The organism is Bradyrhizobium sp. USDA 4510, from assembly GCF_054059095.1.
Genome location: NZ_JBSSBT010000001.1, coordinates 5048116 through 5105786 on the forward strand (window position 1 = coordinate 5048116; position 57671 = coordinate 5105786).

The 57671-nt window shown below is 59.6% G+C and carries 47 protein-coding genes and 4 pseudogenes (2 of these 51 only partly in view); 24 read left to right on the forward strand and 27 right to left on the reverse strand.

Annotated elements, in window-relative coordinates:
- The 6 genes from ACVMDN_RS23475 to ACVMDN_RS23500 form a co-directional block, all read left to right on the forward strand.
- A protein-coding gene (locus ACVMDN_RS23475) for an ABC transporter ATP-binding protein (protein WP_016847995.1) crosses the window boundary here: on the forward strand, positions 1–584 show its 3' portion. It extends 238 nt beyond the left edge of the window; the window shows 584 of its 822 coding nt (coding positions 239–822); its start codon lies beyond the left edge, outside the window; the stop codon is at positions 582–584.
- On the forward strand, positions 581–2509 hold the full coding sequence (locus ACVMDN_RS23480) for an AMP-binding protein (RefSeq protein WP_456834916.1): 1929 nt from the start codon (positions 581–583) through the stop codon (positions 2507–2509). Before ACVMDN_RS23475 ends, ACVMDN_RS23480 begins: the two co-directional genes overlap by 4 nt.
- Before the next feature lie 217 nt (positions 2510–2726).
- Positions 2727–3620 (forward strand): branched-chain amino acid ABC transporter permease, encoded by an 894-nt coding sequence (locus tag ACVMDN_RS23485; RefSeq protein ID WP_244067704.1) that lies wholly within the window; start codon positions 2727–2729, stop codon positions 3618–3620.
- Positions 3621–3623: 3 nt separating this feature from the next.
- Complete coding sequence (locus ACVMDN_RS23490) at positions 3624–4697, forward strand: branched-chain amino acid ABC transporter permease (RefSeq protein ID WP_456834915.1); 1074 nt, start codon at positions 3624–3626, stop codon at positions 4695–4697.
- 60 nt (positions 4698–4757) lie between these two features.
- A complete protein-coding gene (locus ACVMDN_RS23495; protein ID WP_456834914.1) occupies positions 4758–6041 on the forward strand; it encodes an ABC transporter substrate-binding protein in 1284 nt (427 codons plus the stop codon).
- Positions 6042–6208: 167 nt separating this feature from the next.
- Positions 6209–7048, forward strand: a complete 840-nt coding sequence (locus tag ACVMDN_RS23500; protein ID WP_038380790.1) for an ABC transporter ATP-binding protein — start codon at positions 6209–6211, stop codon at positions 7046–7048.
- A 64-nt stretch (positions 7049–7112) separates the two neighbouring features.
- Here ACVMDN_RS23500 and ACVMDN_RS23505 read toward each other — a convergent pair whose 3' ends face one another.
- On the reverse strand, positions 7113–8264 hold the full coding sequence (locus tag ACVMDN_RS23505) for an AGE family epimerase/isomerase (protein WP_456834913.1): 1152 nt from the start codon (positions 8262–8264) through the stop codon (positions 7113–7115).
- Positions 8265–8359: 95 nt separating this feature from the next.
- Between ACVMDN_RS23505 and ACVMDN_RS23510 the strand changes: the two genes are divergently transcribed.
- Both ACVMDN_RS23510 and ACVMDN_RS23515 read left to right on the forward strand, forming a co-directional pair.
- Positions 8360–9583: a phenylacetate--CoA ligase family protein gene (locus tag ACVMDN_RS23510; RefSeq protein ID WP_456834912.1), complete on the forward strand. Its 1224-nt coding sequence runs from the start codon at positions 8360–8362 to the stop codon at positions 9581–9583.
- A gap of 104 nt (positions 9584–9687) precedes the next feature.
- Positions 9688–10218 carry an HAD-IIIA family hydrolase gene (locus ACVMDN_RS23515; protein ID WP_456834911.1) on the forward strand — a complete coding sequence of 177 codons (531 nt, stop codon included), beginning with the start codon at positions 9688–9690 and terminating at the stop codon, positions 10216–10218.
- Between the two features lie 35 nt (positions 10219–10253).
- On the opposite strand, the gene ACVMDN_RS23520 is transcribed toward ACVMDN_RS23515, so the two are convergent.
- From ACVMDN_RS23520 to ACVMDN_RS23530, 3 genes are read right to left on the reverse strand one after another with little or no spacing between them, the layout of a single operon-like run.
- A complete protein-coding gene (locus ACVMDN_RS23520; protein ID WP_456834910.1) occupies positions 10254–11351 on the reverse strand; it encodes a DegT/DnrJ/EryC1/StrS family aminotransferase in 1098 nt (365 codons plus the stop codon).
- 18 nt (positions 11352–11369) lie between these two features.
- Positions 11370–11837 (reverse strand): acyltransferase, encoded by a 468-nt coding sequence (locus ACVMDN_RS23525; RefSeq protein ID WP_057020455.1) that lies wholly within the window; start codon positions 11835–11837, stop codon positions 11370–11372.
- A complete protein-coding gene (locus ACVMDN_RS23530; RefSeq protein WP_456834909.1) occupies positions 11834–12895 on the reverse strand; it encodes a Gfo/Idh/MocA family protein in 1062 nt (353 codons plus the stop codon). The genes ACVMDN_RS23525 and ACVMDN_RS23530 overlap by 4 nt, the downstream gene beginning before the upstream one ends.
- A 579-nt stretch (positions 12896–13474) precedes the next feature.
- Between ACVMDN_RS23530 and ACVMDN_RS23535 the strand changes: the two genes are divergently transcribed.
- Positions 13475–14809 carry a hypothetical protein gene (locus tag ACVMDN_RS23535; protein ID WP_456834908.1) on the forward strand — a complete coding sequence of 445 codons (1335 nt, stop codon included), beginning with the start codon at positions 13475–13477 and terminating at the stop codon, positions 14807–14809.
- Here the strand turns inward: ACVMDN_RS23535 and ACVMDN_RS23540 are convergent.
- From ACVMDN_RS23540 to ACVMDN_RS23570, 7 genes are read right to left on the reverse strand one after another with little or no spacing between them, the layout of a single operon-like run.
- Positions 14745–15941: a glycosyltransferase family 4 protein gene (locus tag ACVMDN_RS23540; RefSeq protein WP_456834907.1), complete on the reverse strand. Its 1197-nt coding sequence runs from the start codon at positions 15939–15941 to the stop codon at positions 14745–14747. The genes ACVMDN_RS23535 and ACVMDN_RS23540 overlap by 65 nt on opposite strands.
- Entirely contained in the window at positions 15938–16867 is a 930-nt protein-coding gene (locus ACVMDN_RS23545) for an NAD-dependent epimerase/dehydratase family protein (protein ID WP_456834906.1), read from the reverse strand. Before ACVMDN_RS23545 ends, ACVMDN_RS23540 begins: the two co-directional genes overlap by 4 nt.
- A gap of 3 nt (positions 16868–16870) precedes the next feature.
- The gene (locus tag ACVMDN_RS23550; RefSeq protein WP_456834905.1) at positions 16871–17722 is read right to left on the reverse strand and encodes a class I SAM-dependent methyltransferase; all 852 of its coding nucleotides are present in this window, start codon (positions 17720–17722) and stop codon (positions 16871–16873) included.
- A gap of 27 nt (positions 17723–17749) precedes the next feature.
- A complete protein-coding gene (locus ACVMDN_RS23555) occupies positions 17750–18817 on the reverse strand; it encodes a glycosyltransferase family protein (RefSeq protein ID WP_456834904.1) in 1068 nt (355 codons plus the stop codon).
- A gap of 5 nt (positions 18818–18822) precedes the next feature.
- Entirely contained in the window at positions 18823–19416 is a 594-nt protein-coding gene (locus tag ACVMDN_RS23560; RefSeq protein ID WP_456834903.1) for an acyltransferase, read from the reverse strand.
- Between the two features lies 1 nt (position 19417).
- Positions 19418–21253 (reverse strand): asparagine synthase (glutamine-hydrolyzing), encoded by a 1836-nt coding sequence (asnB, locus tag ACVMDN_RS23565; RefSeq protein WP_456834902.1) that lies wholly within the window; start codon positions 21251–21253, stop codon positions 19418–19420.
- Between the two features lie 2 nt (positions 21254–21255).
- Positions 21256–22809, reverse strand: coding sequence for a lipopolysaccharide biosynthesis protein (locus tag ACVMDN_RS23570; protein ID WP_456834901.1), 1554 nt, complete (start codon positions 22807–22809; stop codon positions 21256–21258).
- Between the two features lie 295 nt (positions 22810–23104).
- Between ACVMDN_RS23570 and ACVMDN_RS23575 the strand changes: the two genes are divergently transcribed.
- Positions 23105–24298 (forward strand): CaiB/BaiF CoA transferase family protein, encoded by a 1194-nt coding sequence (locus tag ACVMDN_RS23575; protein ID WP_092089901.1) that lies wholly within the window; start codon positions 23105–23107, stop codon positions 24296–24298.
- Positions 24299–24498: 200 nt separating this feature from the next.
- Positions 24499–25692, forward strand: coding sequence for a glycosyltransferase family 4 protein (locus ACVMDN_RS23580; RefSeq protein WP_456834900.1), 1194 nt, complete (start codon positions 24499–24501; stop codon positions 25690–25692).
- 73 nt (positions 25693–25765) lie between these two features.
- Here the strand turns inward: ACVMDN_RS23580 and ACVMDN_RS23585 are convergent, their stop codons facing one another.
- The 6 genes from ACVMDN_RS23585 to ACVMDN_RS23610 all read right to left on the reverse strand — a co-directional run bounded on the left by ACVMDN_RS23585 (position 25766) and on the right by ACVMDN_RS23610 (position 33699).
- Positions 25766–26869, reverse strand: coding sequence for a glycosyltransferase family protein (locus tag ACVMDN_RS23585; protein WP_456834899.1), 1104 nt, complete (start codon positions 26867–26869; stop codon positions 25766–25768).
- A 329-nt stretch (positions 26870–27198) separates the two neighbouring features.
- A complete protein-coding gene (locus tag ACVMDN_RS23590; RefSeq protein WP_092089898.1) occupies positions 27199–27762 on the reverse strand; it encodes an acyltransferase in 564 nt (187 codons plus the stop codon).
- A gap of 220 nt (positions 27763–27982) precedes the next feature.
- A complete protein-coding gene (locus ACVMDN_RS23595) occupies positions 27983–28786 on the reverse strand; it encodes a hypothetical protein (RefSeq protein ID WP_456843654.1) in 804 nt (267 codons plus the stop codon).
- A gap of 624 nt (positions 28787–29410) precedes the next feature.
- Positions 29411–30496, reverse strand: coding sequence for a non-hydrolyzing UDP-N-acetylglucosamine 2-epimerase (wecB, locus tag ACVMDN_RS23600; protein ID WP_456834897.1), 1086 nt, complete (start codon positions 30494–30496; stop codon positions 29411–29413).
- A 5-nt stretch (positions 30497–30501) separates the two neighbouring features.
- Complete coding sequence (asnB, locus tag ACVMDN_RS23605; RefSeq protein ID WP_456834896.1) at positions 30502–32523, reverse strand: asparagine synthase (glutamine-hydrolyzing); 2022 nt, start codon at positions 32521–32523, stop codon at positions 30502–30504.
- Positions 32524–33699 (reverse strand): lipopolysaccharide biosynthesis protein, encoded by a 1176-nt coding sequence (locus ACVMDN_RS23610; protein ID WP_092089894.1) that lies wholly within the window; start codon positions 33697–33699, stop codon positions 32524–32526.
- Positions 33700–34150: 451 nt separating this feature from the next.
- On the opposite strand from ACVMDN_RS23610, the gene ACVMDN_RS23615 reads away from it, so the two are divergent.
- Positions 34151–35155 (forward strand): Wzz/FepE/Etk N-terminal domain-containing protein, encoded by a 1005-nt coding sequence (locus ACVMDN_RS23615; RefSeq protein WP_143029792.1) that lies wholly within the window; start codon positions 34151–34153, stop codon positions 35153–35155.
- Between the two features lie 42 nt (positions 35156–35197).
- Here the strand turns inward: ACVMDN_RS23615 and ACVMDN_RS23620 are convergent.
- The 3 genes and pseudogenes from ACVMDN_RS23620 to ltrA (ACVMDN_RS23630) all read right to left on the reverse strand — a co-directional run.
- A pseudogene (locus ACVMDN_RS23620) lies at positions 35198–35275 on the reverse strand (transposase domain-containing protein); the annotation flags it as partial.
- A 206-nt stretch (positions 35276–35481) separates the two neighbouring features.
- Positions 35482–36864: a group II intron reverse transcriptase/maturase gene (gene ltrA, locus ACVMDN_RS23625; RefSeq protein ID WP_456835857.1), complete on the reverse strand. Its 1383-nt coding sequence runs from the start codon at positions 36862–36864 to the stop codon at positions 35482–35484.
- Positions 36865–37360: 496 nt separating this feature from the next.
- Positions 37361–38587 (reverse strand): group II intron reverse transcriptase/maturase, encoded by a 1227-nt coding sequence (gene ltrA / locus ACVMDN_RS23630; protein WP_456835862.1) that lies wholly within the window; start codon positions 38585–38587, stop codon positions 37361–37363.
- A gap of 769 nt (positions 38588–39356) precedes the next feature.
- Here ltrA (ACVMDN_RS23630) and tnpA (ACVMDN_RS23635) point away from each other — a divergent pair.
- From tnpA (ACVMDN_RS23635) to tnpC (ACVMDN_RS23645), 3 genes are all read left to right on the forward strand, one after another.
- Positions 39357–39734 (forward strand): IS66-like element accessory protein TnpA, encoded by a 378-nt coding sequence (gene tnpA, locus ACVMDN_RS23635; RefSeq protein WP_176937120.1) that lies wholly within the window; start codon positions 39357–39359, stop codon positions 39732–39734.
- On the forward strand, positions 39731–40078 hold the full coding sequence (tnpB, locus tag ACVMDN_RS23640) for an IS66 family insertion sequence element accessory protein TnpB (protein WP_057016787.1): 348 nt from the start codon (positions 39731–39733) through the stop codon (positions 40076–40078). Before tnpA (ACVMDN_RS23635) ends, tnpB (ACVMDN_RS23640) begins: the two co-directional genes overlap by 4 nt.
- Before the next feature lie 47 nt (positions 40079–40125).
- Positions 40126–41789, forward strand: a protein-coding gene (tnpC, locus tag ACVMDN_RS23645) for an IS66 family transposase (RefSeq protein WP_456834895.1) whose coding sequence is annotated in 2 segments (ribosomal slippage) — positions 40126–41491 and positions 41491–41789 — 1665 coding nt in all. Because the reading frame shifts where the segments join, the coding sequence is not laid out codon by codon here.
- A 77-nt stretch (positions 41790–41866) separates the two neighbouring features.
- On the opposite strand, the pseudogene ACVMDN_RS23650 reads toward tnpC (ACVMDN_RS23645), so the two are convergent.
- Positions 41867–42085: pseudogene (locus tag ACVMDN_RS23650) on the reverse strand (IS66 family transposase); the annotation flags it as partial.
- 100 nt (positions 42086–42185) lie between these two features.
- Positions 42186–42536 (reverse strand): transposase, encoded by a 351-nt coding sequence (locus ACVMDN_RS23655; protein ID WP_253606702.1) that lies wholly within the window; start codon positions 42534–42536, stop codon positions 42186–42188.
- A 116-nt stretch (positions 42537–42652) separates the two neighbouring features.
- On the opposite strand from ACVMDN_RS23655, the pseudogene ACVMDN_RS23660 reads away from it, so the two are divergent.
- The 9 genes and pseudogenes from ACVMDN_RS23660 to ACVMDN_RS23700 form a co-directional block, all read left to right on the forward strand.
- Positions 42653–42979, forward strand: a pseudogene (locus tag ACVMDN_RS23660) (transposase domain-containing protein); the annotation flags it as partial.
- Positions 42976–43269: a hypothetical protein gene (locus ACVMDN_RS23665; RefSeq protein WP_456834894.1), complete on the forward strand. Its 294-nt coding sequence runs from the start codon at positions 42976–42978 to the stop codon at positions 43267–43269. The pseudogene ACVMDN_RS23660 and the gene ACVMDN_RS23665, both read left to right, overlap by 4 nt.
- Before the next feature lie 22 nt (positions 43270–43291).
- Positions 43292–43609: a transposase gene (locus ACVMDN_RS23670; RefSeq protein ID WP_456843692.1), complete on the forward strand. Its 318-nt coding sequence runs from the start codon at positions 43292–43294 to the stop codon at positions 43607–43609.
- Between the two features lie 1662 nt (positions 43610–45271).
- Positions 45272–45568 carry a hypothetical protein gene (locus ACVMDN_RS23675; RefSeq protein WP_092089889.1) on the forward strand — a complete coding sequence of 99 codons (297 nt, stop codon included), beginning with the start codon at positions 45272–45274 and terminating at the stop codon, positions 45566–45568.
- 886 nt (positions 45569–46454) lie between these two features.
- Positions 46455–48536 carry an acyltransferase family protein gene (locus tag ACVMDN_RS23680; protein WP_456834892.1) on the forward strand — a complete coding sequence of 694 codons (2082 nt, stop codon included), beginning with the start codon at positions 46455–46457 and terminating at the stop codon, positions 48534–48536.
- A 268-nt stretch (positions 48537–48804) separates the two neighbouring features.
- Positions 48805–49227 (forward strand): IS66-like element accessory protein TnpA, encoded by a 423-nt coding sequence (gene tnpA / locus ACVMDN_RS23685; protein WP_247280258.1) that lies wholly within the window; start codon positions 48805–48807, stop codon positions 49225–49227.
- Entirely contained in the window at positions 49221–49574 is a 354-nt protein-coding gene (tnpB, locus tag ACVMDN_RS23690) for an IS66 family insertion sequence element accessory protein TnpB (RefSeq protein ID WP_011931031.1), read from the forward strand. The genes tnpA (ACVMDN_RS23685) and tnpB (ACVMDN_RS23690) overlap by 7 nt, the downstream gene beginning before the upstream one ends.
- A gap of 51 nt (positions 49575–49625) precedes the next feature.
- Positions 49626–51177: pseudogene (tnpC, locus tag ACVMDN_RS23695) on the forward strand (IS66 family transposase).
- Positions 51174–51776, forward strand: a complete 603-nt coding sequence (locus tag ACVMDN_RS23700; protein ID WP_253589677.1) for a plasmid pRiA4b ORF-3 family protein — start codon at positions 51174–51176, stop codon at positions 51774–51776. The pseudogene tnpC (ACVMDN_RS23695) and the gene ACVMDN_RS23700 overlap by 4 nt, the downstream one beginning before the upstream one ends.
- A gap of 468 nt (positions 51777–52244) precedes the next feature.
- Here the strand turns inward: ACVMDN_RS23700 and ACVMDN_RS23705 are convergent, their stop codons facing one another.
- From ACVMDN_RS23705 to mtnA, 5 genes are all read right to left on the reverse strand, one after another.
- Positions 52245–53306: a Gfo/Idh/MocA family protein gene (locus ACVMDN_RS23705; protein ID WP_456843655.1), complete on the reverse strand. Its 1062-nt coding sequence runs from the start codon at positions 53304–53306 to the stop codon at positions 52245–52247.
- Complete coding sequence (locus tag ACVMDN_RS23710) at positions 53303–54610, reverse strand: nucleotide sugar dehydrogenase (protein WP_456834890.1); 1308 nt, start codon at positions 54608–54610, stop codon at positions 53303–53305. Before ACVMDN_RS23710 ends, ACVMDN_RS23705 begins: the two co-directional genes overlap by 4 nt.
- A gap of 241 nt (positions 54611–54851) precedes the next feature.
- Entirely contained in the window at positions 54852–56375 is a 1524-nt protein-coding gene (locus ACVMDN_RS23715) for a tripartite tricarboxylate transporter permease (protein WP_456834889.1), read from the reverse strand.
- 16 nt (positions 56376–56391) lie between these two features.
- Entirely contained in the window at positions 56392–56934 is a 543-nt protein-coding gene (locus ACVMDN_RS23720; protein ID WP_092088135.1) for a tripartite tricarboxylate transporter TctB family protein, read from the reverse strand.
- 76 nt (positions 56935–57010) lie between these two features.
- A protein-coding gene (gene mtnA / locus ACVMDN_RS23725; RefSeq protein WP_456834888.1) for an S-methyl-5-thioribose-1-phosphate isomerase crosses the window boundary here: on the reverse strand, positions 57011–57671 show its 3' portion. The gene runs 440 nt beyond the window's last position; only the last 661 of its 1101 coding nucleotides appear in the window; its start codon lies off the right edge, out of view; it ends in the stop codon at positions 57011–57013.

A 57671-nucleotide genomic window follows, 5' to 3' on the forward strand; every position in this document is an offset into this window, starting at 1 on the left:
GCATCGGCCGCACCTTCCAGAATCTCGCGCTGTTCCACCACATGAGCGTGCTCGACAACATCATGGTCGGCCGCCATCACCTCCTGAAGAACAACTTCATCACGGGATCGCTGTACTGGCTGACCGGCGCGCGCCGCGAGGAGCTGGAGCACCGCCGCAAGGTCGAGGAGATCATCGACTTCCTCGATCTGCAATCGGTGCGCAAGGCGACCGCCGGCACCCTGCCCTACGGCCTGCGCAAGCGCGTCGAGCTCGCCCGCGCGATGGCGCTCGAGCCGCAACTGATCCTGCTCGACGAGCCGATGGCCGGCATGAACTTCGAAGAGAAGGAAGACATGGCGCGCTACATCGTCGACCTCAACGAAGAGTTCGGTATGACGGTGATGATGATCGAGCACGACATGGGCGTCGTGATGGACATCTCCCACCGCGTCATGGTGCTCGACTTCGGCCGCAAGATCGCCGAGGGCGATCCGGCCACCGTGCTCGCCGATCCCCATGTCAAGCGCGCCTATCTCGGCGAGGAAGACGAAGTACTGGTCGATCCCGACGACAAGCCCGCGGTGCGGGAGAGCGCCGCATGATGAACTATGCCGGTCGCGCCGCGCAGGCCGACACCTTTCCCAAGATGCTGCGCCTGAACGCGAGGGAGCACGGCCAAGAGATCGCGCTGCGCGAGAAGGATTTCGGGCTTTGGCGCGAATTCACCTGGAACGACTACCAAACCCGCACCCATGATTTCGCGCTCGGCATGGTCGAGCTCGGGCTTGGCCGCGGCGACGTGATCGGCATCATCGGCGACAACCGGCCGGACTGGGTCGCCGCCGAGATCGCGGCCCACGCGATCGGCGCGATGAGCCTCGGTCTTTACCGCGACGTGCTGGACGAGGAAGCCGCCTATCTCCTGACCTATGGCGAGGCCAAGCTGGTCTTCGCCGAGGACGAGGAACAGGTCGACAAGCTGCTCGGCCTGGCCGATCGCGTGCCCCACCTCAAGTACATCGTCTATTCCGATCCGCGCGGCATGCGCAAATACGACGATCCGCGATTGATGGAGGCGAGCAAGCTCGTTGCGCTGGGCCGCGACCGCGCCGCGCGCGAGCCTGGGCTCTACGAGCGACTGGTCGACACTACGAAGGGCGAGGACGTCGCGATCCTCTGCACCACCTCGGGCACGACGGCCAATCCGAAGCTTGCGATGCTCTCGGCCGGGCGCGTGCTGCGGCACTGCGCGACCTATCTCGCCTTCGATCCGAAGGGGCCGGACGACGAATATGTTTCGGTGCTGCCGCTGCCCTGGATCATGGAACAGATCTACGCGCTGGGCAAAGGGCTGCTCTCCCGGATGAAGGTCAACTTCGTCGAAGAGCCCGACACCATGATGCACGATTTCCGCGAGATCGCGCCGACCTTCGTGCTGTTCGCGCCGCGGGTCTGGGAATCGATCGCGGCCGACGTCCGCGCCGGCGTGATGGACGCCTCGCCGTTCAAGCAGCGGCTCTATGACCTCGGCATGAAGACCGGGCTGGCGGCGCTTGCCGAGGGCAAGCATTCTGTTTTGGCCGACCAGCTCTTGTTCCGCGCGCTGCGCGACCGGCTCGGCTTCACGCGGCTACGCTCGGCGGCGACCGGCGGCGCGGCGCTCGGACCGGATACCTTCAAGTTCTTCCAGGCGATGGGCGTACCGCTGCGCACGCTGTACGGCCAGACCGAGCTGCTCGGCGCCTACACGCTGCATCCCGAAGGCAAGGTCGATCCCGACACCACCGGCGTGCCGATGGCCGACGACATCGAGATCCGCATCGACAATGCCGACGTCAACGGCGTCGGCGAGATCGTGGTGCGGCATCCCAACATGTTCCACGGCTATTACAAGAACCCCGAAGCCTCGGTCGCCGACATCAAGGACGGCTGGATGCATTCGGGCGATGCCGGCTACTACAACGACAACCGGCAGCTTGTCGTGATCGACCGCATCAAGGATCTCGCCGAGACCTTGCGCGGCGAGCGCTTCTCGCCGCAATATATCGAGAACAAGCTGAAGTTCTCGCCCTATGTCGCCGAGGCGGTGGTGCTCGGCGCCGGCCGCGACGCGCTCGCCGCGATGATCTGCATCCGCTACTCGATCATCTCGAAATGGGCGGAGAAGAACCGGATCTCGTTCACGACCTACACCGACCTGTCCTCGCGGCCCGAAGTCTATGCGCTGCTCAAGAAAGAGGTCGAGACCGTCAATGCCACCCTGCCGCCGGCGCAACGCATCTCGCGCTTCCTGCTGCTCTACAAGGAGCTCGATGCCGATGACGGCGAGCTGACCCGGACCCGAAAAGTCCGCCGCGGCGTGATCAACGAGAAATACGCCGACATCATCGATGCGATCTACCGCGGCAAGGCCAGCATCCCCGTCGACACCCTGATCCGCTTCCAGGACGGATCGACGCAGCGCGTCCGTACCACGCTCGAGGTCGTCGACCTCGGCCGCGCCGTGCTCGCGGAGGCGGCGGAATGACTGTGTTGCGCGACCGGAGCGCGGTGCTCATGAATGTGCCCTCCCCCCTTGTGGGAGAGGGCTACACCGCCAGTCGACACGAACTCGCTTGGGTGAGGGGTACCCTCTCCACGATCCCGGTGCGGAGACAACCCCTCACCCGGCTTCGCTTTGCGAAGCCACCCTCTCCCACAAGAGGAGAGGGTGCTGGCACCGCAGTTCGGAGCGACCGCACCCTATGAACACCCAGTTCCTGATCCAGCTGATCGTCAACGGCCTTGTGGTCGGCACGCTTTACGGCGTGGTGGCGATGTCGTTCGTGCTGATCTACAAGGCGACGCAGGTCGTGAACTTCGCGCAGGGCGAATTGCTGCTGGTCGGCGCCTGGGTGTGCTGGGCGCTGCTGACGAAATATCAGGTGCCGTTCTGGGTCGGCATGCCGATCACGCTGGTCTTCATGTTCATTTTCGGCATCGCGATCCAGGTCGTGATCCTGCGCCCGATGATCGGTGAGCCGATCATCTCCGTGATCATGGTGACGATCGGCCTGTCGACGGTGTTCCAGGCCGCGCTGAAGTGGATCTTCGGCGTCAACCCGCAGCCGTTCCCGCGCGTGTTCCAGAGCCAGTCGGTCAGCCTGTTCGGGCTGCAGATCCAGACCGTCTATGTCATGAGCCTCGTGGTCTCGCTCGCCATGATGGTCGGCATGGCCTGGTTCTTCCGTGCCTCCAAATATGGCCTTGCGATGCGCGCCACCGCTTTCAACCAGCAGGTCGCGCAGTCACTCGGCATTTCCGTCAAGAGCGTGTTCGCGATGGCGTGGGCGATCTCGGCCACCGTCTCGGCGGTCGCCGGTGTCGTGGTCGCGGTGGTCAACGGCGTGTCGTCCGGCCTCTCCGCCTACGGCATCAAGGTGTTTCCGGCCGCGATCCTGGGCGGGCTCGACTCGGTCGGCGGCGCCGTGCTCGGCGGCATCATCATCGGGCTGCTGGAAAACGTCGCCCAGTATGTCGACAGCGAGTACCTGCACTGGGGCAATCTCTACGAGATCGCGCCGTTCTACGTCCTGATCATCATCCTGATGATCAAGCCGTACGGCCTGTTCGGCACCAAGGATATTGAGCGGGTCTGATCAATGGCGACAAGCACACTCATCCCCTCGGGCGATTTCCGCACCAGCTATGCGGCCGACACCACGGTCTTCCCGACCGCAGCCAGCCGCAATTTCGCGATCCTCGGCATCGTGCTCGCCTGCTTCGCGCCGATGCTGCTGTCCAACTACCTGCTCTCGATTGCAATCCAGATCGGCATCTTCGCGATCGCGGCCCTCGGCCTCAACGTCCTGGTCGGCTTCACCGGCCAGATCTCGATCGGCCACGCCGCGTTCTTCCTGTTCGGCGCGTTTACCTCGGCCTACATCTCCAACAACGCGCCGATCCCGGTGTTCTTCGCCATTCCCCTCGCCGGCGTCGTCACGGCACTGGTCGGCCTGATCTTCGGCGTGCCGGCGGCGCGGCTGAAGGGACTCTATCTCGTGATCGCGACGCTCGCCGCGCAGTACATCCTGCTCGACTTCTTCTCGCGCGCCGAATGGTTCTCGGGCGGCTCGGTGCCGGCCAGCGCCAACCCGTTCTCGATCTTCGGCTACACCCTGCGCGGCGACCGGCAGTATTTCTACGTCGTGCTCGCCTATATGGTGATCAGCTACCTGCTCGTGACAAATCTGATGCGCACCCGCGACGGCCGCGCGCTGGTCGCGATCCGTGATCACTATCTCTCGGCCGAGATCATGGGCATCAACCTCACCAAGTACCGGACGCTATCATTCGGGCTTGCCGCCTTCTTTGCCGGCATCGCCGGCGCGCTTTACGCCCACTATCAGCTCGTGGTCTCGCAGGAAGGCTTTGGCATCGAGCGCTCGGTGCTGTTCCTCGCCATGGTCATCATCGGCGGCACCGGCTCGGTGATGGGCACGCTGATGGGCACGGCCTTCGTGGTGCTGCTGCCGGAATCGATGGAATGGCTGAGCGCCTGGCTGAAGGGCGGCGCCATCGACAAGGCGCTGCAGCTCAACAACAACATCACCTTTCTGCGCGAGATCGCGATCGGCCTGATCATCATCGGCTTCCTGATGTTCGAGCCCGACGGCCTCGCGCATCGCTGGCGGCAGATCAAGGCTTACTGGAAGCTCTACCCGTTCTCGCATTGACGCAAGGCACGGAACGCAACTCAAAATTCCGTTCAACGAATAAGCAGGAGGAAAGCAAAAATGACGATTAGATCCCTTTTGAGCTCGGTCTCCGTTGCGCTGCTGATCAGCAGCGCGGCCGCCACCGCGCAGGCGCAGATCGCCATCGGCCATCTGCAGGACCTCTCGGGCGGCACGTCCGACGTCGGCACCCCCTATGGCCAGGGCGTCGCCGACACCTTCGCCTGGGTCAACAAGAATGGCGGCATCGGCGGCAAGCAGCTCAATGTCGACAGCAACGACTATGGCTACCAGGTGCCGCGCGCCATCGCGCTGTACAAGAAGTGGTCGGCGCCCGACGGCAAGGTCGCGGCGATCATGGGCTGGGGCACGGCGGATACCGAGGCCCTCACCGGCTTCCTGGCGCAGGACAAGATCCCGGACATCTCCGGCTCCTACGCCGCCGCGCTGACCGATCCGGAAGGCACCAGCGGCAAGGCCAAGCCCGCGCCGTACAATTTCTTCTACGGCCCGAGCTACTCTGACTCGATGCGCGCTATGCTGACCTGGGCCGCCGAGGACTGGAAGGCCAAGGGCAAGCCCGGCAAGCCGAAATTCGTCCACATGGGCGCCAACCATCCGTATCCGAACGCGCCGAAGGCGGCTGGTGAAGCGCTGGCGACCGAGCTCGGCTTCGAGGTGCTGCCGCCGCTGGTGTTCGCGCTGTCGCCAGGCGACTACTCGGCGCAGTGTCTCAGTCTGAAGAGCTCAGGCGCAAATTATGCCTATCTCGGCAACACGGCGGCCTCCAACATCTCGGTGCTGAAGGCCTGCAGGACCGCCGGCGTCGATGTCCAGTTCCTCGGCAATGTCTGGGGCATGGACGAGAACGCGGCCAAGACCGCCGGCGATGCAGCCGACGGCGTGATCTTCCCGCTCCGCACGGCGGTGAGCTGGGGCGGCAACGCGCCCGGCATGAAGACGGTGATGGAAATCTCCAAGATGTCCGACCCGTCCGGCAAGGTCTATCGGCCCGTGCACTACATCGCCGCGGTCTGCAGCGCGCTCTACCTGAAGGAAGCGCTCGACTGGGCCGCCAAGAACGGCGGCGCCACCGGCGAGAACGTCGCCAAGGGCTTCTACCAGAAGAAGGACTGGGTGCCGGCCGGCATGGACGGCGTCTGCAATCCGTCGACCTGGACCGAGAAGGATCACCGCCCGACCACGAAGGTCGACCTGTATCGCTCGAAGATCTCGGGCGCGACCGATGGCGACATCAACGACCTGATGGGCAAGGGCACGATCAAGCTCGAGAAGGTGAAGACCGTCGACCTGCCGCGCAAGCCGGAATGGTTTGGGTGGTGAGGCGGCAGCCGAACACGTCCACACATCGTCATGCGCGGGCTCGACCCGCGCATCCATCAAGCGAAGACGTATTCCGATCGATGGATTGCCGGGTCAAAGGCGAGCGGAAGCGACGCCGTCCTTCTGACGGCTATGCTCGGCAATGACGTCGAAGGGTAACACAGGCCATGAACGAAACCCTCGAAGCCACCCGCCCGGGGCCGACGGCCGTCCCGCCGCCGCCGCTGCTCAGCGTCAACAACATCGAGGTCGTCTATGACGACGTCATCCTTGTGCTGCGCGGCCTCAGCCTCGAGGTGCCGAAGGGCGCGATCGTGGCGCTGCTCGGCGCCAACGGCGCCGGCAAGTCGACCACGCTGAAAGCGATCTCCGGCCTGCTCAAGACCGAGGACGGCGAGGTCACCCGCGGCGAGATCCTGTTCGAGGGCCAGCGCATCAACGGCATCGATCCGGACAAGATCGTCCGCCGCGGCATCTTCCAGGTGATGGAAGGCCGCCGCATCGTCGCCGACATGACGTCGCTGGAGAACCTGCGGCTCGGCGCCTTCACCCGACGCGACGGCGAGGTTTCCGATGACATCGACATGGTGTTCAAGTATTTCCCGCGCCTGAAGGAGCGCACCGGCCTCGCCGGCTATCTCTCCGGCGGCGAGCAGCAGATGCTGGCGATCGGCCGCGCGCTGATGGCCCGCCCGAAGATGATCCTGATGGACGAGCCGTCGATGGGGCTGTCGCCTCTGCTCGTCAAGGAAGTGTTCGCGATCATCAAGGAGATCAACCGCGATCTCGGCGTCACGATCCTCCTGGTCGAGCAGAATGCGCGCGCAGCGCTCTCGGTCGCGAGCCATGGCTACATCATGGAACAGGGCAAGGTCGTGCTCGACGGCTCCGCCGACGAGCTGCGCGACAACGAGGACGTCAAGGAATTCTACCTCGGCGGCGCCGGCGACCAACGCAAGAGCTTCAAGAACCTGAAGAGCTTCAAGCGGCGCAAGCGCTGGCTGTGAGGATAGCGAGCGTTTTCGGGCGGAGTTGCGTGTGCAGAAAACGCGTCAGACCAGGAAGGCGGTTCTATCCGAGCACCTGCTCGGCTTCAGTGACCGCGCAAAGCACATGATAGAACGACGACGCCGGGATCGTGGCGACCAGCGAATTGCCGTCGCGGTCGAACTGATCGTACCAGCCGCCGGCCACGGCATGGCCGAGATAGTGCCGCTCGAGCAGCACCAGCGCCGCACGCGCCTCGTCCGCCGCGCCGGCTTCGCCCGACTCGGCTTGCGCGATCCAGGCCTTCGCCAGCTCGCTCTGCGGCCACAGCCGCCGTGTGTGGCGGCGGATGTTACCCTCGGCGTCGCCCTCGTCGACCAGGCAGCCGGTGGCCGCGTCGCGATAGCGCAGCGCCGACGCCAGCAGCTCGCCGCGCGGGCGCCCGGTCGGGCAGCCGGTGATCCGCTCGAATCCCTTCAGCAGCCAGACCCATTCCGCGAGGTGCCCGGGCTCGACGCTAACCGGCGGGATCTTCGACCAGTCTTCCTCGAAATATTCGCCGAGGGTGCGCGTCTGCTTGTCGTAGAGGTTGGCGAGGAACAGCGCGAAGAAATCGCCGGCGCGGTTCTGGAACGACAAATCGTGGGTCGCGTCGAAGCAGGCGATCATCGCCTCGAACAGATGCATCTGCGGGTTCTGCCGGCGCGGCATCGAGGGTGGCAGGCCCTCGTGGAAGCCGCCATGGGGCGAGCGCAGCTGGGTATCGAGGAACGACAGCAGCGCGTCGATCTCGGCGCGGATCTGGGCGTCCTGGTCCAGGCCGTAGACGGTCGCGAGCGCAAGCAGCACGAAGGCATGGCCGTAGGTGTCGCGCAGCGCATCGTGCACGCCGCCCTCGGCCGTCAGACTGTAGACGAAGCCGGGCCGGCCGTCCGGCGCCTTGGCCTTGGCCAGCAGGTAGTCCAGCCCCTTCAGCGCGACCGCGCGTCCTTCCTGGTACCAGCCCAGCTGGGCCGCCTTGGCGTAGCAATAGATCTGGCGGGCCTGCACCATGATCCGGCGCGGGGCCGCGCGGTCGGCTGTCCCGTCCTGGTGCAGCCGGTCGACAAAGCCGCCGGCCGTGCTGTCCCAGCCCGCGGTCGACCACAACGGCAGGGCCTGGTCGACGACGCGGCGCTTCAGCCTCGCGACGACGTCGGCGGCCCCGTCCGCCGCAACGCTTTCTGCCTCAGCCATCGTGCTCCCTGGAACCGTCCCAATGTCAGCGGTCACCGTCTGATATCACGGGCGGACCGGCACGCAACCAGTGCACATCCTCCCAAGGACCTGACATGACCGACCATTACGACGCCCTTGAAACGCGCGATCCGGCCGAGCGCGAGGCCGCGTTGTTCGCCCGGCTGCCCGAGGTGCTGCGCAAGGCGATGGCGGCGCCGGCCTATGCCAACCTGTTGAGAGGCACCGATCCCGCCTCCGTCACCAGCCGGGAGGCGCTGGCCAGGCTGCCGGTGCTCCGTAAGTCGGAACTGCCGGCCCTGCACAAGGCCGCCCCGCCGTTTGGCGGCTTCGTGGCCGACACGCCCGGCTCGTTCGCCCGGCTGTTCACCTCGCCCGGACCGATCTTCGAGCCGGAGGGCCGCCAAGCGGATCCCTGGCGCGGCGCCCGGGCGCTGTTTGCGGCAGGCTTTCGCGAGGGGGATGTGGTGCTGAACACCTTCAGCTATCACCTCACCCCCGGCGGCTTCATCTTCGACGCCTCGGCGCGGGCGCTCGGCTGTGCGGTGATCCCGGCGGGCCCCGGCAATACCGAGCAGCAATTCGAGCTGATCGAGGCCTATCGCCCGGTCGGCTATAGCGGCACCCCGGACTTCCTGAAGATCCTGCTCGACGCCGCCGCCACCGCCGGCCGCGACGTGTCCTCGATCAAGCGCGCGCTGGTCTCAGGCGCGGCATTTCCGAAATCATTGCAGGAGGAGATGAAGTCGCGCGGCGTCGAGCCTTACCAGGCCTTCGGTACTGCCGATCTCGGCCTGATCGCGTTCGAGACGGCGGCGCGCGAGGGAATGACGGTCAACGAGGATTTGATCCTGGAGATCGTCAAGCCCGGCACCGGGGATCCGGTTGCGCCGGGTGACGTCGGCGAGATCGTGGTGACCTCGCTCGATCCGCACCATCCCTGGATTCGCCTCGCGCTCGGCGACCTGACCGCCGCCCTGCCCGGCGCAAGCCGCTGCGGACGCACCAACATGCGCATCAAGGGCTGGATGGGCCGCGCCGACCAGACCACCAAGGTGAAGGGCATGTTCGTGCGACCCGAGCAGATCGCGGAGATCGGCAAGCGCCATCCCGAGCTTGGACGGCTGCGCCTTGTCGTCACGCGCGCCGGCGAAGCCGACGTGATGACGCTGAGAGCCGAATGTGCCTCGGCGGCGGATGCCCTGCAGAGCGAGGTCGCGGCAACGCTGCGTGCCGTGACAAAACTCGGCGGCACCGTCGAGCTGGTCGGCACCGGCTCGCTGCCGAACGACGGCAAGGTGATTGTGGACGAGCGATAGGCCTTGAGATCACTCGGCGTTTGACCCGTCCGGATTTGTCGCGCGCGGCGTTGTGAACTATTGAGCTAGCTCGTGCCCCGTGGAGACGGACGGATCATCACCTCATGAGCAGCGCTTCCGGAGATCAGCCGCGAAGGCCGGCCGTCTTCTTCGATCGGGACGGCGTCCTGAACCAGGACATCGGATACCTGTTCGAAAGCCACAGGCTGGTCTGGATCGAAGGCGCGCGCGAGGCGGTCAAGGCCGTCAACGACATGGGGTATTTTGCGTTCGTCGTAACCAACCAGTCAGGCGTCGCAAGGGGTCTCTACGAGGAGATACACGTACGGCAGCTTCACGACTGGATGGCCGATGAGCTCGGCAGGATCGGCGCGCATATCGACGCCTTTGAATACTGCCCGTTCCATCCTGAAGGGACCGTTGAACGATATCGGCAGGTCAGCCACCGGCGCAAACCGTCGCCGGGCATGATTAATGATCTGCTGGAACGCTTTCCGGTCGACGTCGAACGCAGCTTTCTGGTCGGCGATCAGCCGACGGATCTCGAGGCGGCACGTGCGGCCGGGCTGAAAGGCTACCTGTTCTCAGGCTCCAATCTGGAACAATTCCTGAGGCCTCTGCTGCTCGGGAGCTGACGACCACAGTGTCAGGCACGAGGCCGCGATCGCGATCAGAACTTCCGGATCAGCTCGATCACCTCGTCCTGCTGCTGGCGCGTGATCTCGGCGAACATCGGCAGCGAGAGAATCCGACCCTGATCGCGATGCGCATTGGGGAACTGCTCCGGCCGATGCTCGAACCGCGCATAGGCCGGCAGCAACGGCAGCGCGGTGGGATAGTTGATGGCGGTCTGCACGCCGTTGGCGTTGAGATGGGCGGCGAGCGCGTCACGGCGCGGATGTCTGATCGTGTAGAGGTGATAGACGTGGCTGCGTGCCGGCGCGACCTCGGGCACCACGACATCCTCGATCTGGTTGAGGCCGACATCATAGACCTCGGCCGCGGCCTGCCGGGCCTCGGTCCAGGCGGCAAGATGCGGCAGCTTGGCGGAGAGGATCGCCGCCTGCATGCCGTCGAGCCGGCTGTTGATGCCTTCGATGTGGTGCTGGTGCTTCACCAGCCCACCGTGGCGCGCCAGCATGGCCATCTGCTCGGCGAGCGCCGCGTCGGTGGTGACGACCGCGCCGGCATCTCCCATCGCGCCGAGATTCTTGCCGGGATAGAATGAATAGGTCGCGGCCTCGCCGAAGGTGCCGACCATGCGGCCCTTGTAGCGCGCGAGATGGGCCTGGGCGCAGTCTTCTATCACCCACAGCTTGTGTTTCCGCGCGATCGCCATGATCGCGTCCATGTCCGCGGGCTGGCCATAGAGATGCACCGGGATGATGCCGACCGTCCGCGGCGTGATCGCGGCCTCGATGGCCGCCGGATCGATCGTGAACGTCGCCTCGTCGGTATCGCAGAACACGACGGTGGCACCGGAATGGGTGATCATCGCCGCGGTCGAGATCCAGGAATGCGCCGTCGTGATCACCTCGTCGCCCGGCTTCACCTTCAGCGCCCGCATGGCAAGGTAAAGCGCGTCGGTGCCGTTGGCGCAGGACACGCAATGAGCGACCTCGGCCGCAGCCGCAAATTCGCGCTCGAAGGCGTCGACATAGCTGCCGCGAATGAAGGCGTTGTCGCCGATCACGCCGGCGATCGCAGCGTCGATCTCGCCCTTGATGGACTGGTATTGCAGTTGCAGGTCGGCATACGGCACCGCCATCGATATTCCCCTGTTGCCCTATTGGCTCGTCAGCAGCCGGCGCGCCGGATTGCCAGCATAGGTGCCTGGCGTTGTGATGTCCTTGGTTACCACCGATCCGGCGCCGATGACGACGTCGTCGACGATCCTGACCGGCATGATCGTCGCATTGGAGCCGATCGACACCCGGTTGCCGATCACCGTCTCGCGCCACAGCTCCTTGCGTCCACGCGCCGGGCCGCCGGTGGAGAACGTGTCATTGACGAACATCACACCGTGACCGATGAAACAATCCTCGCCGATGGAGACGAGCTCGCAGACGAAGGCATGCGATTGCACGCGGGTGCGCGCCCCGACGATCACGCCCTTTTGGATTTCGGTGAAAGGGCCGACGAAGCAGTCGTCGCCGAGCTTGCAGCCGTAGAGGTTGCACGGCTCGACGATCTTGACGCGTTCGCCGAACGCGACATCGCGCACGCTGGCCTGATGCACGTCCGGCCGGTTCACGAAACGACGCCCAGCCGGCTCAACCGTGGCGTGAAGCGGAGCGCGACTTCCTCGCCGGTCTCGATCGACTCATAGAGAGCCGAGATCAGCTCCAGGCTCTTGCGGCCCTCGAGCCCGTCGACCAGCGCGGCGCGCTGGTTCTCCAGGCAATCGACCACATGGTGATAATAGGCCTGATGGCCGAAGCCGTAGACGTTGGGCGGGTTGACCGAGAACTTCTCCACGACGTCCTTGTCCGACGGCAGCTCGTCGACAAAGCGCCAGTGCCGGATCTGGTTGACCGCGAAGCCCGAAATCTCGACGGTGCCCTTTTCGCCCAGGATCGAGAGCGAGCCCTCGAGATCGGTCGGGCGCGCCGCGGTGGTCGCCTCGATGATCCCAAGCGCGCCGTTGCGGAACTTCAGCGTTGCGACGGCCGTATCCTCGGTTTCGATATTGGCCAGCGCCGTTGCCGCGCGCGCATGCACGCTCACCACGTCGCCGAAGAACCACTCCAGCATGTCGACATGGTGGCTCGCCTGATTGGTCAGCACGCCGCCGTCATAGGCCCAAGTGCCGCGCCAATCGTCCTGGTCGTAATAAGCCTGGTCGCGGCACCAGCGCACCCGGACCGTCCCCAGGATGAGCTTGCCGAAGCGGCCGGCGTCGAGCGCCTCGCGCGCCTTGACCACCGGCACGTTGAAGCGGTTCTGCTTGACGATGAACATCTTGACGCCGGCCCGATCGCAGGCCCGGATCATGTCGTCGGCGTCCTGCAGTCGCAGCGCCATCGGCTTTTCGACCACGACGTGCTTGCCGGCCGTGGCGCAGGCAATCACATGCGCGGGATGCAGCCCGCTCGGCGTCAGCACGGCGACGGCATCGATATCCTTGCGAGCGAGAAAGTTATCCATGTCCGAGTAGGCCGCAACGCCGAACCTCTCGGCGATCACATCAGCCCGCACGCGAACTCGGTCGCATACCGCAACCAAGCACGCTCCCGCAATATGATTGCCTCCTAAAAGGTCAGAATGGCGCTTGGCAATGCGCCCACACCCAAGAAGGCCAAATCTAATCATGTATAGGCCCTGTTCCGGCACCCGGCGAGCAGAGGGGAGACGTTGCCGATTGCTCGATATCGTCCATTACTCGAAAAGCTTCGGTCTACGCAAGGCGTCATCCAAACGGCTACACTCGCTCTTCAGCGCAGGAGCACCGCAATAAGAGAACCAATGCTATATTTGGGCGAGAGGGCCGAGCTTCGCCCGCGTGTTGAGGTCGCCCGAGTGGATAAATAGCTAAACGACCGCTAGATGGCTCGCCCTCTGAGAAAGCGGCTGCGTCTGCGAAGTTCCCGGTGTCTCGACAACTCGCTCCGAAACCTCCTATGCTCCTTGCGATGTAAAGCATTCCAGCTGCTTTGGCTCGACTGTGTATTGCGGTCGGCACTGAATCCAACCGATGAGCCGCACAACGAATTCGACAACCTACCCGTCTGAAACACGATAAAACGGCGTTCGCATCTGGTTCTCATAAGTAGGACGAGATAGATGGATTGCGATATGCGCGGCCGCTGAAAACGGCTGTCCGTTGCCCGCGCCTAGGGGCTCGACGCCCGGTGGCCTGTCGCTACTAGGGCGCAACTATGGAGACACGACTTGCGCGGGATTGGTCAACCAACGCTTGAACGCTGCCGCGTAGCGGCCCTGGCTTTCCTTTGTGCTGCAGCAACATGCGCATCACTTGCATGCGCCGCACAAATTTACCCAGAGTATCATATTCGATTTCAGCTGGACGACTTTCCATGGGCAAGCGCCATCGTGGCAACGTTTACAATAATCGGAATTTTGTTTGCCTATGCAGAGTTTAGCTTCGGCTATTTCGTAGGCTTCTATTTCTTCATCATGATCGCAGGCTATCTCTGGCTCAATCAATTCTCTGCATTCACGTACAATCATCTCTTGAGCGGCTTTTCGGCCGCCGTGTCGGCGCTCGCATTCATCGCGCCTGCACTGTTCATCAAAACTCCTTTACCTCAACGGTACACTCTCTCGCCTTTGGCCGCCGACCGACTCATCAGCACAATCCTAGTACTTGGCATAGGGGTGATATCGATCGGGGCACAGTACAATTTTAAGATCGTCTCGATGGAGCAAATTTATGACTATCGCAACGCATTGAATATGCCGAAGCTATTGAATTACATGATCGGCATCACGAGTGGAGCACTTTTGCCGTTCTCCTTTGCTTGCTGCATAGAGCTAAGGAAATATTGTCGAGCGACATTAGCGCTCCTACTCCTTCTCGCTTTTTACCCGATTACGCTCAGTAAAGTATCTCTCTTGACGTCTGCCTGGCTCATCGCAATGCTGCTCTTTTCAAAGCTCCTTGAGTTAAGGACAGCAGTCATCGTCTCGCTGCTCGGACCTCTCGTGGCTGGAATCCTCTTCTATGCGCTAGCCAAGTACAACTGGGTCTCGCTCGAGGCAGCGAGATCTTATTTCGCTCTGGTAAACTTTCGCATGGTCGCAATTCCATCACTCGCAATGGACTACTATAACGACTTTTTCTTCAGACACGATCTAACCCACTTTTGCCAAATTAGCGCGCTCAAGCCACTAATGCCGTGTCCCTACCACGAGCAGATTTCAGTCGTCATCTATAACGCTTTTCCTACCGGTGGACACTTCAACGCGTCCCTATTTGCGACGGAAGGCATTGCGTCTGTCGGAGCACCATTCGCTCCCATCACGGCCTTCGTTTGCGGACTGGTGATCGCACTGGCAAACCGGGCATCGGCCCATCTCCCGCACCGTCTCGTCCTTGTATCCGGAGCTGTCTTAGTTCAATTGCTTCTCAATGTACCGTTTACGACGGTATTGCTTACACACGGAGCGATTCTGCTGTTTTTGCTTTGGTATGTAACGCCTACGATCCAGAACGGCTCATTTGCAACCGCCCGGCATTCTGTTGCAGGGCCTGATGTACTGTGAACGCAAAGCTTGCAGCAAACGCGCCGACGGCGTCATCGTGATGCGGAACGACATCACGATTAACCAGCCCGCGAGCTTCGCGGGAGACCTGCGCAATATGGTCAGCCAGTGCTACCGGATCATCCACGCTGAAATACCGCGCACTACCCTCGGTCTGTTCTCGGTGCACGGCGATATCGGATAGGACCATCGGAACGCCAAACGATTTGGCCTCCTCAACAGTTGTGCTCCAACCCTCGAAGCGTGACGGATTAAGCAAGGCAGTCGACGCCCGTAACAGCGCGTAGACGTGGGATAGAGGGATGACACCGACATGACGGAAGTGGGCACCAAGGCCGCGCTTACCAATCTCCGAATTAATGAGATTGTAGTACCCCGGCTCACGTCGATCCTCTGGGCTGCCGGATGCACAAATGACCACATCGACCCCGCGACGCTTCAAGATCGTCAAGGCCTCAACAACGAGATGGTGGTTTTTGTGGCGATAGAACTGATTGGGAAGATAGAGGTAGTTCGCCGGCAGACCATATGCTTCGACGACTTCGGATGGATTCGTGCTCAGGAAGGCAGTTGGCGGCCGGACCGCAAAGCGGACAACGGCGACGCGGTTTCTAGCACGTGGATAGTAGGTCTTGAAGTCAAGCAGAGCGCTTTCGCTACTCAGCATGATGGTTCGACCCGATGCGATCTGCATGCGGAACCCAAACTCGCGACGCCAGCGTGCGGCCCTCGGAAACAGATGAGGCAAAGTGCGATGCTGCAGATCGGGAATCCAAGCTATTGTCGGGATGGGCAGCCGCCAACCGAAAAAGCGCGCCGATTCAACGACCAGATCGATCCGAGCTATCCGAAATGCCGTTGCAGCACCCTTGTCTAAGCCGAGCGCAAGCGCTGCCGTTAGGCCAGGTTGTCCGTCGAATGCGTTTGATCTCACAATCTCGACATTTGATATCGCCGCGAGGTCGGCAAGTTCATTCTCGTCAGCTTGCATCCCGGCAAAGAGAACCGGAATGAATTCAGCAGGCCGAAACCGGTCGAGCGCTGCGAACAGATTACTTTGATAGTTGTACCCGCCGGCCCATAGCCGACGTGAAATATGACTAAACGCGATTCGCAATGGGCGGGGCGTCACGAAGCCTGCTCCTTGAACCAGGTCACGTAATCCGCAAGGCCCTGATCAAGCGGAATGCGCCAATCGAACCCGATCTGGCGCAGCACGGCATCGTCGGCCAACAGACACAGCGGATCGCCGGGCCGGCTTACGCCCGAGTGTCGCACAACGGTGTTGCTGCCCCACTGCCGGATGAGACCGGCGGCGATATCGGCAACGCTGGTCCCGCGGCCCGACCCGCCGTTGATGACCCGCAGGGCCGCCTGCGACGACGGTGACGCGACGCTTGCGAGCAGCCTTGTGACATCGCGCACGTCGGTCCAGTCGCGGATTTCGTTGCCGGTCCCGCCAAGCGTGAGCACCTGCTCCTTGGCCGCCAGCCGCGAGCAGATATCCCAGAGGAGCTGCTTGCGCAAATTGGGTCCATAGACTGAGAACAGCCGCACGATCGCACAGCGGATGCCAAACGACTGCGCGTAGCTCCCACACAATTGCTCCATCATCAACTTGTGCTGCCCGTAGGGCGACATCGGAGTTGCGATTGAGCTTTCAGCGATCGGGCCGACATGGTCGGCTCCATAAACGGCCGCACTTGACGCCGCGATCACGACGCTGTTCGGCGCAGATCCGCGCAGCCATTCGAGCAGCCGCGCGGTGCTCGCCACGGTCCGCGAAAAGTCTTCGAACGGCCGCTCGATCGAGATGCCGACCGACGATCCGCCAGCCAGATGAAAGATCTGCGCCGGTAGCCCGTGCGCGGCTGCGAGCGCGTTGAGATTGGCCGCGTCGATTTCACCGTTGATCCAGCTCTGCAAACCAAGCCGCCGGGATTCCGCTGCATCGAGTGCGCCGTGCCCGACGCCGTGCACCGCATGGCCCGCTCCCGCCAGCTCATGCACAAGATGGCGGCCGATGAACCCATTCGCGCCTGTGACCCAGACGATCATCGCTCAGGCCTTGTGACAGACAAAGGAGTAGAGCCGGCCCGGTCGATTGTCGAAACGTTCGGCCATCGACAGCAGCGAGCCGAACACAAGACGTGACGCAAACGCGGTTCGCCACAGCGGCGCCACTGGAACCTTTTGCGTCAACCTGGTCACGATCGCAGATTTCAGGGTCTCCAGCGTATAGGGAAACAGGTTGATCGGGCTTTGCAGCGGCGCCAGCGTGTCGATCACGGAAAAGCCCGCAGCGGTCAGCGCGCCGGTGTAGCGATCGAGCAGGAAGGCATGCTCGCCCCCGTAAAGATGATGCAACGGATGCTGCGCGAGGAACTGAGGAAGGTCCGCCTCCTTGCTGATGACATGCTCGCGCGCCGCGATCAGCATGCCGCCGGGCCGCAGCACGCGAAACATCTCCCTGCATGCTCCCTCGAGATCGCGCGTATGGTGCAGCACGGCGCGGGCGAAGACGAGATCGAACGTCGCGTCGGCGAACGGCAGCCGCTCGGAAAACTCCTCGACCACGCGAATCGGCAGTTGCGTCTGCCGTGCCAGATCGCGGATCGCCGACGCTCCCACGATCGCGCTGGGATCCGGCTCGAGCGCTCTCACGGCAAAGCCGCTTCGGGCAAGCGCGTAGCTCGCAATGCCGCGACCGGCACCCACGTCAAGTGCGGTACCGCATCGTCCGGCCAGCAACGCAGTAATCGCCTGCCACTCGGAGCTTTGGAAATAGCGCTCGGCGGCGCCAACCAGCGGATCGTCGTAAAACGCGTCGAGCACAAGCTGGCGTTGGTCCGGCTGACTGCGCAGCCAAACTACCGCCTCCTCCCAGGTCGCGAATGCTTTCTCACTCGACATGCAAACACTTTGACTTTCGCAGAGCGGTCAAATTAGCTCTTGGAACTTGGTCCACTGCAGCGCCTTACTATAGCGCTCCTTCACCATTGCATGCCCCGCTTGGGCGATCGATGTTGCAAGCTTCTCGTCTTTCATCAGCTTGCCGATCAACTCCGGTATTTGCTCAGGCGACGAGTATACCAGCATGGTTTCGCCATCAACGAAACCCTCCGGATAGTGTCCCGCATCCGTCAATAAAACCGAGCCGCATCCAGGCGTTTCGAAGCATCTCATGTTGCCACGGTCTTCGCCGGCCATGTCGATCGCGCCATTGAACACCATTCGGCTCTTTGCCATCGCGGCATAGGCATCTCGTCCGTACACCGGATCGGCGCGGATCAAGCGAATATCTTCCGGGTGGCGGTATGAACGAAGCACTGGTAACGGAGCGAGGGCATTCGCGAGCCGCGTGAGGCGCGAATCCTCAAGATAAAGGCGCGCGCGGACTCCGGGCGCCGACGCCGCAGCTCGCATCGCTTGACTGCGCTTGACATGATGACGCGTGTATCCACCAATGAAAATAACATCAAGCTCCTCCGCACGACCATTGGCGTAGCTGTCCATCACCGGATCATGCGCTGGAAAGAAAGATGCGACATTGCACCCCTTTTGTCGCCAATTCTCGAGGATCGATGCAAAGTTGCATACGACGAGGCCGTATTCCGTCAAATCCGCGTTTCCGGAGGGCGCGGCCCTCCAGGCGATAGACTTTTTCACACATCCCGGCAGCTTCGCAACGAACTTGCTGGAATAGCGTATCGGATCGAGATTGTAGAACACCTCGGTGCGATGCTGCTCGATCTGAGCCAGCAGGATTTGCTCCAGATCGTCCGTTCGGAGATTATTCTCCTTCGCCCAAAGCAACTGCAGGCGCTCGTCGTCTCCATTCGTGTAGAAGGCGTCGGGGCTGTCGGTGAGGACCGGCAGGAGGATATGCGATGCCGTGAACCGCGTATCGAGAAACTGCGCTCGCCCGGCAGCAAAATTCCGATAGGCCGTCTCGCGACGGTGCGCGCGAAAGCCGCGCGAGAGACCATTGTTCTGAAAGAGACGCATGACGATTAAGGCTCGCGATTTTCGTCTGAAGGTTGACCGAGCAGCCGAACGACTCTCGCCGGATTACCGACGGCCAACGAATAGGGCGGAATGTCACGAGTGACAACCGAACACGCTCCAATGACTGCCCCCGTCCCTATCGAAACCCCTTTCAGGATGCTCACATTGAACCCGATCCAGGCCCGGTCAGATATCACGACTGGCGCATGCGCAATCTTATGCCAATTCTTTCGACCAGACGCCCATTCCCGGACATCGTTGCGGCGGTCCATCCAGTCGATGCTGTGCGAATCGTGATCTACGATCGTGATTCCCCACGACATGATGACGTCGTCACCAATAGTGAGGCTTCGGTAGCAAACGAGATGGCTTCGCCCGATGAACGTCCGGCTGCCAATTTGAATCCTACCTCCGGTTTCCTCGAAGTTAATGTCGGCGTGAACAATCGAGCCTTCCCCTACCGACAGGTCATTACCGCCCGCGCGTCTGATGCGGCGCCATGCGATCGTCGATCCGCGTCCGACGCGCACTGCTCCAGAGAACCGGCTGCGCCAACCAAGGACACAATCAATCGCATCTGTCACGGCGCGCCTGAACATCTTACGACCTTGCCAACATCCATTTCATGTTCAAATAAGGCCAGATCCGGCCAACACTCTTCCAATCCCAGCTCTGCGACGCCGTCAAGCGGCCGACCGCCTTTCGAAGTGGCGTTTCGTCGACGAACTCGGCGAATGCCGGAACATTCCGATTGAGCAGCTCTGCCGTCCAGCCCGCCAATGGCCCGTTCAGCCATTCCGGCATCGGCGAGTTGAAGCCTACCTTGCGGCGCGCGGTGCGGATGCTTTCGGGCATCAGGTTCGCCATCGCCTGCCGCGCCACCACCTTGGTCAGGCCATCCGCCGACTTGCTCGTTTCCGGCAACGCCATCGTATAGGTGACCAGCCGCCAGTCCATGAACGGCATGCGGACCTCGATCCCGTGCGCCATCGAGAGCCGGTCGAAATTGCGCAGGATGGTGGGCAGCGTGGTCGAATGGAACATTCGGTAGAGGCGCCGGTTCAACGCACCCCATGTATCAGGCACTACGTCATCCTCGGCGACCAGCGGCAGCGGCGCAGGCGCGGCCGCAGCGCCTCCGCGCAGGAAGTAGTGCCCCTCGCGCCTGATCATCTGCGCGCGCAGGAAGTCGATGCCGCGCTGCGCCAGCTTCGATCGTGAGGTGAGCGCGGCTGCTGCGTTCCGGATTCGGAATGCGGCCGACTGTCCCTCCTGCAGGTAGGCGCCCATCAATTCGTCCGCCCCGTGGCCGTCGAGCGACACCGTGACGTTCTGGCGCCGGAGCTCGCGATAGATCAACCACGGCGCGCTCGGCAGCCCGATATAGACGTCGTCATTGTCGTCGAGGATGCGGTCAAGGTCGGTGAGCGCGTCGGAGCGCCCGATCTCGAGAAAGCTCGGTGCCACCTCGGCCCACGCGGCCGCTTCCTCCGCCATCGGCCGCTCGTCATTGCTGGCGCCGGGAAAGGTCGCGACAAAGGCGTGCCGCCAGGCGGTGGAGTCACGCGGCCCCATGCCGGCCTTCTCATGGCTTGCCATGGCGCAGATCACCGCGGACGAATCGAAGCCGCCGGACAGGCAGGTCCCGATCGGAACGTCGCTGCGCATCCGCAGCGCGACGGAATCCCGAAAGAGTTCGCGAAAGCGCTCGACGCGCGCCGTCTCGGTATCCGGAATCGCCGGCAGATGGTCCACGGTCCGCCACCAGCGGCGCACCTGCACGCGCCCCCGGCGCAACCACATGCAGTGGCCGCCCTGCAGGCGGCGCAGTTGCGCGAACAGCGTCCGTTCGCTGCCTTCGATCCCGAACGGGTCAAGCAACAGCCGCCGCGCCACGTCGACATCGAGCGACGTCTCGACCAGCCCGCTCCGCGCCAGCGCGCGCTGCTCGGACGCGAACGCGAACCGCTCGGATGACAACGCATACAGCATCGGCTTGATGCCGAAGCGATCGCGCGCCAGGAACAGATCATCCGTGGCCGTGTCGTAGATCGCCAGCGCCCACATGCCGTTGAAGCGCAGCAGCATGTCCTCGCCCCATGCCTGCCAGGCGGCAAGGATCACTTCGGTATCGGACTGGCTGCGGAAAACCGCGCCCTTCGCCTCGAGCTCGCGGCGCAATTCGAGGAAGTTGTAGATCTCGCCGTTGTAGACGATCACATGGCGGCCATCGCCTGACACCATCGGCTGATAGCCGCCCTCGCCGGGATCGATGATGGCGAGCCGGCGGTGGCCGAACGCGACGTTTCGCTTGGCATTGAACCAGGTGCCCTCGCCGAACGGACCGCGATGCGCGATCAAATTGGTGAGCCGCGAGATGTCGGCCGGCTCCACAGGAGCGCCGCGCAGATTGACGATGCCTGCGATGCCGCACATGTCTAGATGGCCTTGAAGGGCAGGAAGCGACTGCTGATGACGCGGAGATCCCGCCAGCACACGGCGCGATAGGGACCGAGCTGCGACGCGGCAACGGCGGCGACAAAGATCGCCGCCGCCGACACGCCGTAGAGCGACACCACATACCACCAGGACGGCGCATGGTCGAATGACGCGTGGCCGAGCTGCGAACGCAGCGCCAGCGCGATGGCTACGCCCGTGCCGAGCGGGATCAATACGAAATGCAACATCCGTGACCACATACCTGAAAGGCGGAAGGTTCGCCGCAGCAACAGCACGGTGATCACCATCTGGGCGATCATCCCGACGCAGGAGCTCCAACCGGCCGCCTGCCAGCCGAAATACGGCAGCGCGACGGCGCTTGTCGCCAGCGTGAAGATGCCCGTGACGAGCGAGATCAGCGCGTTGGAACTGGAGCGCCCCTGCGACAGCAGATAGAACGCAAACACATTGGCGCTAGACCCCAAGATTCCGCTGATCGCAAGCACCACCAGCACCAGCTGGGCCTCGGCGGCGACCTCGGCGCCGGTCCATCGATGCAGCAATGCGCCTGCGACCGGGATCAGGCCACCCAGCGCGCTCGCGGCAAGCACATTGAGAATCCAGGACGAGCGCAGCAGGAGGTCGACCTTGCGATCGTCATCTTCCCTCTGCAGGGTGCTGAAGAACGGGAACAAAATCTCGCCGATCTTCAGCACACCGATATAGACCGCCTCCTCCAGCCGCTGCGCGACGCTGTAGAAGCCGACGAATTGCGGCTGCAGCAGCGCGCCGAGCAGATAGCGGTCCGCCTGGCCTGCGAACAGCGCGCCGCTTTGCGCTGCGAACTGCCAACCACCAAGCTTGACCAGCGCACGCAGCGCGCCGCGATCGAGCGCCGGCCTCGCCAGCCAGTCGCTGAAGGCGTGGCGCGACCAGGCGAACGCCATCACGAGATTTGTCGCAAAGCCCAAGGCCTGACAGCCGAGGAAGGTCGAGGCACGCGGCGCGTAGGGGATCAGCAGCAGCATCGACATCGTCGTCACCACCGTGCCCGTGATGCTGATCGACGCGATCCGCCGATAGTCCTGACGCGCGGTGAACAACGAGAGGAAGACGGCGAACAGGCACTGGAACAGCCAACCGGCACCGGCCAATGCGAAGGCGAGCCCGAGGTCGTCGGCGGCCGGGCCGCCGAGGTGAAATCCCAGTCGTGCGAGCGGTGCGCCGGCAACGGCAAGCAACGCCGCGATCAGGCCGCCGAGGACGATGGCAAGTGCGAGAGCGGTCGCGAAAAATCGCCGCGCCAGGTCGCGATCGGACGGTTCCAACCTTTGCGCGAGCTCGCGCGCCGTCGAAAGGCCGAGTGCATTGCTGAACATCAGCGCCGGCGCGACACAGGCCGTCACCAGCCCCGCAACACCGAACGCGACGAGGCCGAGCCGGAAAATCACGAACGGCAGGATCGCGAGGTTCAGCAGCACCGCGACCGCGAAGGCGGTCGCGTTCCATGCCGAGTTACCGAGCAGATGGGATGGACCCTTTTTCACCGCCATGCCCGCTTTCGGTCCATCGCTCCGATACGCTTCAAGTGCCTCTTCCGTAAGGGCAAAACCCATTTGGCATGGCGAGGGGCTAGCAGCCGGCGCGGTGATTGTCGAGGGTTGGCGGACGGCGGGGAGGCGTGGGGCAAGACTAGGGCCGCAGCAAAGGCGGGAGCGATCTCCACGGAACGATGGCTGGTTTCCAGCCCTGTTTGTGATCCGGGTAACAGTTGGAAAGGCCAGCCAAATTGTCTATGGCAGATGGGCTGAAGCCCCCCTGGCGGCCCGCCTAACAAGAGGTGTCTCAATGCCTTTTCCCCGCGCATCCCAAGCCCTTTCCCGTTTCACCGTGCTGGATTTGACCCGGGTCCGGTCTGGGCCGACCTGTGTGCGTCAGCTGGCCGATTGGGGCGCCAATGTCGTCAAGATCGATGCGCTTCTGGAGGACGGCGGCGGCGAGCAGCCGGGCGGCCCGCGCGGCGGGTCCGATTTCCAGAACCTGCACCGCAACAAGCGCGCCATGACGCTGAACCTCAAGGACCCCAAGGGGCTCGAAGTGTTCAAGCGGCTGGCCGAACAGGCTGATGTAGTGGTCGAAAACTTCCGGCCGGACGTCAAGGCCAAGCTCGGCATAGATTACGAGAGCCTCCGCAAGATCAACCCGCGGATCGTCTATGGCAGCATCTCCGGGTTCGGCCAGGACGGCCCCTATCACAAGCGCCCGGGCTTCGATCAAATCGCCCAGGGCATGGGCGGCCTGATGTCGGTGACCGGCGCGCCCGGCGGCGGACCGATGCGGGTCGGCATTCCCGTCGCCGACCTCACCGCGGGCCTGTTCTGTGCGATCGGTATCCTCACGGCGCTGCTGGAACGCGACGTGTCTGGCGAAGGCCAGTGGGTGCAGACCTCACTGCTGCAGGCCCAGATCTTCATGCTGGATTTCCAGGCGGCGCGCTGGCTGATGGAAAAGGAAGTGGCCAAACAGGCCGGCAACAACCATCCGACCTCGATCCCGACCGGCGTGTTCAAGACTTCCGACGGCTACATCAACATCGCCACGACAGGAGGGCGGATCTGGGAGCGTTGTGCACAGGCGATCGGCGCGCCCGAGCTGATCACCGACCCCGACTACGCGACCGCCCCGGCGCGCTCAAAGAACCGCGATGCGCTGAATGCGAGGATCGGCGCGCTGACCGAGAAGAAATCGACCGAGACCTGGGTGCAGGAGCTGAACGCTGCCGGCGTGCCGTGTGGGCCAATCTACTCGATCGACCAGATGTTCGAGGATGCCCAAGTCAAGCATCTCGGCATGGCCCAGCACGTGCCCAATGACGAGAACCGGCAGATCCAGCTGGTCAGCCAGCCGGTGACGCTGTCGCGGACGCCGAGCAGGATGGCCGCCCGCCCGCCGGAGTTCGGCGAGCAGACCGAAGAGCTGCTGGCCGAATTCGGGTTTGATAAGGACGAGATCAGCGAACTCCGGCATCGGAAGGTGGTGTAATTACTGCTCGTTCCGGAATGACAAGGCCTCAGAACTGGCGCTTTTTTGCCTAAGCGGCGATCACCTAACAGCTTGCTTCGACGGTCGCTTGCAAGCGGCCGATCTTGACAAATACTCCGATTCGTCACTGTTGATCATGTTCTGCGCTGCAATATCCGCCAGACGACAAAGCGCTTCAGAGCCCGCTCAAGTGTGAACAGATGACGACGATTTTGGTGACACAGCACTACCGTCCCGATGATACGTCGACTGCGGTTTTCTTGACAGCGATCGCCGAAGAGATCTCGCGCGAAGACGAGTTGCTGGTCATATCGGGAACTAAGGGCTCACGGGCTAAGGGTAATCCTACAGTTTCCGAGGTGCCTGCCTGGAACGCACCAAAGGCCGCGCTTGTGCGTCGAGCCTTGGCAATGCTTTGGTTTTGTATTGTTGCTTTTGCGTTAGTCTTCTGGCGTGCGAGACCGAGCTCACCGGTATTCGTCGTTACGACTCCGTTTCTTCTACCATATTTTGTCGCCCTCGCTGCTCGCCTTCGCGGCGCCCCCTCTGGATTGATCGTTTACGATCTTTATCCGGAGAGCTTGATCGCGGGAGGAATCGTGACCCGCGACTCAATCGCTGCGCGACTTATCCGGCGCATGAATTCGTGGATGTTTAAAGCGTTGGATACGATCGTCGTTATTGGACGAGATATGGAAAAGCACATCACGCCACAATCTCCGTCAGCAGCGACTAAGATCTGCTACATTCCACATTGGTCGACATTGCCGCCATGTGAACGCGCGATCGATCAGGGCAACGCTTTCCGAAAAGGTATCCCTGGCAAGCTCGTCGTCGGACTTTCTGGCAACCTCGGGTTCACGCACGATCCCAAATCCGTATTTGACGCCGCTCAAAAGCTCGCTGGCGATGCGTCCATCCACTTCATTTTGTCGGGGTGGGGCGTGGGTTGGAAGCAGCTAGTAGCATATCAAAAGGCGGCTTCGCTGCCTAACGTAACGTTGATCGAGCGAGTACCCGAAGACCAGCTCGAGCTTCTTCTCACCGCGGCCGATGCCTGGATCATACCTTACCGTCGCAATATGTCGGGCATTTCCGTTCCAAGCCGACTGTACAACTTACTTGCCATTGGGCGGCCGATCATCGCGCTTACGGAAGCTGATTCCGAGCTTGCTCTCATGCTCGCCAGCCATGACGCCGGTTGGGTTGTTGAGCCGGAGACACCATCCGCCCTTGCGAGCATAATAGCGGCCATCGCTCAACGCCCGAATGAACTCGCCACGAAGCGTCGCAATGCAGTGAAAGCCCTTTCCGAAGAATTTACGCGGGATGCTGCTGGTACGGCCTACAGGGAGCTGATACGCCGACTGCACGTTACACGGACGTCAGAATGACTCGTAAGCCAGATTGATTAGGTAACAACCCGCTCTAGCCGCTTGACGCAGGAAAGCGTACGCGACCGTGCGCTCACATCGGAATGAGCCCGAGACGGCCATATAGAGTGCGCATCGCGTTACGCGCTTGCCCAAGATACTCACGCTCGAAAAGGCGTCTCGCATTCTCACCCATGCGGCGGCGCTCTGCGGGCTCCCTTAAGGTCTCTACAGCAGTCGCGAGCTCAGCGACATCCCCATATCGAACAACGATTCCGCAATGCTCGCGTGCTAGCCGCTCCCCTAACCGCATTCCCGTCGAACAGATGCTTGGCTTTCCTAGCATTAGTCCCTCAAAGAATTTATTGGGCGCAGCGAATTGATTGACTACGATCGACGGGTCGTACGTCAGAGCCATGATATCAGCAGCGCGCGATCGCGATAACGCTTCCTCATGCGAAACTCGATTGACTTGTTCGAACCCATACTGGTCAAGAATTTGACGCGACCTCTCATCCGCAATGGTCCCATAGAGATCAAGCTTAAGTTTGGGATCATCTCCAACGAGCCGACACCAAGCATCCAGGTTGCGTCGATAAGATACAAATCCAGAAAGGCTAATGGTTATATTGTCGCCACCGCTGAACTGGTATCCGGTGAACTGATCCTCCTCAGGCGAGTTCGTCATAACGACAGCGCGCTTGCGCGCGGCCTGGGGCACAAAGTCCATTAATTCCGGGGACACGACAATAATTCCATCGCTCACTCGAGCAGCGAGAGACTCGAGAAAGTGCAGCGCGCGCGGAACCAAAGGCCCGTAGTGACTAGTGGACAGCTTGACGGGATCGCGTATATCAAAGATGAGATGCGGAGATCCGAACAACTTGCTGGTGATGCCCGCAACAGCCGAGAACACATCGCAGAACTGCACGATGTCGGGACGAACGCGAGCAACCGTGCGCACCAAGAATGCCTGATAGGCCGCAAGGGCCTGCGCGCGACGTCTTAACCCCTCGAACGAACCACGGGAAGTGTACAGTTCGTCGACGAAATCTGCGGGGGTTCGGCTGCTGCCAGTATCTAATTCGGCGCCAACGATTGTTCCAGAGAACCCATTCTCGCGTAAGAATTTCACATAGCGTTCGACAGCCGGGGTGACATTTAGTGGCATGGCACGCGCGAAAAGTATTGTCGTCAAGGGATTGGCTCCACGAGCACCGCCGGAACCCACTTAGCTGGAAGATCATCGAAAACGACCGCGAACCAATCTTCTCGGAGATTCGCCCCTCCATGCGATTCAGAGCATTCGTGCTTCCTACTACGCACAGTGAGCGCCCAATCCACTGCTGGTTCCAGGTAAGTGGATCGGCCTACCACGCAAAACTGCTCGTCCAAGGAGTTTGGCTCCTCCATCGTGCATCCTTCGACGTGTTGATCGCACATTAGTCTTACCTCGAATATCGAGACAGTTGATGATCGGAGGCACCGACGTTCCCGACTAAATGAATGAAGTAAGCCAACTATGATCTAGACAGGCTCGCAAGTTTCATCCTCAATCCGATAGCTATCGCCACACGCTTCGCATGCAACGCGCCCAGATGCATCCGGCAGCCGGACGCCACATCGGCACATCCATCCCCGACGTGCGGCGGGAACCCCCAACATCAGCGCAAATGGAGCAACGTCGCGATTGACGACAGCCCCAGCGCCAACGAATGCATACTCACCAATTGTGGTGCCGCACACTATCGTGCAATTGGCTCCCAACGTCGCTCCCTTGCGCACAAGCGTTTGGCGGTACTGGTCTTTCCGCGCGATCGCTGACCGCGGATTATAAACATTGGTAAATACCATGCTTGGCCCGCAAAAAACATCGTCTTCAATCCGGACGGCATCATACACTGAAACGTTGTTTTGAACCTTTACGTTGTTGCCAATGACAACGTCGTTGCCGACAAACACGTTTTGACCAAGCGAACAATCTGCGCCGATCCGAGCTTTTCCACAAATGTGAACCCAATGCCAAATTCGACAGCCGTCACCGATCTCGGCACCTTCATCCACGATTGCGGTGGGATGTATAGTTACCATCCAATACCTCCGAACAAGAATGCCCCTTGCAGGGTATAGCTACTAGATGTCAACCCAAATCCAAACCAGATGACGGCATCATCGCCCGCTGACACATCTTCAGCGACGACTTCACGCTCCGACGCCATCGGACAAGGCTCTGCGCCCTCTCTATACAGGGTGCACCAGATAACAGGGTGCACCAGAAGCTCAGGATCCGAGCCCACAATGCGTCGACATCTCAAGTCGCGCCCCACGTCGCCGAAGCTGCATCAGACGAACTTTCGCTCTTCGGACGAACGTTTATCCACGAAGACGCAATGATGCACAACAAAAAACCATTACCGATCAGAACGCTGAGGAAAGGCCCAAGAAAGACGCTGAACAAGAATAGCGGTAAAATACATTGCAGAGCTCGGTCGCTTGAACGCGCAAAATAGCTAATTGTCGCTCCGATCAGCACGCTGAAAACAAGCACGCCGATCCAGCCAAAATTTATGAAGGCGTCGACAAAGTAGGCTGCATTAGCCGCGCTGGTACCCGTGAGAGAAGGCCCCCACTCGTACACGAAGACTTCGCGCTCAAAATAGATCCGCGGCAATTCCATGATCTGCGAGAGCATTAGGTTCGTCGCGCCCAACAATAACTGCCCCTGATAGCTCTTCCACCAGTAATCCAGCGAGTCAGTGACGGTCCTACTCGGAATGTAGAGACCCCGATAGACCAAGAAGTCCCTCGCATTCATTCCAGAAGATTCAGCAAATCCAGAAATCAACGTGTTCATAAATAACAGCAAGACCGCCGCCGCGAGAAGCCACGTAAGCTTAAATCGCTTGGTACCACTCACAGCAACAATCGCCATCAGCGGGATAAACAATCGCAAGAAAAAGGCCTTCTCGACGAATGCCAGAGTGTACAGAAAGAAGATCCCTAAAACCACCCAGCGGAAACGATAACGCCGCAAAATCGCAACGCAGATACAATAGGGTAGCAAGGCCCCCGCAAGTAGAATATTGAGATAAGGCAAAATCGCTGCCCACCCCACCCCCGCGCCTTAAGAAAGTTTTCACGCGAAACCGCAATTTGCTCAGGGGTAGCCCCCCGGAAGGCATCCAACAAAGGCAGCGACGGCGCTGTAACCATTGTCACGACACAAAACACTAGAAACAAGAGTGTCACGCCGTAGACTAGAATGCGCCCACGCGCATCGACGAAGACAGTCGAAGGTCGCCCTCGAAAGAACAGCATGGAACCTACCGCAACTCCGACAGCGGCCAACCAAGGGAGAAAGACCATATCGGAACGCGTGCGCGCGGACATCGACAGGTCCAAAAACCAGATCGTCACACCGTAATACGAGCCGATACCGACGATGAAAAGTGATGCACCCGAGGCAGGCTTCACCAAGAATCGTAGGAGCCTCTCCATGGAATTGATCCGTTACGATCTTCTACCGATGGCCGAGATCGTCGTCATCGGCGCAAGCTTTCCGATCTGGGCTTACAGACCCTACTGCCGAAAATACCGTATACGTCCATAACATCTCCCCAGGGTCGGTTCTAGCAAATGTGACTGGGCCTATCAGCAATACACATGAAACGCACCGATGGAGACCTTCCACGTCTTTGCCGAGCGGATCATCAGTGGCAGCAGGCGATCGCTCCTGATTTCAGTCTTGGCCTCGTCCAGCGCAAAGGGACAGAACCCTCTCCACAACTTTTTCGGAAGCGTGGCCGTCACCGTAGAAATTCGGCCAAACTGTAGGTCCCCTGGCTTCGCGGATCGCGGAACTTATGCGATCAGGATCAGCACCAACCAACGTATTCCAACCGCTTTCGACCAACTCGGTCCACTCGGTTTCATCCCGCATTGTCACACAAGGCTTCCGCATGAAGAAGGCCTCCTTCTGGACACCTCCCGAGTCCGTCGCGATACAAGAGGCATACCGCTCAAGCTGTAGCATCGTCATAAAGCCCACGGGATCTAGAATAGTTACATTGCTAGGTACCGCCAATTGGTAGTCGGTGAGCTTATCACGCGTTCGCGGATGGAGCGGCAGCAGAACCGGACCGCCAGAGCGACGCAACCCTTCAAAAATTCCGGCCAGACGTGTTCGATCGTCAGTATTCTCCGCGCGATGGATCGTTGCCAAAGTGAATCCGGAGCATTCCAAGCCATAGTCCTTTGGGTCGAATTTTTCGACGGCCGACGCTCCGTAGCGCAAGCATGCGTCGAACATTACGTCGCCAACGTTTTCGATGCTTGATTCCGACAGTCCCTCCAGAAGCAACTGACGCAAAGCAGTTTCGTTGGGAGTGAATAGAACGTCGCTAACGTGATCTGTCGCAATCCGATTAATCTCTTCGGGCATGGCGCGGTTGGCTGACCGGAGGCCTGCTTCGACGTGGGCTACGGGAATATGCAGCTTGACTGCAGCGAGCGCGCCGGCCAGCGTGCTGTTCGTATCGCCATAGACAACAACCGCTTCAGGCCGCTCGGTCAGAAATATGCTCTCAATTTGCTCGAGCATCCGACCAGTCATCGCACCATGAGACAGGCCGTGCACAGCAAGACGATATCGAGGAGCTGGAATCTGCAACTCCGCAAAAAAGACATCGCTCATATTCCCGTCGAAATGCTGACCAGTGTGAACGATATAATGGTCCACGTCAGCTTTTGCGGCAAAAGCGTGCGCAACGACTGCAGCCTTTACAAACTGTGGGCGTGCACCCACTACTGAAATTATCCGTCGCATATTACTCACAGTCGGATTTGAAATTTCTTAAGCCACGCTCCAAAACATACCACCCGCCACACGTGGTAGCTAAATGGAGCCTTACCCGCTAACACGTTCGAGAGCACTTCGCGCATCGCCGGCTTGATGATTCCTCCAGACCATTTGATCGCCTCGTCAATCCTGTCGGAGACTTGTCTCGCTTGCTTGCCTTTCATCCAATATTCTTCCGCGGTCAAGAACCCCTTCTTGTCATGACGAGTCAATATTCTCTCAGGAACCAGACCACGCATAGCCTCTCGAAGCACGCGCTTGGTTAGACCACGCTCGAGCTTGAACGCGTCGGGCAAACTAAGGACAAATTCGACTAAGCGATAATCAAGAAATGGCACACGCGCTTCGATGGAATGCGCCATCGAGTTTCGGTCCTCCCAATGCAGAAGCATCTGCAGGTTGGCTCCGCTCAGCTGGGCGAGCGAAAGTTCGCGAACCGACTTGGCGCGCGCTCCAAGCGCCACCATAGGATCACGGTCCACCGCACCGAGCGCATGGACGTCGATCCAATCTCTTCGCATCTGCGTCATTCCCCCCAGTGCACCCAACGGACGAATTGAAGAAGGCATGAGATTTGCGAGAAAGTATTGCAAGAACTTATTAGGCCCGTAACCATGTAGCGCTCTTACAGACTGGAGCTCTGCACTAAATTCACTCAAACTCCCTTTCCGCAAAAGCCCAGAAAGCCTAGCGCCAATGAAGCCGTGATAACCAGCCAGATGCTCGTCGGCGCCTTGACCATCGAGCATAACGACAACATCTTGCTCGTGCACCGCGCGAAAAATGCTCCACTGCGCGAAAATGCTGCCCGACCCAAACGGCTCGTCCTGCGTCCAGACCAGATCGTCGATTCGATCGAACAGTTCCTCGCCAGTCGGGAAGACGTGCGTTTCTTGAATATTGGTTCCGCGGGTTACCTCGGAAATGTAATCTCGCTCATCGATGCTGGAAAATTCCGAACATGACGAAAACGTTCTCTGGGGCTGCGTATTGCCTATCGAATCTAACAAACCACGCACCAGGCAAACGACGGAAGATGAATCAAGTCCTCCGGAGAGACAGGATCCAAGCGGCACATCTGCCCGCATTCGCAAACGCACTGCATCCAAGAGCAGTTCTCGCAGATGCTGCGCAGCGTCCTTAAACTCCAAGGGTACACTGCGTATTTTCGACGAGAGGTCATACCACCTGGTTATCTTTAGCTTCGGCTCCAATGCTTCAACCAAACGTCCACTCGTATCCAATTGCACAACGGCGTAGTGGCCGGGCGGAATTTGATAGACTCCCTTGAATAGGGTCTCCTCGCTATGATCTTGGAGCCCCCATGCGAGAAAATCGAACGCGGGTTGAGCTCCAATCTCACGACGCCAAGTCGGCAACGCTGCGAATGCTTTGATTTCGGAAGCGAAGGCCAGGGAGTCGCCCCCCTCTCCGACTAAGTAGTAAAGCGGCTTGATACCGAATCGATCTCGGGCAAGCAGAAGTTTTTTCGTTTGCCGATCATACAGCGCCAAGGACCACATGCCGTTGCAGCGATCGAACAGCTGTACACCCCACTTGTCGTAAGCGGCCAACAAGACTTCTGTATCAGTACCGGAACGAAACGTGTAGCCGTCTTGTTGTAATTGCTCGCGCAGCTCAATGTAGTTGTACACTTCGCCGTTATAGACGATCCAGTAGCGGTCCATATACGACATAGGCTGATGGCCGAGCGGAGATAGGTCGACGATTGACAATCGGCGGTGCCCCAAGGCAACAAATGACCGCTCCCCACTGCCTAGCCAGTCCCGTTGATGTATCGTCGGCCGATACGGTAACGAGTCCATTCCGTCGAACACGGCTGTGTCGTCGCCGGCCAGACAAAGAGGTCCCCTCTCTGGAAAAACCACGTATCCTTCGTCATCCGGACCTCGATGGCTGATAAGCTCCGCCATTCCGACCACATGACGAATGTCGATTGAATTCGACTGAATTAGTCCAACAATTCCGCACATCTAGAGCGCAACCCGATCAGCAAGGTGAAGATAGACGACATAGCAGAAGAATTCGCTTCCGACATAAACAACGAGTAAGTGCTCTAGCGAAACGTCGCCGGCAAACGTCCAAAACAAACCAGAAGTCACCAGAAAATAGAACGTCTGCCAGATCGCGCAGATGCGCAACCGACGCTGCAAAATGAAGATACCTGTTACCGGAGAAACGCAGCATCGCACAGCGACCGGAGCGAATACCAAAAGAAGGAACGCAGTGTCAGTGCGCCAATGGCTTCCTAGAAGTAACGAGAGCGCTGGCGATCCGAACAACCCAACACATACCAAGCCTACGCACGTCGCTACCGCCAGGCTGATCACAACACGCCGCTGAAATCCTCTTACGGACTGCCCGGCGCGGATAATGTCCCCCGCACGCTTCATAAAAACTTGCCCTACGGCCAAGGCAAACAGCATAAGTGGTGCGGCAAGGAGTCGTTGCGCCTGAGCGTAGTTGCCCGCATCCATTGGCGAATAGTGCGAAGAGATATACCATATCGGAATAGCCAACGAGACCGTATCAAGGATTGAAGTAGGGAGCGACATCAATGGAAATTCGCGGAGTCGCCAAGCCTCCGAGATAACATCGCGCATATCTGCAGGCCGCAGCCCGCTGATGAACTTCGCGGCAACTGGCAAAGCAGTGAGGAAGCCGAGCAAGCAACTACCGACGAGACCGATCGGCAGAGTAATCGCGGCAACCGAAAACATGGCAGGCTGTCCAGCACGCAGTATACTCGACCACGCAAATTGGCCGCGCCGGATAGCGAACGTCGAGGTTGCTTGATAGATGCCGCAAATTAAGGCAGCCGCTGCGATCCAGGATGGGTTCAGTTGAGCGCCCACCGCACGGCGAAATAACTCCTCTCCCCATTTCGAGCTAACGAGGACGAGTACCAAGGCCGCAGTGACGGCAGCTGCCAAACAAGCGACAATAAATACTCGAACTATTTGATTATCGGCAGAGGCGTTGAGCGCAGCGTCATAACGAAGGCAAGCAACAGCCACGAAAACATTGCACACCGCCAAAAAGACGGCATATTCGCCAAACTGAGCTGGCGAGTATATGCGCGACAAGAACGGCGTCGCCGCCAAGACGATCAGCTGACCAGCCGCCGAACCTCCAGCGATAGTGGCCATATGCCTTAGGAATTGACTCCTAGCTAGCCGGCTGCTGCTCTTGATATGCATATGCGTCGCGAGGGAACCACGTTTAAGGACGCGCATGGGTCACAGTTGAGTTTAGAGCGCCAGTCGGCGAGGACCTTTCGTCTCGGCACGCGTCCGACTCGACGCACCGGACAAATGATGAACAACTTTTGATAAGCCTGGGATTTCCCCCCTGCTGCAGCTATCCGTTCAGGTTGCCAACGTCAATCCCCGCTCTGAACGCCGCATGGGCCAAACGAATGAGGCCCTTTTGCGGGGAGAAAGCCAGCTTCCGCTTCGCCGTCGATGTCCCGCTGAAATCGCCACAGTTGCCTCAATCTGTGTTAGGCGTAAATGTAAATAGCGCCGATTTCCTGAACGCAAATCGTTTGTCGCTGGCTCGCGCTAGAGGCAAAACGACTCCTACCTTCCGAGACCCGCAATGCATCTTACAACCATGCGAACCACCGATTGGCTTTCTCTTGTTTGGAAGAATAAATACGTGGTTCTGCCTTGTGCGATCATAACCTTGATAATCGGCGTAAGCCTCGCAAGTCTCCTTCCTAAGACTTATGAATCGAATGCGTTGATCCGTGTAAATACGATGGACGCGTTTGCTCCATTTGCGGTGCTGATACCTGATGCTTCTTTTGGTACATCATCAAACATGGAACTCAGAGCGCAGCGGACCTTTGTAAATTTGGCTCGCGACAATAGCGCTTGGCGCACATACGTACTCTCTCATCGGCAGCTGTTTGGTCGTATCGACCTGAACGACGCTAATAAGCTCCGAGATATTATCACCAAAGATATCGTTATTGTCCCGTCGCTCAACACTCAGGATCCGACAGATACGTCGATTCAGATAAGGTTTAGGTACAAGGGAGAGACATCTGGTCCCGAGATTTTGAATGGGTATGTCAATTCAACGATCGCCGCCACTAAGCAGACCATTTTGGCGGAAGGTCGATCAATTCTGATTGCGGCGAAGACCAAGTCAGAACTCGAGCTGGCGAGACTCCGTCAATCACGGGATTTGGCCGCGAATCAACAAATGCTTGAATACCGGAATGCCTTTGACGCCGCCAAAGATGCGGGAATTGAGAAACCTTTGGCAGTCAGCTCTACCGCGTCCGTATCAGTTATAAACGGACAGATGCCACTTTATCTAAATGGCACTACGGTCTTGGATGCTGAATTGAAAGGCCTTTCGAAGCGGATAGGAAACGATCTCGCTATTCCTGGATATGCCGACATCATGGCCTCTATAACGGATTACGAGAGCAAGCTAAAACTCCTCGATAATGCCTTGGCTGATCCGATGCGGGTTACCCAATCAGCCTACGAGTACCCATCAATATTTCCGCCGATGCTTCCAATAGCGCTAATTTCCTTCTTGATAGGGGGCGTCCTAGCAGTCTTGTGGAGCTATCAGCGATCGAAGTGATTTATCACGCCCACGATGACGCTTGGCCGTTCGACCTTGCTGGTTCCATGGCATAAGCGCGTCGATTTCGCTGCTCGGCCAACCGTTGGCGATACGCTGAAGTGTTAGAGCGAACCAGGCGGATCTGCGCCGCTGAGATCGATACCGCGCCGTCCGACGCCGAAGGCCAGATGAACTCGCGGCATAGAGCGACATGCCCAACCCATGGTGAGTCGGCCCCGGGAGTTGCACCCGGAGCACCGGGTCACCGGAGGCGGTCGCCCGCCCCCGGTTCCCACAGAACGTGGCGTGCGGATTTCCCGCACCGACGCTCTTCGACAGTTGGTTCACAGCACTGCAAGCGCTTGCAGCTCCCGATAAGGGAGGCGCAGCTTAGGCTTCAGCAACGGTGTCCGTTCTTTGATTTGGTTGAAGGCGTCCCAAGTGAGGCGTCGGCCTGCCCAGCTGCGGCTGCGCAGCATTCCGCGCCAGTAACGCTCCACGGCCCGATAGACTTTTACGAGGCTCCGGAGATTTCCGGCGACGCCGTAATAGCCATAGTGGCCGCGCAGGACGAGGTTGATTTCATCGGCCTGGTCACTGATCTTGTAATGCCGTATTTGCCGCATCAGCTCCTGCAGAGACATAAGGCTGCGCTTTAGCCGAGATTTCTCGGTGCGCATCCCAACCTTGAAGTTGCCTTTTTGGTTTCGCGTGCAATAGAGCGTCAGCCCCAGAAAGTAGATTGTTTCCGGGCGGTTTCTGCCGCGTTTGCCCGCATGTCTTTGCGCGAACCGACCAAACTCGACCAACTTGGTCTTGGTCGGCTCTAGAGTGAGGCCGAACTTCCCCAACCGAAGACGCAAGGCCTCCTGTACGCGGGTGGCGTCCGATCGATATTGGAAGCAGATCACAAAGTCGTCGATATAGCGCACCAGTCGGGCTTCGCCCCGCAACCGACCCTTCACCACGCGTTCGAACCAGAGGTCGAGAACGTAATGAAGGTAGAGGTTGCTCAAAAGCACACTGATCGATCCGCCTTGTGGCGTTCCTTGTTCGCTCGGGTGCACCGCTCCGTCTTCCAGGATGCCCGCTTTCAACCAGCGCCGGATCAAGCTGATCAGGCGCGGATCACCGACTCGATGTTCGACAAACCGGAGGACCCGATCATGATCGAGACTCCCGAAGAAGTTCTTCAAATCCGCCTCCAACACCCAGCTGATCATGCCGCCGGCGATCACCTCATTGAGGGTCGCCAAGGCATGATGGGCGCTGAGCTTCGGCCTGCCGCCGAACGAGCAGGGTAAGAAGTCCTGCTCGTAAATAGCGGCCAGCACCTCAGCCGTGCTGCGCTGGAGCGCCCGGTCGGCGACAGTTGGAACCCCGAGGGGGCGCTTCTCCGTCTTACCGGGCTTGGGGATATAGACCCGCCGAATGTTCGGCGCCCGATATCCCTGGCGATGGATGGATTGGAGCATTGGCCCTATCCAGTCCTCGAAGCTCTCCTTCGCCGCCTCCACCGTCTGTCCGTCCACCCCGGCGGCGGAGCGCTTCGGAATCTGTAATAGATTCTTTTGCACTCGGTCGCGCGTGATGTGATGGGCCAACGAGGTGAAGCGAAGATTTGTCTCGCGCCGAGCTTTCACTGCTATTTGTTCAAGTTTCGTTTCCATGGTCAGCTGATCTTCTCTTTGCATAGAAGGCCGTAACTCCCGTTGAATGGAGCCCATGTCGCCCAAGAACAATTCAACTACCGCTGACCGCTTCCCCATGTGGCCGGCTCTCCCGTCCTCGGAGTACTATCGGTCAGTCTGACTTCCACCCGGTCGTCAGACCCTTCTCACCTCAGCGGCTTGGCAGGTCTTACAAGCTTGCGCTTGAACCGGATGGATCTCCCTTGTTCACGCTGCTTCCTTTGATTGCATGCTGGCGGTACGAACCCCGGGAGCACCTCTGACCGCTCGCGTTGTCGCGGCCTGCGGTTCCGCCTTCCCCTTTGAGAGACAGGGTCGGCTACTCCGATCACGTTCGATTTCGGGGCTATTTTCCCGTTCACTTCATTCCGGCCTACAACCTCCCTGTCTACGCTTCGCAACGGCCGTTACCGGACGCCACGCAAGACTCGGTTCGCGGCTGCTCGCTAGGCTTTGCCGCGGCCGTCATCTCAGACGGCAGACTTCAACGCGCTTGCAAGGCGCAACGCTCTCCGAACCGTACGTGACGCTCTCACGTCATACGGCTCTCAGCAAGTAACGAAGCAGAACTCAACCTCGCCCAATGAGCAAACAGCTTCGGCCTGCGGCGGCGGATCAATCTGAGCCAGGTGGAGGCTCTGACTTTTCCATTCTTCAGCCCTTTGTATTTGCGTCGCGCCCAGCGGTTTAGAGATTCGTCGACGTATCGATACAGGTTGTGCATTTCTGACCGCCCATATCTGCCGTAGTACTGCATCCATCCACGAAGGATGGGATTCAGTTCCAAGGCGATTGCGTCGACTTCCGTCTGCGAGCGAAGCCTGAGCCGGAGCTGCCGGATCGTCATACGCATAGACTTCATCGCCGCCCTGCTGGCCGCTGGTGAGAACGTACAGAAGTTTTCTTTCTTCTGATGATTTCTTGCCCTGCGCGGTCGAAAGGTAAATCCCAGAAAGTCAAATGACTGACTGGCATGGCTACCCGGGCGGTTGCTGTCTTTGCAGTAGACGATCTTGGTCTTGTCGGGATGCATTTCGAGTTCGCATTCCTCAAACCTTGCTTGCAGCGCCGCCTTGATGGCTTCCGCTTCAGCCTTGGTTCGGCAATGAACGAGCCCGTCGTCCGCGTATCGACACCATGGTGACCGCGGGAAGTTCCGCGCCATCCATGTATCGAACGCATAATGCAAGAACAAATTGGCAAGGACGGGACTGACCACGCCGCCTTGGGGTGTGCCCCGGTCGCGAGCGGTGATTGCTCCATCTTTGCCTTGCATCGGCGCTATTAGCCAGCGTTCGATGTAGAGCAGAGCCCATTCGTCTTGCACATGCTTCCTGATGGCCTTCATGAGCAACCTGTGGCTGATATTGTCGAACAGGCCTTTGATATCGAACTCCAGCACCCAATCCATCTTCCAACACCGTTGCCGGGTGACGCCGACGGCGTCCAGCGCGGATTTTCCGGGCCGGTAGCCGTAGGAATCGGGAAGGAAGATTTCCTCGAGTGCTTGTTCAATCTGCAGCTTGACGACCGTCTGTGCCACGCGATCTGCTACTGTCGGCACGCCTAGAACGCGTTGTCCGCCGTTCTTCTTGGGAATGGGGACAGCCCGAACGGCAGGTGGAAAGTAGCTGCCAGAAGACATTCGATTCCAGACCTTGTAAAGGTTGCCCTTCAAGTCCTTCTCAAAAGCTTCGAGCGACACCTTATCCACGCCGGCCGCGCCCGCATTGGCTTTGACCAATCGGTAGGCCTTCATCACTGTTTGCTTGTCGATATTGTACTGCTTACGTTCGGTTATACCCACATGTCCTCCTGCTCATCACAGTTGCATGCGGGCGGAACCCACTTGCCTCGGCCCCTTCGCTCCAGTCCCATTACAGCACCTTCATCACTACTACGAGCCGATCCGCCCCAGTGTTGTGCTTCGGTACTCTCGTCTCGCGGTGTGCGCCGCTTGAACTTCTCCCTTGGCATCACAACGACTGGTTCCTGCAGTTCTCTACAAGAGCCTGTATCCAGATCGCGTCCCCTAAACGCCGGTCGCCATCCGCGCAGTAATCCAGGCGCCTCACGGATTGATCTCAGGGATGGCACGCGCCCCTGATTTTGGCGACGTCTAAATAATTTTCGACGCGTCATCGGAAGATTCGCTTTCGCTCGCCTTCTGGATACCTACCTGCCCCGTAAACCCGGGACTTTTGCAACACTTGCTGATGACCGCACCTTTTAAGCGAAGCCACAGTGTCGTGGTTTTGCACCTGCGGCTGGAACGCCGATGCAGGAGGGCCAACCTCCATCTCTCATAAAGCTGTACGCATCAAATTCGGCTATTCACCTCCTTCATGCTCTGCAGCACACCGTGCCAAAGAATCTTGACCAGATCGCCGCTGCGGCCCCGAAAGATGTAGAGATCGCCGGCATAGGGAGTATCCCTCCGTTGAGGGCCGCCTTGTTTGACGAACGCGATCGCTGCAGGTCCTAGGGGTAATCCTAGGAGAAGCGCTATGACGATTTCGAGGGCGGAGGTGATCACGTCGGTCGAGCGGCGGCGCCGCTGGTCGCAAGATGAGAAGGAACGGCTTGTTGCAGCGTCGCTGGAGCCCGGCGCCAATGTTTCCGAGGTGGCTCGCGTGGCCGGGCTTCATGTGAGCCAGCTGTTCAGGTGGCGCAAGGAGCTTTGCAGGCACGGCGAAGCGAGCATAGCGCCGTTTGTTCCGGTCGAGATTGGGTCGTCCGCGCCACCGCGGGAGGTGGCCGAAGCGCCGTTGACGACGACGACGCGTCGACGCAAGAGCCACGGCATCATCGAGATTGATCTTGGTACCGGGCACCGCATCCGGGTCGATGGCGACGTTGATGGAGACGCGCTACGTCGTGTTCTCGATGCTTTGGTCCGCCGATGATCCCAGTTCCCACGGGCGCGCGAGTGTGGCTCGCGACAGGCTACACGGACATGCGCCGAGGCTTTCCGTCGTTGGCACTCCAGGTGCAGGAGGTGCTGCGCAAGGACCCGCTCAGCGGTCATCTGTTCGTCTTCCGCGGTCGCCGAAGCGATCTTGTGAAGGTGATCTGGCACGATGGCCAGGGAGCATGCCTGTTCACCAAGAGACTCGAGAGAGGAAAGTTCGTCTGGCCATCGGTTGCGGGTGAAGCTGTGACGATCTCGCCGGCTCAGATGAGCTACCTGTTGTCCGGAATCGATTGGCGTAACCCTCAAGAAACCCATCGGCCGACGCGGGTCGGATAGCCGCTTTTACGATTTGAATCTGCTGCTCGATCTGATTCAATGGCTTCATGACATCGAAGCCGGACGATCTTCCTTCTGACCTCGCGAGCGCCTACCTTGCGCTGCTGGCCGAGCGAGAGATGTTGCAGGCTGAGCGCGATGTCGCCGTCGCGGATGCCGCCAGTGCGCGGGCGGAGCTGTCGGACAACGAAGCGCTGATCGCACATCTTGAGCTGCGGATCGAGAAGCTCAAGCGCGAACTGCACGGGCAGCGATCCGAGCGCTCGGCACGGCTGCTCGAGCAGTTGGAGTTGGAGCTCGAGGAACTCGTAACCACGGCGAGCGAGGATGAGCTTGCCGCTCAGGCGGCGGCGGCGAAGACGCAGAACGTCCGTCCCTTCACGCGTAAGCGGCCGGTGCGCAAGCCTTGGCCAGACGATATCGAACACGAGCGCGTCGTCGTTGAAGCTCCAACGACCTGCGCCTGCTGCGGTGGATCACGGCTGGCGAAGGTCGGCGAGGATGTGACCAAGACGCTGGAGGAGATCCCGCGCCGCTTCAAGGTCATAGAGACGGTACGCGAGAAGTTCACCTGCCGCGATTGCGAGACGATCAGTCAGGCGCCTGCGCCGTTCCATGCCACGCCGCGCGGCTTCATCGGTCCACAATTGCTGGCGACCATCCTGTTCGACAAGTTCGGCATGCATATCCCGCTCAACCGCCAAAGCGCGCGCTTCAAGAGCGAGAGGATCGACCTGTCGTTGTCGACGCTGGCGGACCAGGTCGGCCACGGGACCTTCGCGGTCATGCCGCTCTTCCACCTGATCGAACGCCATGTGCTCGCTGCCGAGCGCCTTCATGGCGATGACACTACCATCCGGATCCTGGCGAAGGGCAAGTGCACGACCGGACGGATCTGGACGTATGTACGGGATGATCGGCCCTTTGCCGGGCCTGCGCCGCCTGCGGCGGTCTATTACGCCTCGGGTGACCGACGAGGCGAGCATCCCCAGAAGCATCTGGCCGCCTTCGCCGGCATCCTGCAAGCCGATTGCTACAACGGCTTCGAGCCGCTGTTCGATCCGCAGAAGAAGACACTACCAATTACGCCGGCGTATTGCTTTGCCCATGCCCGGCGAGGCTTCTTCGAGCTGGCTGACATCGAGAAAAATGCTCGGGAGGGCAAGAAGGGTAAACCGGTCTCCCCGATCGCACTGGAGGCGGTCAAGCGGCTGGACGCGTTGTTCGAGATCGAGCGCGCCATCAACGGCTGTGACGCTGACGACCGGCGCGCCGTCCGCCAGGAACAGAGCAAGCCGCTTCTCGACGACATGCACGCCTGGCTGCTGCGCGAGCGCGAAACCCTCTCGCGCTCGTCCGAGGTCCTGAAGCCGATGAATTACATGCTCAGGCGCTGGGACAACTTCGCCCGCTCCTCGACGATGGCAGGATCTGCTTGACCAACAATTGCGCTGAGCGCGCATTGAGAGGCATCGCCCTAGGAAGGCGCAACTGGACCTTCGCCGGCAGCCAGCGTGGTGCCGACCGTGCCGCCATCATGCTGACGATGATCACGACCTGTCGTCTCAACGACGTCGATCCCAAGGCCTGGCTCGCCGACGTCCTCGCCCGTATCGCCGATCTTCCCGCTTCGCGTCTGCACGAACTGCTACCCTGGGAATGGAAGCTCCTGCGCCAAGGCGACAAGCCTGCCGATCAGCAGGCCGCCTGATCTTCACGCAACACCATCATAGAGCTCGCCGTGCCCGCGCGCATGCATCAATCAGGCGGTCTTCGTCGTATGCGTACGCCGAGCTTCTCCGATCGTCGGCCGAACCGGGCGCGGTCGAAGGCCTTCAGGATTTGCGTCAGCCGCTCGATGCGCGCATCGGCATCGGCGTTGCGGGCCTTGAGATCGGCGACTTCGCTCTCCAGAGCATCGGCGCGGGCCGCTTTCTCGGCCATGGCAAGCACCATGGCTTTCAGCGGCTCTACGTCATTCGGGAGGCTGAGATCGGGCGGCGTCATTGACCCGACCAGAGCACATTTTGCCCCGGTTCTCTTGCCCTTTCAGGCCGCTGATTCACTTCGCCGCAGTGCTTTTACCCAACAATCACGCCGGAGGGGATCATGCCGAACGGACCGCCCGGATCACCCGCTGCAACTGCGCCTCGTCGACGTCCACGCCGGCGCGCACGATCACCTCGCCAATGGCAATCTCGATCACCGCGCCTGCCACAGGCGCCACCACACCCTCGCAACTCGAGTGCCGTGAGCGATAACGCCGCCGCTCGGCCCGAGCGTCACGGCGCCAGGCGAACAGCTGCGACGGGTGAATGCCGATCCGGCGAGCGATCGCCGAGACGCTCGCGCCAGGCTCCAGCGCCTCCATCACGACTTGGGCCTTAAACTCGTCCGACCAGCGTCGGCGAAGCTGCCGCGGCGCTCCCTCAAGACGGTCGGCGACCGCTTCGATCATATGGAAGGTTCTAGTTCCAGAACTAGGCGCAGACATAGAAGCTCACATCGGCTCACAAACTTAGCAGCCGATAGCCGATCGTTCACCCCCTCCGCCAGACGGGGTCTCCTTGCCGCTTACCATACATCCTGAAGCGATGGGTGAGCTTCACGCTGTTCCTGGAAGATGGACGTGTGTGTCTCTCCAACAATGCCGCCGAACGAGGCTTGCGAGGCATTGCTCTTGGACGAAAGTCCTGGCTGTTCTGCGGATCTGATCGCGGAGGACGGCGCGCGGCAGCTATGTACAGCCTCATCGTCACGGCAAAAATGAACGGCATCGATCCGCAGGCCTGGCTCACCGATATCCTCGCCCGCATCGCCGCCCATCCGGCTCATCGGCTGGACGAACTTCTGCCCTGGAATTGGACGCCGGCATCAGCACTGTCCCCTCGAGCGGCATGACCACGCACGCCAACAAGGTCCATCACGTCACCACCATTACCAAGGTCGCCAAGGACCTCGGCGAAGATGAAGATTGGCTGTGGGACATCGCCAACGAAATGGAAATCGAGGACGGCGTCATCTGGGTGTATGGCGTCGGACGGCGTCCAGGCGTTCACCGACTTCGGAATCGAAAACCTCATGGTTCTACAAAGAGAACCCAGGACTGCTCAAGCGCTAACCCTGCGGCCTACGCCGAATGGATACGGCGAAAGCCGCCTTGCAGAGTGAGATGGATGGAGAAGACATAGGCGTATGACTGACCATATGCCTATGCCGAAGGTTTCCCGACTTGAAGTCGTCTCGACGGGCGCCCGACGCCGTTGGACTTTGGAGGAGAAGCAGCGGATCGTTGCCGAGAGCTACAGCGGACCACGATTGGCGTCGGTAACGGCACGTCGCAACGGATTATCTACGAGCCAATTGTTCACGTGGCGCCGGTTGGCGCGCGCCGGCCGGCTGGTGGAGGATGCCGCGCCTGCGCTTGTACCGGTGGAGGTCGTCTTAAACCAAATGGCCTCCGGCAAACCCGGGGCGGTTCAAGAACAGCGCGAACGATATCTCGATCCAAGAAGGCATCCAGATCACTAAGCGCGGCAAGCCTATTTGATGAGCTATAACTTGCCGCTCAACAGCGAAGTGATCAGGGACCTGTCGTCTGGGCCCTCTTGATAAAACAAAACACTGACGGCTAGCCATCCGAATAGGATGGCAAAGACGATCGCGAATCTTCGCAGCCAGGGATGTCGATAGCGGTCCATACCAGCTTGCCTCTAAACGCCAATACTGTTCCGGTTCCTCTGACTTGATACCGGAACGACTTAATACTCCGCGCGGCCCGCTGACTGCCCCAAAGCGAGACCCTCCTCGCCTTATCATCCTTCACTGCTGCAGCTACCCGCGATGGTAGCTCAGCATTGTACTGCGCGATCGCTGTGGGGCGCTACCGTCTCTTTGCTGGCATCGTTAAGGCTCATCCCTAGGTCGACGATTCGGTCGAGGAAAGGGTGGGTTATATCGATCCAAGATTGCTGTTTTCCTCTGCGACGATTGCGAGAAAGCGCCGCCGAACTTGTCGTCATAATCGCGCAGACGTGGAGCTCTATCGACCAAATCACGTCTATAGGCTTCCGTTCCATTCATTGAAGTCCGGCACGACGCACCTCCGTCTTGGCTCAGATGAAGGTCGGTTAACATCGTTGCGCGCGTAAAGCTGTATCGTCGGCGTCACACGGACCCACCAGCCTGACGCTGGCCCGCTTAGCGCTTCAGCGGCGACATCCGTCGTCTGACGAATTGGCGCGCAATGCGGTATCTTAACACCTCAAGATGACGAATTCAGCTGCCGTCGATCCGGCCCGCCGACAATGCGATCGTCGACGGCGGCCTTTTTTAAGTAGATGCGACGATCAACGAAGCATTCGCCGCGTCTTGGTCCTTGCCGCCAAGAATTTAGTTCTGCTGCGTGACAATGTCGGTCGAAACGCAATCAATGGACTGGCGTGGTGGTCCTCCTCGGCCAACGCACCATCCGGCCCGATGGTTCGTAAGAGTTTAACGATGCCGCCATAACCGCTCTCCAAGCAAAGCTCGGACGATATGAGATCCTTGCTGCTGAATGCGACATGATCGCCGACCAGACATTGGGGGGGAGCGAGATCCTGGAAAATTTTGTTCAGCGCCGCTACAATTGACTCTCTCCGCTGTTCTCTTCCTGACCAATGCCAGAACACCTCATCCTGTTCGCGCGTCCAATCTTTAGAATTTCTGCTTATCGCCAATCAAGTCATTGAAAATGGATTGCTGAGAAAATGGGTTGCTGAAATGGCCCACATCCGGCCGGCCAAGCCGGGCCCCTACTGCCCGTCGAATGATAACAGTCGCCCGCTTCGCAGACTATCCGGCTATACTCGATCGGATAGCCTTGTTCGCGAACAAGCAGGCAGCGGAATGCTGTCCCCGTTCGTATCCTTTGGCATAACCTAACCGCCAACCTGCAAAAAAACAGACACCACTGATTAGCACTAGCACAATATCGAACATCTTGGTCCGTCCCCTGGCACAAGATCGTAATAGGAGCCTTGCTATACTGCTTTCGTCAACGTGGTCGAGGGCTTTGGCTGGCGCTCCGCACACGGAACGCAGCGCGCCACTGCCCCCGCAATTCTACGGGGAATTTCATGGCTTGTAACTCCCTGGCACCATTGCATACAACCTACGTGCTTATTTTGCTCCTCTGTTTTGAGTCCACCCATGTTGAAGAATATCCTTTGTACCTTTATCGGATCAATCAGCCTCGTGACTACGGCTGCCGCCCAGCCTAACACGATCGACTGCTCGGCGTTTTCGAAGCGATCGGACGGCACGTGGTATGTCGGAGCCCCGACGACTTTTGACGTCGGAAATACCACATCGATAACTGTCGCTGTCCGCGCGGTTGGCCGAAATTTCATGAATATTGCCGGGGACGATCTGTTCGATTTGATCGAGGCCAAGTGCGGGAAGGAGCGATCGCAACCGACGGCGGATCACGCAGGTAGTGACCATTGACAACATTAATGCAGGATTGGGAGCGATTAGTTCCCGCTATCATGATCGGTGTTGGAGTCGCATTTGTGCTTGTCGGCCTCATCGCCCGCCGTCGCCATTGGCGAGCGGAAGAAGCGAGCGACGAAGGCCATCAAGTGGTTGCACAACCCCGGCCACAAATGGCACCGCTGCCGCGTTTGTTGTCCACGGGCCGCGCAGACGACGAGAGACGATAATTCAGCTTATTTGCGATCAGGAATTCAATTAGCCCCTGCCCTGTTGCGCCGAGCACAGGTACAACGCCCGCCAGCGCTTTTCATATAGCGCAACTAGGCCCACCATTTCCCTATTGTGCGAGCCAGCTCAATCTGGCTCTCGGACGAACTGAATGAAAAAACTGTCAGTCGATCCACCCGACCGATGGCAGCCGTAACTTCTTTCGTGGAAGCTGTACTCAATTACCCGGCCCTGACGTGTTCCTTGTGGTCAGAAAGCTCGGGCTCCATTCCGATGGCCTTCACGGACGCTGCCGAGGCGAGCATGTCGGCCGCATCGTTCTGGCCTAGGCTTCAGCCGGCCGAGTCGCCACGTGCCGCTAGTAGACCTTCTTGTCGATCTGCTGATGCGCATCGTCAGCGATCAGCACAAAGCCGACGGCAATCTTCCAATTCTTAGCAAGGCGATTGCGCCGAGTGCCAGAAGTACAAACCTGAGGCGATCATGCTCCACAGCCGGCGCGAGTCTGTGTGTCAATTGTCAATGAGTACCGCACGCGTGATTTCGCGCCCATGAAATGGGGGACATTAGTGGCCCCGTCGTTTCGGACAATCTACCCATCATCAAGCTGGATAGGTCTTTTGACGCCGATCTACTTATGGTTGATCAAGGATGTAGCGGAACGAATCGCGTGCGACTGAAGACGTTCTGCGCATCGCTTGCTCAGGCCAAGTCCCCCGCGTATGGTCGCCGTGAACTCAATAAAGATGCTAAGGCCTTGCTCCCCGAGACAGAACCATCGCAGTCGACTAGGCGTCCAGAAATCCAAGGACTTCGCGCGCTCGCGATCCTTGCAGTCATCATCTATCACAGCAGCAATGCATGGTTACCCGGTGGATTCATTGGGGTGGACCTGTTCTTCGTCATCTCCGGCGCATTGATTGTTCGCACGTTGATTGATGAGATTTCGGCGACGAACCGAATCGACATCTTGGGTTTTTGGGGGAGACGCGCCAAGAGACTTATTCCGAATGCTGCACTCGTCTTGATATTTGTACTTTTGAGTAGCGCACTCCTGCTGCCCTCCTATCGATATCGAACGATCTATCCTGACGTCATCTCGGCGGCAGGTTTCTGGTCGAATTACCATTTCGCGAATAATGCGTTCGATTATTTCAGAGCTAACGACCTTCCAAGCCCGGTACTTCACTTCTGGTCGCTATCGATCGAGGAGCAATTCTACATCGCTCTGCCCATTGTACTGTCAGCGGCCACGCCGCTCTTGCGATGGTCAAGACGCAGGCTCACCCTCGCCCTAGCTTTGATCTGCCTCAGTTCATTTGCATTCGGCCTGTACGCCATCGAGAAACACGGGAGCCCCTTCGCCTTCTTTCATACCGAGACCCGAATTTGGCAACTCGCCTTGGGCGGCCTTATCGGCGTTCACTTTTCTCATTTCGGAAAGGTCAGTGAGAGATTGAGGAGCGCGATTGGATACGCGGGAGCCCTCGCATTTTTGCTTTGCTGTTTCCTCCTAAACGACGACGTCTCCTATCCCGGTATCTGGTCTGTATTACCGACCACCGCGGCTGCCTTGATATTGATCGGCTCGGCCTCCCCCTCCTACCTGAAGTCGTTCCTATCTAACAAACGGATGGTGAAAATCGGCGATCGATCGTACAGCCTCTATCTCTGGCATTGGCCTCTACTAGCAATTGCAACTGAATGTTGGCCAGATTCTTGGGTTGCCAAGACCACTGCCATTGCAGCGTTCACAATTCTCGCGATCGTTGCATACAAATTCGTCGAAGAACCGATCCATCGATCGGAAAGCATGGCGTTGGCCACTCTGCGATTAATTACAGCGGTCGCAACGTTGGCTCTCATCATCTCGCTTGGCAATCTCATAGATGTCACCTTGCGAATATCTCCATCCGCCGCAAGAACGACTAGCATCGCGGCAGCGCAGAATGACTTCGGACAGAACTACACGGATCACTGCCACTTGGACTTTGACGGCACTATACAACCCCCATGCGTATATGGCGAGAGCGGCGCGTCGCAGACGGTCGTGCTTTTTGGCGACAGCCACGCCGCGCAGTGGTTCACCCCTCTCGTTAAGGCCGCTACCCAAGCGAAATGGAAGGTTTTGGTACGCACAAAGACAAGCTGCCCCTCCGCTGATGCTTCGATGTGGTATCCACCAGGAAAGATCCCCTACGCGGCCTGCAGCAAATGGCGCGCGGCCGTGACAGAGGAGATATCCAAGATAAGGCCCGACCTGGTTATCCTGGCCAATTATTCGCATTACTACGGTTGGCTACGAGACCCAAACACAGGCGAAGTTTTAGATAGACCCGCTGCAAGGAAAGAGTGGGTTCGCGCAACCGACGTAATGATGACAACTCTTTTGAAGACGGGATCTCATTTGTTGCTCATACGGGATAATCCGAAAATGCTGCCTTCTTATGCCGACTGTCTTCAATCATATGGACTCTGCGGAAGAAACCGACACGATGCACTGAACGGAATGCCTGTTGACGAAAAGATGCTGACCTCACATCAACATGAAATTTCCACCTTAGACTTTTCTAATCAAGTTTGCGACGAGAACTTCTGCTCAGCCGAAAATAGCGGATCAATAATCTACCAAGATACTCACCATTTGACCGCGACCTTCACAGCGAGCCTGTGGCCGCAATTCCTAAGCAAGCTGAGCGACCTCAAACAAGCGCGTGCCGATACTGAGCCGACCAAGGCGGGCATAAGATAGTGCCACAAAGCAACAGCCTTTGGCCTGGAAGTTGGACTGCGCTCAGCGAAGACTTCAACATGTCCGCGGCCACAACCTTCAGGATCGCCCTGTCCTGATGCCTGCATCAGCGCATCAGCTCAACAGGCGAGTCAGCTGCTCGACGTCTTGAGTTGCTCCTATCAGGTCTTTTGCTGCAATGTAAGCGTGGCGTTGAGGCCCTTGAGAATTTTTGTACTCAGTCCTGAGAGGACCGCTAGAAGAGTCATCTTCTGCAAGGGTGCTCACAATGGACGACCATTCGGACGACATAAGACGACCGTTGTCACCGCGTATCGAAGTGTACGCAGGCGCAGGTCGAAAGCGCTGGCCGGACGATTTGAAGGCACAGATTGCCGCGGAAAGCCTTGAGCCGGGGGCGATTGTCACAGATGTCGCGCGTCGCCATGGGTGCCGGCCCCAACAGGTGCACGACTGGCGGCGCCGGGCGCGTTTGGGCCAGTTGGTGCTGCCGGCTTCGGCGGACACGCTGTCGTTCGTGCCGGTGGTATCGGAATCGGCGCTACCGGCGGCCGCAGAGCCCACCGGGTCGCCGGAAGCAGCCGTTGTGACGGTTGAACTCCAGGGGGCACGCGTGGAGGTGCGAGGGACGCCTGGCCTTGCTGTGTTGAGTGATGTGTTCTTGGCGCTTCGACGGACACGTTCATGCTGACGCCGCCCGCGAGCCTCATGATTTACGTGGCGACGCAACCTGTGGACTTCAGAAAAGGTGCGGAGGGCTTGGCGCTGTTGGCGAAGGAGACGCTGGGCCATGACCCGATGAAGGGCGTGGCGGTGGTGTTCCGTGCGAAGCGCGCCGATCGGGTGAAGATTGTCGTCTGGGATGGCAGCGGCCTTGTGATGTATTGGAAGCGGCTCGATGGCAGCGGCTTCAAATGGCCTCCTATCGTGGCCGGCGTGATGCGGATGAATGCCGCCCAGCTGTCCGCGCTTCTGGCCGGCATGGATTGGACGCGGATGCACGCGCCTCGAATCCCGCAGCCGAAAGCACTTGCGTAGGACATAAAATCTTCGCTGCATCGGGGCGCGAAGCATGGCAGACTTGGGCCAATGAGTGATTTGCCTGATGAGCTGCCGAGCGATCCAGCCGAGCTGCGTGTCTTTGCCGCGGCTCTGCTGGATCGCTGCGCCAGGCTCGAGCGGTTGCTCAAGCTTGCGAAGGATGCGCAGTTCGGTCGATCGTCGGAAAAGCTGGACGCTGATCAGCTACAGCTTGTTCTGGAGGACATCGAAGAGGCCGTCGCGGCTCTCGAAGCAGCTGAGGATCGCGCCAATCCCAGAGCCCGCGAGAAGAGAACTGCCAAGCGCAGAGCCAACCGTGGTCAGCTTCCGGAGCATTTGCCACGCATTGTCGAAACGCTGATGCCGGCTGCAACCTGCTGCCCGTGCTGCAAAGGCGATCTCGTTGAGATTGGTCACGATGAGAGCCAGAGGCTCGACGTCGTTCCGGTGCAATACAGGGTGATCGTCACCCGCCGGCCCAAGCTTGCCTGCCGCGCCTGTCATGGCGTCGTCCTCCAGCACGCTGCGCCCGAGCGATTGATCAAGGGGGGACTGCCCACCGAGCGTCTCGTCGCGCATGTAATTGACGCCAAGTATCATTGGCATTTGCCGCTCTATCGTCAGGCGCAGATGCTGGCGACCCACGGTATCGCCATCGACCGTTCCACGCTCGCCTTTTGGGTCGGCTACGCCGCCCAGGAATTGATGTCTGCGCCAGCTTCTGCTCGCCTCTTCGAAGCTCTGTGTCGATGAGACCCCGGCGCCGGTGCTGGATCCAGGGCGCGGCAGGACCAAAACCGGCTACTTCTGGGCGCTGTCACGCGATGACAGGCCCTGGGCCGGACCTGATCCACCTGGCGTGGTTTACGCCTATGCACCGGGCCGTGGGGCCGTTCATGGCTTGAGGCTGCTCGAGGGCTATCGCGGCATCATCCACTGCGACGGCTATCAGGCTTACAAGACCATGACCCGAGAGACGCGTGCGGACGCCCTGTCCGGGACGCTCGCCTTCTGCTGGTCGCATCTGCGGCGCCAGTTTGTGAAGATCGAGCGGGAGGCTGCGCCGGCGCCAGCTCCGGTTGCCCGCGAGGCCCTTGAGCGCATCGCCCTGCTTTACGCGGTCGAGAAGGCACTCCGCGGCCGATCTGCGGACGAGCGCCGCGCGGGGCGACAAGCGCATGCCCGGCCTCTGGCTACAGCCTTGAAGCAGTGGTTTGAGGCCAAGCTTGCTCACCTTGCGCAGAAGAGCGACACGGCGAAGGCCCTGCGTTACGCGCTGCGTCATTGGGACGGCCTAACGTTCTACCTTGATGACGGGCGCATCGAGATGGACACCAATGCGGTCGAGCGAGCGATGCGGCCAATCAAGCTCAATGCCAAGAACTCCCTTTTTGCCGGTTGCGACGAAGGTGCCGAGAATTGGGCATTGCTGGCTTCGCTCATTGAGACCTGTAAGCTCAATGGCGTCAGTGCCGAGCACTGGCTCGCTGACGTTCTCGCCAAGCTCGTCAATGGTTGGTCTGCGGCGCGACTGGACGAACTGCTTCCCTGGGCGTCGACCTATACGATGCATACACACGATCCGAGGCTGGCGGCATGAGCCTGAACACGACCGCGGTCCGGATCAAGGTGACCCTCAAGGATGTGAAGCCGGAGGTGATGCGTCGCCTTGTCGTACCCGTCACCCTGCGCCTTGATCGGCTGCATCTGACGCTTCAGGCGGCGTTTGGCTGGACGAACAGCCATCTCTTCGAGTTCCTGGCCGGCGAAGGACGTTGGGGTATACCTGATCCCGATGGAGATTTTGGCCCTCAGCCCATCGATGCCCGCAAGACGCGGCTCTCTAATATCGTTCAGGAGACCGGCGCGAAGACGATCCATTATCTCTACGACTTCGGCGACAGCTGGGATCACGTGATCAAGCTTGAAAAGTGGTTCGACAACACGACAACGGAGGGACTTCCGTTCTTGCTCGAGGCCGCCGGCCGTTGTCCTCCGGAAGATGTCGGCGGTGCGCCAGGCTATGCTGAATACCTCGACGCCATCAGCGACCCCACCCATCCGGAGCACGAACATATGCGCCTCTGGGGCCCGGAGCAGTTCGATCCCAACGTCGTCGACCGGAAGGCGCTTGAGGCCGCTGTCAATGCGTTGTCCGACATATGGAAGCCGCGCCGGCGCACCACGCGCTCAAAATAGACGTCAAGCGCCAATCAAATGGGCCTCAGAGCTACGCTTACGCTGCAATCGCAGCAGCATCCACAAAGCCGCCACGTGTCTGCCTAAATTCGTCCAACTACGGCCGCGCGACCAGGCGCGCCCGCTATCTCAGCCTCTTGCGGTTTGACGGTAGGCCGCACAGCGCCACATGTCTTTTGGGAGTCGCGTCGATATAGGACGTCTTCGTACGGCACATCCTTTGGGGTCTCAAACACGCAGATCGAACGTCGACGTTTTTGACGACAAACCGAAGTTTTCAGGATGGAGCATAAAAGATTCCATAAGAAGAGCGATGATCGCAAATCTTGCTTTGGGGGATCCGAATCCACAATCAGCCTAGCCAGTGCTACACAGCACAGCTAAGCAACACCGCAAAGACGCGAGCGACCGCGATCGGATTGGCGGACGTTGCCCGTGAGGGGCCGCAATTTTCAGTCCAAGAACACGTCAAACGTCGAGCGGAAGATGAACACGTCGTCCATCGCGCGCTGAACGATAAATTGCAGTCAGGACCTCAAGAGAACGGAGACCTTCCCGGCCATCCGTCTCTGGGTCTGCCTTTCCTCGCAGCACGTCGACTACATTCGCGTAGTAGAGAGGGTGACCAAATCCATAAACGGACGTGGTGTGATAGCTTGCGTTAGCGATCTCCTTGTCGTCATCGCTTTGCTGCGCAAACTCCCAGTGGAGGATCTGGTTAACGGCAACGCCGCCGATACGAACAGTCCCATGCTCTCCGAGAATTGTAATGGAACCCTCAAGGTTCTTAGGGTAGGTCAGCATGGTGACGTTCATTGAGCCGAGAGCGCCGGAGCGCCAGCGAATTGAAACGACCCCGCTGTCTTCCACTTCGATAGACCTCGCCAGTGTTGCGGTATAAGCTTGTAGACTTTCAATAGGCCCGATCATCCAATCCAGGAGATCGACATAGTGACTGGCCTGATTCATAAAGGCACCACCGTCGAACTCCCAGGTCCCACGCCATTTCGCGCTGTCGTAATATTCCTGCGGGCGTGTCCAGAATACGTTGATATTGACCATATAGATGCGGCCGAAACGTCCCTGATCAAGCGAACGTTTTAGCAGTTGCAGAGTTGCATTACGCCGATTTTGCTTCACGACGAAAAGGTGTACGCCTGCCTTATCGCACGCTTCTACCATTGCAAGGCCATCGCGCCAACGCGTAGCCATCGGTTTCTCGGTAATAACGTGACGGCCGGTGGCGGCGATGGCCGTTGCTTGCTGACTGTGTAGGCCGCTCGGCGTAGCCAGCACCACAGCGTGCGCGGTTGTGGACGTGAGCATGGCGCTCAAATCCGTCCACTTTTGTGCGCCTGTTAGCTTGCCTGCTGCTTCGAGAGCATTGGGATCAACGTCGCACACGTCGACAATCTCTGCTGAGTTGGCATGCTGCTGAATGGCAGCGAAGTGATTTTGGGCGATACGACCGCATCCGACTAGAGCAAAGCGTACCTTGCCATCGACTACTGGCGAAAGTTTCTTCATCATGACTTCACAATATTGTCCGCTGCATCGAGGTACTTGCCACGCGTGTCGACGATGATAGATGCGTGATCCCTGATCATCGCATAGTCAAACCGATCGTGGTCAGTAGCTAGCACAATACAATCAAATGATGCGATGGTGTCTGGCGTTAGCGACACACTCGATAAATCGAAATATGTATGGTGACGAAGCCTCGGAAAAACTGCCACGTGGGGATCGCTGTAAGCAATCTTAGCTCCCAAATCCTGTAGCTTCTCCATCAAAACCACTGCGGGAGATTCCCGCATGTCATCGACATTTTTCTTGTAAGCAATTCCCAACACCAGTACGGATGCGCCGTTTAAAGATTTGCGGACCCTATTGAGAGCTGTCACCACCTTGGTGATGACATAGTCCGGCATCGCCGCGTTCACCTCGCCCGCAAGCTCTATGAAGCGAGTATTCACACCATATTCACGCGCTTTCCAAGTTAGGTAAAATGGGTCGATGGGAATACAGTGTCCTCCTAGCCCCGGACCCGGATAGTAAGGCACGAATCCAAATGGTTTCGTTGCGGCAGCACGAATTACTTCGTGAATATCGATTCCCATCTTGTCGGCGACGATCTTCATCTCGTTGACGAGACCGATGTTGACCGCACGATGGATGTTCTCAAGGAGTTTCGTTAGTTCTGCCGCGCGCGTCGAACTAACCGGAACGACACGGTCAATCACCTGCCCGTACAGCGCCATCCCAACGTCTAGACAATGCTTGGTAACTCCACCGCATACCTTTGGTATCGTCTGGGTTGAAAACGTCGCGTTTCCTGGATCTTCGCGCTCGGGTGAGTAGACTAGGAAGACGTCTTGCCCAATGGTCAGTCCACACGACCGCACTCGCGGCGCCAACTCTTCATCAGTCGTTCCAGGATAGGTCGTGCTTTCAAGTGACAACAGCTGGCCCTTCCGCAAGTACGGCACCAGCATGTCCGTGGTCTGAATCACAAAACTGAGATCTGGCTCACGATACTTGTTGAGAGGCGTCGGCACGCACAGGATCAGTACGTCGGCCTCACCTGCGCGTGAAAAATCTGTCGTGGCCTCAAAACCCCTTGTGCGCACCCGAGCGATACGATCGGCAGGAATATGCTCAATGTAACTGTGGCCAGCATTAAGAGCCTCAACCTTCAGTTTGTCGATATCGAAACCAATTACCCTAAACCCCACTTCGCTGAAGCGAAGGAGGAGTGGTAGCCCCACATAGCCCAGACCAACAATGCCGACTATAGAGTCTCGTGATCTGATTCTTTCCAAAAGCGCGGCCAACACCGGTTAACATCCTCATCAAGCTCTCGGCTGAGAGATTCAGCCGTACGCGCGATCGCGATCCGCTATGCATCGCTTAGTAACGTTGGCAGTCCCACAGGGCAACAAAATTAGGACACGAAACAGGCCCGTTACAACTCATTTTTTGGTCAAGTGTCCAGGAGAGCAGGTAATAGGCCGCCGGTTTGGGACATATCCTGCAGCCGACCACATCTCGCGAGAACCCAGGCCCCAACTCTCGCCTTCAGCTAGACGGTCGCCGGAACCGTCGCAGCCGTAACTGCGCCACGGCAGCGACTGCGCTATCAATTATAGGCCAGAACAGTAGTACAATCGCCAGCGTCGTGATGGTGCCGACCAGGCCGTTCGACCAGAACACCTTCATGTCGCCGCCGGAGCCGATCATCGAGAGGCGGAACGCATCCTCGGCGCGGTTGCCGAGCACCAATGCGAGGGTGAACGGCGCGAGCGGGATCCCGATCTTCTTGAAGACATAGCCGACGACGCCGAAGCCCAGCATCAGCCAGATATCGAACATCGCATTCTGGATCGCATAAGCGCCGATCGCGCAGGACACCACGATCATCGGCGCTACGGCCGTGAACGGCACGCGCAGGATCGAGGCGAAGATCGGCACCGTGGTCAGCACCAGCACCAGGCCGACGACGTTGCCGAGATACATCGAGGCGATCAGGCCCCAGACGAAATCCTTGTGCTCGACGAACAGCAACGGCCCCGGGTTGAGGCCCCACACCATCAGGCCGCCGAGCAGGATCGCAGCGGTCCCCGAGCCGGGAATGCCGAGCGCCAGCATCGGCAACAGCGCCGAGGTGCCCGAGGCATGCGCGGCTGTCTCTGGCGCGAACACGCCCTCGATCCGGCCCTTGCCAAAGCTCTCCTGATCCTTGGCGAAGCGCTTGGCGAGGTTGTAGCCCATGAAGGAGGCCGCGATCGCGCCGCCCGGCGTGATGCCGAGCCAGCAGCCGATCACCGACGAGCGCAGCAGCGTCACCCAGTATTTCGGCAGGTCCTTCCACACCGAGAGCACGACGCGCAGGCTGATGCCGGCGGCGTGTCCGCGCAGCGCGAGGCGCTCCTCCATCGTGAGTAGGATCTCGCTGATGCCGAACAGGCCGATGACCGCGACGAGGAAGTTGATGCCGCGCAAGAGCTCCGCGGAGCCAAACGTCATGCGCAGCTGCCCGGACACCGTATCCATGCCGACGCTGGCGAGCAGTAGCCCGAGCGACATCGAAATGACAGTCTTGTGCTTGGCTTCGCGGCCGAGGCCGACGAAGGAACAGAAGGTCAGGAGATAGACGGCGAAGAATTCCGGCGGGCCGAACCTCAGCGCAAACGACGAGATCATCGGCGCCAGGAAGGTGATCAGTAGCACCGCGACCAGCGAACCGACGAAAGACGAGGTGAACGCCGCGGTGAGCGCTTCGGCCGCCCTGCCCTGCTGCGCCATCGGATAGCCGTCGAAGGTGGTCGCGACCGACCAGGCCTCGCCCGGAATATTGAACAGGATCGAGGTGATGGCGCCGCCGAACAGCGCGCCCCAGTAGATGCACGACAGCATCACGATGGCGGAGGTCGGATCCATCGTGAAGGTCAGCGGCAGCAGGATCGCGACGCCGTTGGGGCCCCCAAGCCCGGGCAGCACGCCGACGAAGATGCCGAGCACCAGCCCGACCATCATCAAAAGCAGCGTCTTCCACGTCAAAAGGACGGCAAAGCCGTGCAGCAGGAGACCGAAAGCTTCCATGGTTCGACTCGGTTCGCTAGCGGCCGAGAGCCGCTTCGAGCGGCCCCTTCGGCATGATGACGTCGAACGCGACGTCGAACGTTATGAACATCGCGGCGGTGAAGACGAAGGCGGTCAGCAGCGACTTCCACAGCGCGATCTTGCCGACGAGGCGCATGAAGCCAGCGATCAAGAGAAAGCTCGCGACGTAGAGGCCGAGATATTGGGTGGCGAAGCAGAACAGCAATGTCGGCACGAACACCGCCATCACCCGGCGAAGCTGGGCCCGGGTGACAAAGGTCTCGGCAGCTTCCCGGCGCGAGACGAAGGCGGCACCCAGGCCATAGAGGCTGGCACCGCCGAGGATGACCGAGAGGTAGAACGGAAAATAGCCCGGTTGCGGCCCGGTCGAGTCCCACGACGCACCGGTGCGCCAATTGTCCCAGCCGAGCACCACGGCGAGCGCAAGCAGAAGCAGCGACACGACGACGTCGACGACGCCGGTGCTGACGACCGCCGGCGAGTTGTCTTCAGGTGCGGTCGGATCGTCGACGACGATCTCAAGTTCGGTATTGGACATGGATGAGACGGTCTGGGTTGCGAGGGCAACGATTGGGATAGCGTGCTGATGCAACCACCGTCAATGCAACCTTCAGTCAAACGGTGGAACGTTCGGGAAAGGCGCTCGCAAGTGCAGCACGCTCCGGCTTGAGAACGCCGCGCTCGGTGATCAATCCGGTCACCAGCCGCGCCGGCGTCACGTCGAAGCCGAAATTGGCCACCGACGAGCCGTCCGGAACCACGCGCACGGTCTCGATCCGGCCATCCGCCGTGCGTCCCGTGAGGTGCGTCACCTCAGCGGCCGCGCGCTGCTCGATCGGAATCTGCCTGACACCGTCATCGATACTAAAGTCGATGGTCGGCGACGGCAGCGCAACATAGAACGGCACGCTGTTGTCGCGGGCCGCGAGCGCTTTCAGATAGGTCCCGATCTTGTTGCAGACGTCGCCATTGGCGGCGACGCGATCGGTCCCGACGATCGCGAGATCGACCATCTGATGCTGCATCAGATGGCCGCCGGTGTTGTCGGGGATCACGGTGTGCGGCACGCCGTGGTGACCGAGTTCCCAGGCAGTGAGCGAGGCGCCCTGATTGCGCGGACGCGTCTCGTCGACCCAGACATGGACCGGAATGCCGCGATCATGCGCCTGGTAGATCGGCGATGTCGCCGTTCCCCAATCCACGGTTGCAAGCCAGCCAGCATTGCAATGCGTCAGGACGTTCACCACTTCGCCCGGCTTCTTGGTCGCGGCGAAC

Excerpts from the sequence above, each read along its gene's own strand:
- tnpA (WP_247280258.1), top strand. The coding sequence starts at position 48,805 with ATGGACGACCATTCGGACGACATAAGACGACCGTTGTCACCGCGTATC.
- ACVMDN_RS23515 (WP_456834911.1), top strand. The coding sequence starts at position 9,688 with ATGAGCAGCGCTTCCGGAGATCAGCCGCGAAGGCCGGCCGTCTTCTTC.
- ACVMDN_RS23705 (WP_456843655.1), bottom strand. The coding sequence starts at position 53,306 with ATGATGAAGAAACTTTCGCCAGTAGTCGATGGCAAGGTACGCTTTGCT.
- ACVMDN_RS23530 (WP_456834909.1), bottom strand. The coding sequence starts at position 12,895 with ATGATTAGATTTGGCCTTCTTGGGTGTGGGCGCATTGCCAAGCGCCAT.
- ACVMDN_RS23675 (WP_092089889.1), top strand. The coding sequence starts at position 45,272 with ATGTTGAAGAATATCCTTTGTACCTTTATCGGATCAATCAGCCTCGTG.
- ACVMDN_RS23700 (WP_253589677.1), top strand. The coding sequence starts at position 51,174 with ATGAGCCTGAACACGACCGCGGTCCGGATCAAGGTGACCCTCAAGGAT.
- ACVMDN_RS23720 (WP_092088135.1), bottom strand. The coding sequence starts at position 56,934 with ATGTCCAATACCGAACTTGAGATCGTCGTCGACGATCCGACCGCACCT.
- ACVMDN_RS23480 (WP_456834916.1), top strand. The coding sequence starts at position 581 with ATGATGAACTATGCCGGTCGCGCCGCGCAGGCCGACACCTTTCCCAAG.
- ACVMDN_RS23510 (WP_456834912.1), top strand. The coding sequence starts at position 8,360 with ATGACCGACCATTACGACGCCCTTGAAACGCGCGATCCGGCCGAGCGC.
- ACVMDN_RS23555 (WP_456834904.1), bottom strand. The coding sequence starts at position 18,817 with ATGCGTCTCTTTCAGAACAATGGTCTCTCGCGCGGCTTTCGCGCGCAC.
- ACVMDN_RS23550 (WP_456834905.1), bottom strand. The coding sequence starts at position 17,722 with ATGTCGAGTGAGAAAGCATTCGCGACCTGGGAGGAGGCGGTAGTTTGG.
- ltrA (WP_456835862.1), bottom strand. The coding sequence starts at position 38,587 with ATGAAGGCCTACCGATTGGTCAAAGCCAATGCGGGCGCGGCCGGCGTG.
- ACVMDN_RS23580 (WP_456834900.1), top strand. The coding sequence starts at position 24,499 with ATGACGACGATTTTGGTGACACAGCACTACCGTCCCGATGATACGTCG.
- wecB (WP_456834897.1), bottom strand. The coding sequence starts at position 30,496 with ATGCGACGGATAATTTCAGTAGTGGGTGCACGCCCACAGTTTGTAAAG.
- tnpB (WP_011931031.1), top strand. The coding sequence starts at position 49,221 with ATGCTGACGCCGCCCGCGAGCCTCATGATTTACGTGGCGACGCAACCT.
- ACVMDN_RS23575 (WP_092089901.1), top strand. The coding sequence starts at position 23,105 with ATGCCTTTTCCCCGCGCATCCCAAGCCCTTTCCCGTTTCACCGTGCTG.
- ACVMDN_RS23590 (WP_092089898.1), bottom strand. The coding sequence starts at position 27,762 with ATGGTAACTATACATCCCACCGCAATCGTGGATGAAGGTGCCGAGATC.
- asnB (WP_456834896.1), bottom strand. The coding sequence starts at position 32,523 with ATGTGCGGAATTGTTGGACTAATTCAGTCGAATTCAATCGACATTCGT.
- ACVMDN_RS23615 (WP_143029792.1), top strand. The coding sequence starts at position 34,151 with ATGCATCTTACAACCATGCGAACCACCGATTGGCTTTCTCTTGTTTGG.
- ACVMDN_RS23670 (WP_456843692.1), top strand. The coding sequence starts at position 43,292 with ATGCCGAAGGTTTCCCGACTTGAAGTCGTCTCGACGGGCGCCCGACGC.
- ltrA (WP_456835857.1), bottom strand. The coding sequence starts at position 36,864 with ATGGGCTCCATTCAACGGGAGTTACGGCCTTCTATGCAAAGAGAAGAT.
- ACVMDN_RS23545 (WP_456834906.1), bottom strand. The coding sequence starts at position 16,867 with ATGATCGTCTGGGTCACAGGCGCGAATGGGTTCATCGGCCGCCATCTT.
- ACVMDN_RS23520 (WP_456834910.1), bottom strand. The coding sequence starts at position 11,351 with ATGGCGGTGCCGTATGCCGACCTGCAACTGCAATACCAGTCCATCAAG.
- ACVMDN_RS23485 (WP_244067704.1), top strand. The coding sequence starts at position 2,727 with ATGAACACCCAGTTCCTGATCCAGCTGATCGTCAACGGCCTTGTGGTC.
- ACVMDN_RS23655 (WP_253606702.1), bottom strand. The coding sequence starts at position 42,536 with ATGATCGAAGCGGTCGCCGACCGTCTTGAGGGAGCGCCGCGGCAGCTT.
- ACVMDN_RS23500 (WP_038380790.1), top strand. The coding sequence starts at position 6,209 with ATGAACGAAACCCTCGAAGCCACCCGCCCGGGGCCGACGGCCGTCCCG.
- ACVMDN_RS23495 (WP_456834914.1), top strand. The coding sequence starts at position 4,758 with ATGACGATTAGATCCCTTTTGAGCTCGGTCTCCGTTGCGCTGCTGATC.
- ACVMDN_RS23490 (WP_456834915.1), top strand. The coding sequence starts at position 3,624 with ATGGCGACAAGCACACTCATCCCCTCGGGCGATTTCCGCACCAGCTAT.
- ACVMDN_RS23505 (WP_456834913.1), bottom strand. The coding sequence starts at position 8,264 with ATGGCTGAGGCAGAAAGCGTTGCGGCGGACGGGGCCGCCGACGTCGTC.
- tnpB (WP_057016787.1), top strand. The coding sequence starts at position 39,731 with ATGATCCCAGTTCCCACGGGCGCGCGAGTGTGGCTCGCGACAGGCTAC.
- ACVMDN_RS23570 (WP_456834901.1), bottom strand. The coding sequence starts at position 22,809 with ATGGCGGTGAAAAAGGGTCCATCCCATCTGCTCGGTAACTCGGCATGG.
- asnB (WP_456834902.1), bottom strand. The coding sequence starts at position 21,253 with ATGTGCGGCATCGCAGGCATCGTCAATCTGCGCGGCGCTCCTGTGGAG.
- ACVMDN_RS23610 (WP_092089894.1), bottom strand. The coding sequence starts at position 33,699 with ATGGCCACTATCGCTGGAGGTTCGGCGGCTGGTCAGCTGATCGTCTTG.
- ACVMDN_RS23665 (WP_456834894.1), top strand. The coding sequence starts at position 42,976 with ATGACCACGCACGCCAACAAGGTCCATCACGTCACCACCATTACCAAG.
- ACVMDN_RS23560 (WP_456834903.1), bottom strand. The coding sequence starts at position 19,416 with ATGTTCAGGCGCGCCGTGACAGATGCGATTGATTGTGTCCTTGGTTGG.
- ACVMDN_RS23715 (WP_456834889.1), bottom strand. The coding sequence starts at position 56,375 with ATGGAAGCTTTCGGTCTCCTGCTGCACGGCTTTGCCGTCCTTTTGACG.